We start from the raw sequence: 55,112 nt of genomic DNA, 5'->3' as shown, positions 1-55,112 counted from the left end.
AACTCTCAAATAAAAGTTTATCAGGCTCAGATACTATTGTTATCAAAATATCTGGCTTTATGGTTTGTTTCTTGTTTTTATAAATTAACCTACTGTTTAATTTTCAAAGTTCATTTTATTAAATCAATCATTTTGTACTCATTATTTTTTTGTTCCTTGTTGAGCACATTTATTATAATAACACCTTATTATAATATGGTCAACTACTTTTTTACATTTTTTCTTAAATTTATTAATTATTCATATTTTGTAATACTATTGCGACTTTATTTTAAAACATGTAACTATTATTAATTACAATTTCCAACTATAATAATATTATATATAATTACAATTAATTTAGAAGGGAGCTATAAAATGCTTAGAAAGATGCTATACCTTTTGACAATACTTTCTATATCTATTTTTTTAATTGTTGGATGTTCAAACTCACAAAAAAAACAAAACACAGACAAAAATAAAGAAATATCAACACAAGAAGATTCTCAAGATGTTGATAATAGTAAAGATACTTCCAATGTAACTGTTTCAGATGGAACAGACAGTCCATCAAATAAAGATACTTTGAACAATGATAATGAAAAATTAGATGTGTCATCTTTGGACAATACTGCTCTTGATTGGTTTTATATACCAAATACCAAACATCAAACTCCAGAAGTAAATACTGACATCAAGTTTAATTTTTCTGACTATAATGCTATATATAATGGACCTATAAAAGATGGTCAAAAAACATTATATCTTACATTTGATGAAGGTTATGAAAATGGATATACATCAAAGATACTAGATGTTTTAAAGCAAAATAAAGTAAAAGCTGTTTTTTTCGTCACATCTCCATACATAAAAGAAAATAAAAATTTGATAAAAAGAATGGTTGCAGAAGGTCACATAGTTGGAAGCCACAGTAAAACGCATCCTTCTATGTCAACAAAAACAGGTAATCTAAAAAGCTTTAATGATGAATTTGAAGATGTTGAAAAACTTTATAAAGATTTAACTGGAAAAAACATAGTTAAATTTTTCAGACCTCCTATGGGTAAGTATTCAGAAAAAAGCTTAGCAATGACTAAAAATTTAGGCTATAAAACCATATTTTGGAGTTTCGCATATAGAGATTGGGATACTGAAAAGCAACCATCACGTGAAGAAGCTAAGAAAAAAATAATGGATAATTTACATGATGGTTCTATCTTATTACTACATGCTGTTTCTAAAACTAGTACAGAAATTCTAAGTGATTTTATATCAGATGCAAGAAGACTAGGATATAATTTTGAACTTCTAAATTATTAGTATTTAGAAGTATATTTAAAAGCTTTACTTTAGTGTAACATTTATATATTAACTTACGTAAACGATTTCAAATTAAATATTTCCAAATAAAAAATAGATGTATAGTTTTTACATGAGACAAAAGTCTTTTATAAATAATAACTGTACATCTATTTTTAATTTATATATAATCTTTGTTAATCTCCAAATAAAATGATATTAGTTTTTATTTGCTAAATAATAAATACTGCTACTATAGTTGTTACAATGAGTCCTGTTATAACAGGAATAAAGTTTCTTTTTGCCAATTCAATGGGGCTAACTCCACAAATTGCGGCTGCTGAAATAAGCCCCCAAGGAACTAGACATCCTCCACCAACCCAAATACCACTAATTTGACCTAATGCTGCTAATGCACCAACACTTGCATTAATAGCAGTTCCAAATACAGATGCAAGTGAACCAACTAATGAAATTCCAGAGAACCCAGAACCATCAAGTCCAGTTATTGCTCCTACTACAGTTTCTATACCTGATACTGCAAATTTATTAAGTGGTATCGTTTGAGAAAGAGCTATCCCTATATCTGATAATAATCCTTGAGAACCAGGTGCTAATACCTTTCCAAATACACCAGTTAAAGGTGCAACTTCTCCCATGTAGAAAAACGCTGCTATTGGTATAATCGCACCAAATATCTTTATACCAAATACAAAACCATCTATTATATTTTCACACACATTTTCAAAACTATCTTTGCCGAAATTTATAGTGTTTATAATAATTATTAGAAACACTGCTGTTCCTCCTAAAAGAGCTGATGCATCTCCTCCTTTTAGGTCAAACATGTACATAGCAATTATATCAGCAAGAAATCCCAAAGCTACTAAAATAGTTGCTATCTTAGATTTTCCATTAAATTCTTTTACTTCTTCACTTTCAAAATCTTTAAGTTCTTCTCTAAACATTCCTTTATTGATATCCCTTTTTAATGTATAAAATGCCATAGATATCGTTACAATTCCCATTACCCAAAATAAAATCATACCATCATTTATGACATATGATACTGCTACTCCTGCTGCACCAGCTGTTATACTTGGAGCTCCCTGAATAACAAAGTCTGTTGATAAGGCAAGACCATGACCAAATAAGTTTAATGCTACTGCAACACCAATCGCTGGTAATCCAGCTCTAATAGCAACAGGTAAAAATACAGCTCCAACTAAGGCAACAGCTGGAGTTGGCCAGAAAAACCAAGAAAGAATCAACATTACAAATCCCGTTACAAAAAATGCTGTATTAGAATTTCTTATAACTTTGGAAAATGGTCTTACCATATACTGTATGGCATTATTTGCTTCTAGAGCTTTAGATAAAGCTACCATAATCGCTATAATTAAAATAATCGGTCCCAACTCATTTAAAGATATAATAAACGAGTTAAACACTGCTGTTATAGCTCCAAAGATATTTTTTTCAAAGAATAGTCCCATGAAAAAAACACCTAATATACATGGTACTACAGTATCTTTTTTCATAAGCATAGTAATTAAGATAATTACCATAAATATAATGTAAATATAATGCGCTCCTGTCAAAACCATATTATTATGTCCCCTTTTTTTAAGATAATAATATTATATGGTCTTACAAGTAAACTTGTTACTTGGTCATAGGTACATAACAATTAGCATGTGCAGTACTTAATTTAGATATTTATGACTCATTTACTGGAATAGATATTTCAATAGAAAACTCTTTGTCACCTGAGTTTACACTTATACTTCCATTGTGATATGCAATTATCTTTTCACAGTTTTTTATTCCAATTCCAAAACTTTCTACATTTTTATGAATGTTACTAACTTTGTTTTTTTGTATAATTAGCAACTTACCATCTTCAACTTTAATTAAAAATACTATTGGTCTATCCCTTCTTGCATACTTTATTATGTTAGAACATAAATTATCAAATATTCTTCTAAATTGTGTTACATCTACATAAATATGATATTGGTTATAAAGTTCATTCTCTATTTTTATATGAAATCCCTTTTCTTCCAATGTATATGAACTATCTAAAAGCAGTTGAAATATAAATTCATTTGCATTAATCTTTTCATACTTTTTAGAAACTTCTTCTTCCGAATTAACAAAATGTGTAAAAAGGTCATCTGTCAAATCTTTTATCTGATAGGCTTTCAATCTTACATTTTTTATATATTGCTCCAATTGTTCAGGGCTATTATACTTATGATCTTTAATTAAATCCAAATAACAAATTACTGATGTCAATGGAGTTCTGACATCATGTGATATTGAGGTTACTATATCTTTATTTTTATTCTTCATCTCTCTTTCTTTTATAAGCTGATTATCAAGTGCCTGACTCATCTCATTAATACTAGATGCAAGCGATGATAATTCATCGTTCCCTTTAACAGGAATTCTGTACTTTAAACTACCACTTTCTACTATCTTTATACCCATCTCTATTTTTCTTAGATATTTAATCTTTCTACTCAACAACAATAAAAATGTTACAATAAATGTAATTGCCATAAATGTAATAGAAACAGCATCTATAAAGTTTTGAAATCTAAATCTAAATAGTGCTATTATAACTACATTTGCTTTAATATCAGAGAATTGTATCTCATAATGTCTAGCCATAGAGCTACTATAAAATTCATTTTCTTCACTCTTATCAGGTAATTCATTTGGATAGTACAATGTATCATAAAAAATCTCATTTCCTTTATATATTTTCATAGATACAAACCAATTGTCATTATTCCAATTTGATATATCTTCTCCATCATTTGAACTTATACTTTTATCATTCACGTAGATTTGAAAATCGTCCATTAACTGGTCTGCTTCTCTTTTAAAGTATGTTTTACCTTCTGATACATCCTTTACTACTGACTCAACAGCAGAATAAAATGGTATATTTAAAATAAAAGCCACCCCTGCTGAGATTACTACATATATCAATAGTATGACACCCAACTTTGATGGCTTAATTTTGCTAATCAATATAATACCCCTTTCCCCATGCAGTTTTTACATATTGTGGATTTTTCTGATCTTTTTCTAGTTTTTTTCTTAAGTTTCTAATATGTACCATTATAGTATTATTTGCTGTATAAAAATATTGCTCATTCCAAATACTTTCATATATATTTTCAGACGAGAAAACTTTTTTTCTATTTTTTAACATAAGAACTAATATACTATACTCTATCGTTGTCAAAAATATAGGTTCTCCCCCCAATGTAACATCTTGAGTATCTAAATTTACACAGAGTTCTTTTGTCTGCAATATGTTTGACTCTCTATTCTTTTCCTTCCCCTGATATATATAATAACGTCTAAGTAGTGACTTAACTCTTGAAATTAACTCAGAATATGAAAAAGGCTTTGATAAATAGTCATCTCCTCCTGCTGAAAACCCAATAACCTTGTCGGAATCTTGAGTTTTAGCAGTTAGAAATAATATTGGAGCCGTTGTTTTTTCTCTAATCTCATTACATGCAACAAACCCTGTCTTTACTGGCATAACAACATCCAAAATAATCAAATCAATCGTACTATCTACTAAGTTTACGGCTTCTTCTCCGTTCGTTGCCATAACAACTTCATAACCTTCACCAGTCAAAAGTATTTCTACGATTTCCCTAATTTCTGGATTGTCATCAGCTACTAAAATTTTTTTTGGAATCTCTTTATTCATCGCTAAGCTCCTTTTTTACTATATTTCTTAAATATTTCAAACTATATAAAATATTATACTTTATTAGTAAAAGCTTAGCAATGTCATACGTTTTAATACTTTCTACTATTGTAAATATGCTCAAAGTTTAATCAAAACGTATACACATATCATTGATATAAAAAATAAACCATACAATACTATCTTACATAAACAACTTCTTTTACTGACTTAACTTTTTCAGAAGATTTAACATGTGCTACAATACATACTAAACCACTTATAGCAACGAATGCATAAAAACTTATTCCTCTGCTAAGTAACATCGCTGGAACTAGTAAATGACCTGGGAAAAATATCTTAAATAATGTCATAAAACTATTTTCAGATGCTCCAACAGCTCCTGGCAATGGTAAAGATGAAACAGCAATATTAAGTAATGATTGTATTGCTAATATTTCAAACACAGTATATGTTGATAGATGGAAAGCTTTGTATACAAAGAATGGGACTAAAAACATAGCTGTTATTTGCACAATAGTTATAAGTAAAATCTTAATTACTAATTTTGGATTTTGCTTTATATATTGAGCACCTTTAACATATTCTTCAATTTGAGAAGTTATCACTTTTCGCGAACCTTCAACATCTTTTATTATTCTTAGTTTTCCTAATAAATTTGTTATGGATATTATGAAGTTATTTACTAATTTTTTTGAAAATATAACTGCAATTACCCCAACAACAAGAGCAACATTCGTTATTACACCATATATCAATAAAATATTCATCCCTCTTACATTGTTTAGTATAAATTCACGTTCCATAATGAACATTATTCCGCTATATGCTAATACAACAACTTGGTGAATGACAACAATAACTAATAATATAAGTGAAGAATAGGATATGTTTATATCATCCTTCTTCATGTAATAAACTTGTGCTGGTTGACCTCCAGATGCTGAAGGTGTAATTGAACTAAAATAAAATCCAACAAACGCATATCCCATACATTTTAAAAAAGTAGTCTTTTGATTTAAAGCCTTTATACCTAAATATATATTTATACCTTCGCAAGCAACATATATAAACATCATCGCAAATCCAATTAATATAAATACAGGACTTGCACCTTTTAATGATTTTATTAACGATTCAATTGATTGACCTCTAAAAACAAAGTATCCAGTTATGCCCATTAGTAAAACTAAGAAGGCTGCACTACCTATACACTTATTTTTCTTTTCAGTTTTACTTATCATAACTACATCCTTTCTGGTGTTACAAATTTAAAACCACTGGCTTTAAGTTTTGGAATAGCTATCTTTAATGCTTCAATAGTACGTTCAGGTGCACCAACTGCCCCGCCTGAATTTTCTCCTGCATCATGCAAACAAATTATAGAATTTTCTTTTGTTCTATCTATTAACTTATTTACTATAATCTCTACTGTACTATCTTTACTCCAATCTTCTGCCATTACATCCCATAAGGTCATCTTTAAATTGTATTTTTTAACAAATTGATTTGAAAATATGTTAGTATGACCCCATGGTGGACGATAGTAGTTTACATCTACACCTAAATTTTTCATTATATTTGTACTTTCAATAAAATCTTTTTTAACATAATTATAACTATAAAGCCATGCATTCTTATGTTCTAGTGAATGTAAGCCAACTATGTGATTTTCTCTTAACATTCTTTTTATAATTTCAGGCTCTTTTTCAGCATTCTTTGCCACTACGAAAAACATGGCTTTTATATCATTTTCTTTTAGTACATCCAACAATTTTTCTGTATATCTTTTGTCTGGTCCATCATCAAATGTAAGAGCAATTTCATTCTTTCCAGTCATATTTTTAAATACATCTTTATTTAATAGTTTATTATAATATGTAGGTATAATTGAATGGATTAAAAAAATCAAAGCAACAACTATAATTAAACCTACTACATACATTCTCTACACACTCCTTGTTCATCAAATGAAAATAAAATATTTTCTAATGTATTATTATCAAACTGTTTTTTAAGTTTTTTCATATTCAAACTCATTTCTTTAAGTGTAACATCATCATAGATTAAGTCTTTTATCTCATCTACATAGTATTTTTTATTTTTATCAAGTATTCTTCCAATTCCATTATTTAGTATAAAATCCGCATTATTTATTTCTTGTTGTAAAAATGGATTGAATGCTAATATTGGAAGCTCTGAATAAATTGTTTCAAATAATGTTATTCCGCCTGGTTTAGAAATAATAAGGTCAGCATTTTTCATATATTTGTATACTTCGTTAGTATAGCCTACAACCTCAATATTTTCATATCTATTGTACAATTTATAGTACATTTTTTTATTATTACCAGTTATTACAGTAGTTTTTACTCCTTCTAAACTATTTAGTTCTCTATAAAATTGTTCTGACTTAGGTAATAAACCTAATCCCCCACCCATTATAAGGATGTTTTTTTTATCTAAATGATTTATATGTTCTATATTTTTAAATTCTTTTTTTACAGGTATCCCATTAACTTTTACTTTATCTTCATCTATCCCTTTTAAAATAAGTTCTTCTTTAGTAGATTCACTAGCTACTAAGTAACAATCTGTATTTTTACTAATCCATTCTGAATGGCTACTTATATCTGTTATACATGTTATCAAAGGAAGATTTGAGTTATACTTTTCTTTATATCTTGATACTACTTGAGAACAAAATGGAAAAGTTGAAATAACTACTGTTGGTTGTATTTCATTAAGTAACTTGTCTAATTTAGTTAAGAAATAATCCGAAAAAGTAAATTTTATATCCTTTTTTCCATTTTCAGTACATTTGTAAAATAAATTATAAAGACTGCTTCCCCGATTTACAAGAATAGAAAAAGTTTTGTACATTCTATCTGAGTAGTTAGGCATAATATATTCAAATATATCTTTAATTATTATTTCAGAATTATTAAATTTTGTTTTTATATCTTCACTTAAAGAATTTGATGCTGAGTAATGACCCATACCAAATTTTCCTGTAAGAATTAATACTTTCATAAGATTCCCTCCTCATTAAAGCCTTTAAATACCTTTAATTACTATATTTATAAGTATAAACTTTAAATCTTTAGAAAAACCTAGTATAATTCTTAAGAAATCTTAAAGTTTTAATTAAAAAATACAAAACCCAATTAATATTGGAGATTATCTCCTAATTAATTGGGCTTTATCTTTATAGATATACTCAAACATAAATACTATCATTTTAATTGTTTAAATATGTCTCATTTAATTATACTTTCAATTAATCCATAAGATTATATTCTTCATATAGAGGATACTTTTCAGTTAAACCAACAACCAATGTTCTTGCCTTAGATTCTTCATCATAAGTTAAACATAGGTCTATAGCCTCAGCAATTACTGCCATATCTTCCTCTTTCATACCTCTAGTAGTTACAGCTGGAGTACCAAGTCTTATTCCGCTTGTAACAAGTGCACCATTTGGATCAAATGGTATTGTGTTTTTATTAGCAGTTATGTAAGCATCATCTAATCTTTTTTCTGCTGCTTTACCAGTTATATTTTTATTAGTTAAATCTAATAATATTAAGTGATTATCTGTTCCTCCAGAAATCAATTTAAAGTCTCTCTTAATAAGTTCTTCAGCTAAAGCTTTCGCATTTTTAGCAACCTGTTGTTGGTATATTTTAAATTCATCACTTAAAGCTTCTTTAAAACATACTGCTTTAGATGCAATTATATGCTCAAGAGGTCCCCCTTGAATTCCAGGGAATATTGCTTTATCTATAGCCTTAGCATATTTTTCTTTACAAAGGATAACTCCTCCACGAGGCCCTCTTAAAGTTTTATGAGTTGTTGTTGTAACAAAATCAGCTACTTCACATGGATTTTGATGAAGACCAGCAGCTACAAGACCTGCTATATGAGCCATATCCACCATAAGTAATGCTCCAACCTCATCAGCTATTTCTCTAAATTTTTTAAAATCTATCTCTCTAGGATATGCACTTGCTCCTGCAACTATCATTTTAGGCTTTACTTCGTGTGCTATTTTTCTAACATCATCAAAATCTATAAGTCCACTATCTCTATCTATTCCATATTCATAAAATTTATAATATTGACCAGAAATGTTAACTGGAGCACCATGAGTTAAATGCCCACCTTGAGATAAATTCATTCCCATAACAACATCACCTGGTTTTAGCATAGCAAAATATACACCAATATTTGCATTTGCTCCAGAATGAGGTTGTACATTAGCATGCTCTGCTCCAAATATCTTTTTAATTCTATCTATTGCAAGAGTTTCAACTTCATCTATGTACTCACATCCACCATAATATCTTTTGCCTGAGTAACCTTCTGCATACTTATTAGTAAGATGACTTCCCATAGTTTCCATTACTGGAACTGATACTATATTTTCAGATGCTATCAACTCAATATTCCTTTGTTGTCTTTTTAACTCTCTTTTCATACTTTCATAAATCTCAGGGTCCGCTTTTTTCAAGTTCTCAAACATATTACTCCTCCTAGTTATTATTTAAATTTTACTTTTACAGACATTTCACAATTTTCGTTTTTATCAATATGATAATTTATTATTATAGTCTTTTATAAATTAATAGTCAAGTGTTTTACTACTTTTACATGTTTACTTTCTGTATTTTAAGTTAAAATATAATAAATAATATTGTCTAATTCTTTTAATTGGATATAATTTAGATGTGACTATTTTTAAATAAAAAAAAGATAATATAATTTATATATATATAAGGAATATTACTTAAAAATTTGATATAATTTCAATATTATGTTTTTTAATTTGGAGGTGTATTTATGAATCAAAATGAGGAACTTGAATATAAAAAAAATATTCTGAAATTAGCTCTATTTGTAGGGGAACTTATGATAAAAAATGGAGCTGAAACATCTAGGGTTGAAGACAGTGTCCTTAGAATATGCAGGTCAAGAGGATTTTATCATGTAAATATTTTTACAACTCCTACAGTAATAATTATTTCAGATGAAAAATTTGACGGTTTTTCGTTTATGAAAACGATTCAATCAAGAGGTATAAACTTAAATAAGATTTCTTTATTAAACAGTTTTTCTCGAGAATTTGTAAATGATAAAGAGTATGATATTGATACTGCTATCGCACGTCTTTATGAAATACAAGAGGTAAAACCTTATCCTTTATGGTTGTTTTACTCTTGTACAGGAATTGCATCTGCTTGCTTTGCTTGTTTGCTTGGAGGGAATTATATATTAAATTTTATTCTTACATTTATAATAGCAATATTTGCTGCAATTACTTATGATAAAACCATGAAGATAAGTGCAATATCTGCATTTTCATGTTTAGTGTCTTCTTTTTTAATAGCACTTTCAGGAGTTTTGCTAGTTGAAATAGGTATTTTGAATGACCCTAAAATGCTCATAGTTGGAGCAATAATGCCACTACTCCCAGGAGTTGCTTTTATAAAAGCCATTAGAGATTTAATATCAGGTAATTTAATATCAGGAATTTCTCGTGCTTTCGATGCTGCTATGATTATTATTGCAATTGCTTCTGGAGTCGGTTTTGTCCTTGATACATGGTATAGAATTGGAGGTCCTTTCTAATGACTGATATGTCGATGATTTTACATTTTTTATTTTCAGGCATTGCCACTGCTGGATTTGCTGTTTTCTTTAATGCGCCACTTTATCTACTTCTTCCAGCTGGAATAACTGGTGGAGTTGGTTGGATTGTGTATGTATATTTATTTAATTTTACTACAAACTCAATTTTTGCAGGTTTTATAGCTGCTGCTTTGGTTTCAGCATGTAGTGAGATATTAGCTAGAAAGCTAAAGCAACCAGCTATTGTATTTGTAATTCCAGGGATTCTTCCTCTGATACCAGGGATTGGATTATACAATACAATGTTATCTTTAATTCAAAAAAATTATGATTTAGCGATGTCAAAAGGTACTGATGCACTATTTTTAAGTGCTGCAATATCGCTTGGTGTATTGGTTGTAACTTCTTTTGTAAGAACATTAAACCTTTTGAAAATCAGAAAGAATTTTATTCCTCAAAAAAAATCAAAATAAAAATATAAAAATAGCAATGTACCTAAATCCTATAAATATACATTAAGTATTTATAAGAGTACATTGCTATTTTTAAATTATAATAATTTTAAAGGTCAATTAAGATTCTTGTGATTACTGGTATAAATTCTCTGCTATCTCTAAATTTTTTATCATTTTTCTTTAAATACAAATAACAAATTACTGTAAGACAGATTCCAACTAATCCACTTATAGCTTCAACACCAGCTGTCATGCCAATTGCTCCCAGTATATAGTATGTTCCTATTGTTCCAACAAGAAGCGCTACAAGAGGTATTATATAAGCCATTGCAGCTGCTTTTAATACATTCATGTTATCCATACTTACTTCTACATGGTCACCAACCTTCGCACCAATTGTATTGTCTACCTCTACTAATATCTCTTTTGACTCTGATGAGTCTGCAGTAGCACATTTTCCACAAGCAGCACAAGCTGAGTGTCTTTGCATTTTTAATTTCGCAGTTCTATCATCAACAATTTCCATAATAAATCCTTGTTGATTCATACCTAACCGCCCCCTTATTTTGTAAATTTATTTATGGTATCCATAAGTTCTTTTATCATCTCTTCAGTTTTTTCACTATCATCATGTTTGATACTTTCTGCTACACATCCTTTTATATGATTTTCCAAAATAATTGTACCTACTCTATTTATAGCAGACCTTATAGCAGATATTTGAACTAATATATCAACACAATAACGCTCCTCTTCTACCATCTTTTGTATCCCTTTAACTTGACCTTCTATTCTTTTTAGTCTTTTTATAAGAGCTTCTCGCTCATTGTTTGGTGCTAATTTTCTTTCTTCCATAAATTCACCTCATACTCTTATGATGTCCTATACAATTATGCTTTACTTACCAATTTGTTTAAAATATAATACAGTTATTACTACTATAAATGCTAAAATTGATATTGCTATAGACCTGCTCTGATGCTTAGTTTGCTCCATACTTAATTTACCATTCATCTTAAACCCTGCTAATGGAAATAAAAATATAACTAATGCATCAATTCCAAGTACAATTTGGGCTGCAATAGTCCACTTGCTCAAAAAGCAAAATATTCCACCTACACCTAAAAGAACCTCTAATATATTTATAAACTTATAAGTAGGTTTTTTTGTTATATATTCTTCAATTTTTTCCTTACATTCTGCACGACATGGATATATATCGGTATTGTTATCATATTTTATAGCCAATTTATTATTTGGTGACTTTATATCCCTATTACAGTAAAGACATTTTTTCATTTTATGTTCTCCTCATAGTATTCCTCTTAAGAAATTTTTCTAAATTATTACCGTTTCAATACTATTATACCAAATAGATACAAAAAACAAAAATAAAAGGAATCATTTTAACTATTTCTTTTATTTTACTACTTAATTTATAATAATAATTAGACAAAATTATTTATATTTAGTTTAATTGTTATATAATCTAAAATAAGTCAAATTTGTATGAGAGGTTAAAATGAAACAAATAGAATTAGCTATTGTAAGCTTAAAAAAAGATGCTGGAAAAATTTATGAAGACCAAATAAGACAATTTCTAGGTAACAATATAAAAATAAACTTATACTCATTTGAAGAGGGAAATCTAAAATTTTTTAAAGAAAAACTAATCCTTTTATCTGCTTATTTAAAATATGATGAAATAGCAAAATTATCTCATCATGATGCTCAAATTATCGTTCCTAAGTTGACATTTGAAAAGAATAGTATAGATATGATATCTAAATTAGAAAAAAACAAAACTATTTATGTATATAATCTAAGCAAGGATATGTCTATAGAGACAATCTCTTTAATACATAGACTAGGAATAGACAATATTAATATCTTACCCTGCTATCCAGAAATAGAATTTACTCCTACAGATGCCATAATCCTAACTCCTGGAGAAAAAATCTTGCCCAATTTTAAAAATTGTGAAGTTATAGACTTAAAATATAGAATAATAGATTTAAGTTGCATTGTTGAAATTGCCACAAAAACTAAGTTAAAACATCTAATAAAAGATGACTTAATAAAAAAATATGTAGAAAAAATAATTCCTACAAGCTATAGTACAGGTGAATTATTGTTAGATGCAAATAAATTTGAAAGGCAATTTGATTTGTTGTTATCTATAATTGATGATGGAATTATATGCACAAATAATGATGGAATTATACAATTTTACAATCATATAGCTAGAAAAATTTTATCTATAAATGCAAATGAAATGATTGATGTGTTTATTGGCGAATGTATAAAAGATATTAACTTTCAAAACATATTAAACAATAAAACTCCATTTTATGAGAAATTAATTAAGATAAATCACATTGATATAAATTTAGAGATTAAACATATACAATTGAATGTATTTGATGGTTTTATATTAAAGATGACTAAGTTTTCTCAATTAGAAAAAAAACAAGCTAAGTTAAGAGCACAACTAGTAAGCTCTGGTAATGTTAGTAAGTATACTTTTGATGACATATTAGGTTCTAGTATACAAACTATTAATACTAAAAAGATTGCTAATAAAATGGCTCAATCAAACTCATCAATTTTAATAATCGGTGAAAGCGGTACTGGTAAAGAATTATTTGCACAATCTATTCACAGTGCTTCTAAAAGAAATTGTGGACCTTTTGTAGCAGTAAATTGCAGCACTTTTCAAGAAAGTTTATTGCAAAGTGAATTATTTGGTTATGATGAAGGTGCGTTTACTGGAGCTAAAAAAGGCGGAAAAATGGGTTTATTTGAATTAGCAAACAATGGAACTATATTCTTAGATGAAATTGGAGAGATGGATTTAAATTCTCAATCTAAATTGCTCAGAGTTATACAAGAAAAACAGGTGAGGCGTATTGGTTCAAATAATGTTATTGACATTGATGTAAGAATAATTGCTGCTACTAATAGAAATTTAAAAGACCTTGTATCTAAAGGTAAATTTAGAAGAGATTTGTATTTTAGGTTAAATGTTCTTCCTCTTAAAATACATCCTCTTAGAGAAAGACCTAATGATATATTTGAAATTTTCGAATCCCTAAAGTATGATATACCATGCAATTTTAATCTAAGTGACGAAGTGAAGGAAATTTTCAAAATATATAAATGGGAGGGAAATGTAAGAGAATTAAGAAACTTAGGAGAATACTTCTGTTATCTAGGAAAAGATGTTATAGAAATATGTGACTTACCTGAATATATATTAGATACTATAGATGAAAATTATAGCAAAACTGTTTGTAATAAAGTGACAGAAAAAATATCTAAATACCAATTTAATATTAATAAAGACAAAAACTTCATCAAACATGACTATGATTTTAAAAGACCATTAGATGAATATATCTTTATATTGGATAATTTAAATAAAGCTTACAATTTAAAAGAGCGAATTGGCAGAAAAAGCTTATACAAGATAGCTTTAAACGAAAATAGATTTTTAACAGAACAACAAATTAGAAATATACTTTTAGAATTACAAGAATTTGGACTTGTAAGTATACTTGTTGGCCGTGGCGGTTCAGTCATAACACTTAAAGGAATCGAGTTTCTAAAAAAAATAAATGGGTTTAATGACGCAAACAGTTCAACCATTTAAACCTATTTAATTGTATTTTAATAAATTTAACGAATTTTTAAAATAACCTTTTCCAAAGAAAATTAAATAAAATTAATAATTTCATATATTCCAACCTCTGGTATTACTTAATATCACGAATTAATTTTTAGTTAAACCTTTTTAATATCTATTTTGGCATATTGCTTGCTAAATACTATAAGTATAAATTTAAAAATTACTGGAGGTATTTATAATGAATTACAATTTTAATGAAATTATTGATAGAGGTAATAATTTTTCAGCTAAATGGTCAGAAATGGATAAAAAATATGGTACTAATGATTTACTTCCTATGTGGGTAGCTGATATGGACTTTAAAGCTGCACCATGTATAATTGATGCATTAAGAAATAGACTAGAACAAGAGATTTATGGTTATACAACAAGACCAGATTCTTACAATGAATCTATAGTGAATTGGTTGGATAAAAGACATAATTGGAAGATAAAAAGTGAATGGTTAGTTTATAGCCCAGGTGTTATCCCAGCCATAAGCCTTTTAATAAATGAACTTACAAAAGAAAATGATAAAATAATGATACAAGAACCAGTTTATAGCCCTTTCAATAGTGTTGTAAAAAATAATAATAGAGAATTAGTTATAAGTCCACTACAAAAACTAGAAAATGGAAACTATATAATGGACTATGAAGATATTGAAAGTAAAATCAAAGATGTAAAATTGTTTATACTTTGCAATCCTCACAATCCAGTTGGAAGAGTATGGACAAAGAATGAACTAAAGAAACTAGGAGATATTTGCCTTAAATACGGTGTAAAGGTTATATCAGATGAAATACATAGTGACATTATATTTAAAAATCATAAACATATACCTATGGCATCTGTATCTAAAGATTTTGAAAAAAATACAATTACTTGTATGGCACCAACTAAAACTTTTAATATAGCAGGTCTTCAATCTTCATATGTTGTACTACCTGATGAAAAAGATTATAAATTATTAGATAATGCATTTACTAGAATTGATATAAAGAGAAATAACTGTTTTAGCTTAGTTGCAACAGAAGCTTCATATAACAATGGAGAACCTTGGCTAGAGTCATTCTTAGAGTACTTAGAATCTAATATAGATTTCGCTATAAAATACATAAATGAAAATATACCAAAACTTAAAGTCAGAAAACCAGAAGGTACTTATTTATTATGGGTAGATTTTAGTGAACTTGGACTAAGTGATGAAGAATTAGGAAATCTATTAGTAAAAAAAGGTAAAGTTGCCTTAAATCAAGGAAATAGTTTTGGTATTGGAGGAAGCGGATATCAAAGAATAAACTTAGCTTGTCCAAGAAGCATGGTTGAAGAAGCTCTTATAAGAATAAAAAATGCAATTAACTAAAAATATTTAAGGAGAATTTGCGTTATGAAAATAGGTACAGAAAGAAAAAGACCTTCATTTAGATATTCGTTATTAGTAATGCTTGCGATAATAGCTTTAACATCGGTTGGTATAGTTGTATTTAAAGCTTCTATAACTACAATGTTTTTACTTTCATGGCTTATAGTAGTTCCAGCAGCTATGAGGCTTGGTTATACTAATGAGGAAATAGAAGCTTTTGGATTTGAAGTTGGTAAAGATGCCTTTCAATCAAATTTAATTATACTTTCTGTTGGTGTACTAATAGCAGCTTGGATAGCTGCTGGTACAATACCAACAGTAGTATATAGTGGTCTGACAATAATAACACCTAAGTATTTTTTACTTACAACATTAATAGTCTGTTCACTTACTTCTGTCGCTACTGGTACATCTTGGGGAACGCTTGGAACGTCTGGCATAGCAATGATGAGTATTGGTACTAGTATGGGTATTCCCCTTGGCCTAACAGCTGGTACAGTCATATCTGGTGCTTTTTTTGGAGATAAAATGTCTCCTCTATCCGACTCTACAAATCTAGCTGCTGCTGTTTGTAAAACAGATGTAATTACTCATATGAAACACATGGTTTACACAACAGGACCTGCATATATAATATGTATAGTTTTGTACACTGTAATTGGCCTTAAGTATTCAAATAATACTATTGACTATGTTCAAATAAATCAAATCAAAGACGTATTAAATTCAAACTTTCATATTGGTTTAGTAGCAATGATTCCAATACTATTTTTATTATTACTTTTATTGTTACAAAAGCCTCCTATTATATCTATATTAAGTTCAGCTATTATGGGACTTATTATAGCTGTAATTCAAGAAGGAGAAAAAATAGGTGATGTCTTAAATTACATGTTATCAGGATTTACTATAGACACAGGATTTGTTTATGCTGATAAATTATTAAATCGTGGTGGAATAATGAGTATGGCTGAAACCGTTTTACTAGTCTTTGTAGTTTTCGTTATTGCTGGAATTCTCCAAAAAACTGGATTCTTAGAAGTATTACTTCAACCAATGATAAACAAAATAGGAAAATCAAGAACTAAGTTAGTTAGCTCTACTTTCATAGTAAGCTACTTTGCAAATGCATTTAGTTCATCCATGATGTTCACATCGGTATTTGTTGGAACTTTAATGTCCCCAATATATAAAGAATTTAGGCTAAAACCACAAAATTTATCTAGAATTATAGAAGATACAGCAACCCTTGGCGGACCATTAATGCCATGGAATTCAAATGCTGTTTTCTGCGCTCAAACTCTTGGTGTAAGCCCACTTGAATTTATTCCATATTGTTTTCTAAGCTGGATTACTCCTATAATTTCATTTATTTATGGTGTCACAGGTTTTACCATGCTTACATATACAGATGATGAAATAGAAGAGTTAGAGATATCTACTATTATGCAGAGAAGAGTTGATTAAAATATGCATTTTAAATACTATTACTTAATCCAAGATGTTATAGGCGTATTATTGGCATTTATAGGGCTTCGAATGACCATTCTCAGTTTTAAAATAATATCGATAAAGGGTATTTCAATAAATACAATTTTAATCCTAATTAAATACTGTTTATTTACAATTGCAGGGGTAAATCTATTAATATTCAATTTTGGCATTAAGCATTGGATTTTAAGTATTTGTATATTAATAATATCTACAATAATAACTCCTAGAGTTAAGTTATCAAAATAGAAATCATTATTAAAATCAACATTTCATAACAATAAAGAGACTGCCATTAATATTAAGACAGTCTCTTTATTATTTATTATCTATAAATTTAGATAACTGGTGTATCAGATAGGTAATCATTACTTACATAACCATATCCACCATTATATTTTATTTTTACCCATCCAGTAGCAAACATTTCTACAGTTTCTACCTTACTTCCATATGGAAGTTGTCCTATTTTTTCATCTTCCGTACTTGGTCCTTTTCTAACATTTAGACCATCTTTTTCTTTTACATATTTTATCTTAACATTTTCACTGTTATTATTAGGTTTATTATTTGTTAGATAAGACCCACTGACATATCCAATATCGTCATTGTATTTTATCTTAACCCATCCCGTTTTTAGTACTTCTAAAACTTCTACTTCATCACCATTATTTAGATAACCTACTACAGAAGCTTCTATTGTAGCATCACTTCTTACATTTACTTTATCTGTATTAGCTACATACATTACCTTCTTACCAGTACTACTCCCTTGTAAATCTTTTAGCTCTGTAAATGCATTTTCATTTCCACCACTACCAACTTGAGTTATAGCAGTCGCCTTTTTATTTGTAAATACACTCTTTTGAGTTGCACTCAACTTATCTCCTACTATAAGTACTGGAGAATTTTCTTTTGATGCTAATACACCTACTGCTAGAGCATCTATAAGTTGATTTTGTTTTTTCATTCCATCTTTAGCTACAAATACATTATCTAAATTATTTGATGTATAAAATTTTTCTATTACTTTTCCATTTGTTTCATTTCTATCTGCTCCACCTATTCTTTCTGAATTTGGTAGACCTTGTTTTATTTTATCTGATACAGCATTAGTAGAGCCTATTATGTATGACTTACTTATATTTTTAGAAGCTATAAAATCCTTAAAACTAGACACTCCAGATGCATCAGAAACTGGAAGTATAACCATACCATTAGTAGCAGCTACAGAAGCTATACTAACTGCATCTGCAAGACCTGTATATCCATTTATCACAGCTATTTCTGAGATTTCTTTTAAACCTTCTATCTTTTTAGCTATGTTCAAAGCTGTCTGATGTCTGTCACTACCACCAATTCTATCAACTGTTAGGTTATTAGATTCTAGTTGTTTTTGCACATTATCTGACACGGAGCCAGATAATCCAATTATATAAACTTTTTTAACACCTAATCTTTCTAATTCTTTCTTAGTTTGCGAATTTAAATTATTTTTTTCTGTAAGTAGTATCGGAGCATTCTTTAATTTGGCAAATGGTGTAACAGATAATGCATCTACAATAGATTCACTATTAACTATTACAGCTTCATTTGCACTACTCCAACCTTCTTTACTTACTTCAATAGCTGTTTGATATCTATCTTTACCTATTAAAGTATTTTCCGTTGCCGTTCTACCTATTTCATTTGCATATGATATTGATGATAAACTTAAAACTAGAGATAAACACAATACTGATGATATTGATTTTGTTAATTTCATATTAACTCCCCCTAAAATTATTGTATCTACAATTTTTATTTACTCTAAATATTATATCACAATAATTTAGCTTATATCATCTATTCTAAAACATCAATAAAAGACAGCTTTATTCTTCTCCAAAAGTTTGAAACTTATCTAGACTTCCATATCTCTTCATTAGAATGTTCCATTCATGTTCATCATAAAACTCACAATTTCCACCGCCATAGTATTTTGCTACTTCAACAACAAATCTTCCTGCACTTTCTAAATCAGAATAATTACTTGCTCCAGTTGCACATCCAGCAACTGTTGTCTCAGTCGTTATAGCAACTCCTACTACAGGTGCTTTTGTAGCTACAGCAGGTTGAAGAATACTATTTATATGATATAAACCATTTCCATATGGAGTTATATCTTGTATTGACACAGGAAATACATAAGGAAGTCTTCCTGTAGTAGTCTGCATTATATCTAATAAATCATTACTTGTTTTTAGAATATACCCTTCTTTTATTGTAGGAGATATAGCAAAACCTCTTGTATTTATAACTCTATTCCCTTTAGTTGTATCTATTGATAATATAGCATCACAACTTAAATCAACTTCGTTTTCATTCATAGTTCTCATGTCAATTGGAGAATCCATAAATGGAACTGGTTTATGTTCTTTAGTAGGTGCATCTGGACATATGTGAGTTGAAACTATTACATCTCCATCAATAAAATCTCCCTTATTCTGCATGTCCAATAATTTTGCTCCTACTGCTATTGCTACTAAAGCTCCATCAGCATCAGAAACCATACCTATCATTTCTGGTCTCGCTCCAATACCTCCTAGTCTTCCTAAAACGCCTAATGTCTTAGCTGTTCCTCCTGATAATTTTCCATTTTTACCTGGTATTGTAAACTTTACTAAATCAGTAGACCCTTTTTCCGTACTTAAAGTTTTTACTAATATATTCTTCCCACCATAGCTTTCCAAATATTTTTTTACACGTTCTCCATCTACTTCTGCACTATCAATAATATCATAAACTTCCAAAATTTGTTTTAACATCATATTTGCTCACCATCCAATTTTATTTCTTTTATTTATAGTTTTATAAACTTTTTCTTATTATCTCTAATGTCTTATTTATTTTTTATAAACTTTTTCCTAAGTATTTATTTTTTATTTTTATAAACTTCTTCCTAAGTATTTGCTTTATTTATAGTTTTATAGGTATTGTATTGCTCATTAAATCTAATTAATTTTAATTCTTCAATCAATTAAATTACTACACATCCTAATTAACTCCAATTATTTTTTTATTTAATATATCTTCTACATCTCTTAATAATTCTTCTTGTGTCATTGTTATTGAAAGTTTTAAATTTTCTTTAGAGGTTTTTATTAAAACTATCTCTTGTCCTTCTCTGATTTCTGCTGATGTAACAGGCATACTTGTGTTCTTATCAAAAGTCATAATTAAATCTGGAAACGTTGATATTCTATTATTGTCTTTTTCTACCGTCATATATTCATTCCAAAAAGTTACCTCATAACCATTTACAATCAATCTACCTACATCAAATCCACCTGTAGTTTCTAACTCTAAAGTTTCTATTGTCCCTTCTGAAACTACCTCTCCGTTCAAAAATTCGACAACGTTGTTTATTGCTTTATCTTTTGATATTTCTAGACCTAAGTAAAACTCTCTACCCAAATCTATTGCATGACTTATGCCTCCTATAGCAGCATTTTCTTTTACAACAGAAGCTTTTACAGGATTTCTAGCTACAGCAACTAGCCCTTCTGCTGCTACAGCACACTGTCTAACAAGTCCTGCTGTCTTATTTAAAGAACCCTCTACAAAGCCCTCTATATGATTATCAAGTTCTGGATTTCCACCAGACACAGCTTGATAAGACTTATATGTTTTATCTCTATGTAATCCAAGGCTTCCCATCAGGCCTGTTGGATGGGCTCTACCATTACAAGGTGCATCTATTAGTGGTATTTTAAGCACAGAAGACTGAAGCCATCCATTTATTGTTGCACACCCTCCATTTTCATTTGTAATAATACCTTGTATATCTAATCCTAGTTTATCAATAAATATTTTGACTGTGTTTATATAATCATCATTATCAGCATACTTAAGTGGTGCTGCTGGAGCTCCTACTGCAGATACATTTAAAACAATTGCATCATCATGTAATTCATCTATACTTATTAGCTCTGGAAATCCATATTGTAAGGCATATTCCCCCATCTCTCTTCCACTTTCTTTTGCACCACCACCTCCTCCTCCTAAAATTGTCCCTCCTATTAAAGCATATTCTAATATTTCCTTAGTTAGCTTCATATTAAATCTCTCCTTTATTAGTTAGATTATGTAAATATATTAGTAACTATTTAAATAACTTTATGATATATTATAGTTTATTATACAAGCTTTGTATTATAATGTATAATATATAATTAATTATCAAATTTATATAATTCAAGTTATATTAAAAGAGGTGTATTTTATATTATGGATTTATTGCATCTTAAGTATTTTCAAACTGTCGCTAGAATGGAACACATAACAAAAGCATCACAAAAACTAAATATAGCACAACCAGCTTTAAGTAAAACCATATCTTCTTTAGAAAAAGAACTTGGAGTTCAGTTATTCGATAGAAAAGGAAGATATATTGTACTAAATGAGTATGGTAGATTATTTCTAAAAAGGGTAGATAGTATTTTAGATTTAGTAGAAATGTCAAAGAAAGAGTTACAAGATATTTCCTTAGAAAACTCTGGTGAAGTAAAAATATTAGCTACAGCAGCAGCTAATGTATTACCACCACTTTTGAGTAACTTTAGAAAACTATATCCTAATATTACCTTTAATGTTTCACATACTCTACCATCTTCTTATAAGAAAAGTGATTTTGACTTGTATATATCTTCTTCATTTACAAAATTAAACTCAGAAAATAATATAACATTAACCTGCGAGGAAATATTATTAGGAGTTTCAATAAACCACTCTCTATCCTTAAAAGATGAGGTTTATCTAAGTGAGGTTTCAGATGAAAACTTTATAGTTATAACTAAAGGTGAAAATTACAGAGAAATAATAGATATATTATGTGAATCAGCTAATTTCAAGCCAAAAATAGCCTTTGAATCCGATTCTCCATATACAATCTATGCTCTTATAAAATCACTTCAAGGAGTTGGATTTATATGCGGAAAATCATGGGGCTTATCTCGAGACCCTGAAATTAAACTATTACATATAAAAGATATTGAATTTAAAAGATATTTAAATCTTTCATGGTTTAGTGAAAATTATGCATCTAAAGCAGTCTTATTATTTAAAGACTTTCTTATAAACTATTTCAAAAATCTTTAAACCAAAGCTGGTAATATTAAAGAGGATATATCAAACATCATTAATAACTCTATCTTTAATGTTTGGTATATCCTCCTATTTTTATTTTTTATCGAAATTGTATCTTAACATATAATATAAAACTATATATTGTAACTATTTTTTCTGTCTTTTAAGTAGGGAATATCATTCCTATATTTTTCTATTTCATCTAGGTCAATCTCTGCTAATATATATTTTTCTCTATATGTATCTAATTGACTTATTATAGTTCCTCTAGGATTACATATTTTACTCTTTCCAAACAGTATCAAATTAGGGTCATTGCTTACTAAGTTCACTCCTACTGTATACACAGTATTTTCTAAAGCTCTTTGAGATACGTTTAAATCCCACATATCTTCATCTTGTATTCTCCATGCAGAAGGTATAAATATTATTTCAGAGCCTTTTAATGTCAATTCTCTAGCCACTTCTGGGAATCCTGCATCATAGCATATCATTACACCAAATTTACCAAAATCAGCATCATATACATCTACTTTTTCCCCTGCTTTAAAGTATACTGCTTCTAATGACCATAGGTGATTTTTACAGTATTCTCCCATCATATTACCCTGTCTATCGAATATAACAGCTGAGTTGAAAACATGTGTAGAGTCCTTTTCTAAAGTTCCATATGGAGATATTAGGTATACATTATTTCTTTTAGCTGCTTCTGACATTGATTCTTCTATGTATTTGTTATGTTCTCTTATTAGGTCTAATGTTTTAATTCCACCTAAATATTCTAAGTTATATCCTGTAGCAAATAATTCTGGCAAACAAATAATATCTGCACCTTGATTTCCTAAATCATCTATCATCTCTACTGCTTTTTCTATATTTTTTTTAACATCTCCAAGTACACTATGTTGTTGAACTATACCTATTTTCACTTTACGACTCATACGATTTCCCCCTTTATTTATCTTTATTTAACTTTACTTCCAAAACATTTCATTAGTATATAATAAAGAATCATACTTACTACAATTCCATTTATTGGTGGTATTAAGAAACTTACTTTTGAAGTATAATATGATGCTGCAAAACCAATTAACCAACTTATTACTGCAATCCAATTTATTCCTTCTCTGTGTTTATAAGTTCTTCCTTGTATAAAATAATATTCACACCACATAATTCCTGCTATAGCTGGAACCGCTATTCCTAAGAAAGATAAGAATGATTGGAATTTGAATATTATACCAGTAGCTGCTATTGTTGTACCTATTAGACCTGCAACTAAAGTTAATACATTTCTCTTTACATTTGGAAAAATAGTTTTTAGTGCCAATCCACCAGAATAGGCATTTGATACATTGGTTGACCAAGATGCAAGTATTAAAATAACAAATGCTATCCATCCAAACCCTAAATTAGCCAATACTTCTGTTATATCCCAAGTAGGAGCACCCATAGACATTACACCTGCTGCAACTTGTTGGAACAATGAAATAATACCTAATCCTAAAAAACCAATTATCCAAATATCTTTTACTCCTCTTGTATATCTTAATTGGTCAGGTGATATAATCGCACCGACTATGATAAGACCAACAACCATATTCAATCCTTCAACCATGCTCATTGTTGTTTGAGGAGTGTAATTGTAGATAGCTTCAACTCCATAAGTAGAAAAAGCTTTAAAAACTCCCCAAGCCATTAATATTATAAGTGGTGGTATAACTAAGTAATTAAACTTAGCCATTGCCTTAAAACCATACAAAGCGAAAACTACCATTAATAACCCAAGTATAACTGTGACTAGTGTTAAGTTTACACTTGGAAATATTTTTTGTACTGATAATCCCGCAACTCCTGCTTGTACACCAAACCAACCAAAGCTAGTTATTCCAAGCAATAGAGATATGAGATATTTTCCACCTATCTCTCCAAATGCCCCCTTGGCTAATACATATGTATTTAACCCTTCTTTGCAACCAATATAACCTTGTATCATAATAATTGCGACTAATATTAAGTTCCCTATAATTGATGTAATAATCATATTGGAAAGAGTCATTCCTAAAATTAAGGTTCCTCCAACCATTAATTCTGATATGGCTATATTAGAGCCAAGCATATTAAATAATGGAGCTAACCATCCAACTCTTTCCTCTTTTGGAACTGGATTTAAAACTAATTCTTCTCTCTCTTGCAAGATTATCCCTCCCTTTCTTTGTAAAAGAATCTTTTCTACTTTTTTCTACATTTTTTTCACCCTTGATAGTTTCTTTTCTTTCTATAATTATAATTCTACTCTACAAAAAAGTATAATATCTAGTTTATTATCAATTTGATATAATTTAAGTTATAGATAGATAAATGGTCTAAAATTATTATTTAAATTTAGACTATTCACACATATTTTAAATTTATTTCAGTTTTATTAGAATTATACTTTTTTTATTAAAATTTTATAACATATAATTTATTCTCAAAATTTTTTTATAAATGCTTATAAATGTTTCTAATTTCACCTATCTTAACTTATTTTTAGTGAATTTATTACAACTTTACTAATTAAATTTAGTCTAAATTTTCTGATTATTACCATAAAAATAGTTTTTCAAACAAAATTTACTTAAAAACAAATTCATGATAAAATTTTAAAATATAGTATTTTTATTATATTGAATATAAATACAAAGGAGGATGTGTAAGATTATGGCTAGAAGACCAAAGATAAAGATAACTTTAATAGATAAAAAAGAAAAAGGTACTTGCCACTATGGGCATAAAATTGGTGATTCATTTGAACTTGGTATTTATTTTTTATTCAAAAGAGGGAGTCGCCTATTTTTTAGTGCGACACCCCCTTTATAGATTTCAATTGTAGAAAAGATTATCAAAAATCGTATTCATAATTTTATTTATACTACCCCAACTGCAGCTAATATTATACAAATAACCATAACTGAAATTAATATCGTAGTTGTCTTGACTTTTTTTCCTAATAACCAATACATAATTCCAAATATCATAGCTGGAAGCATACATGGCATTATTTGGTCTAAGTAAGTTTGAATAGGCTCCGCCCATTCTCCACTACCTACATTAACACTAAGTTTTAGTATTACATTAGAGGCAGTCATTCCTCCAATTACCATAAGCCCTAGCATTGATGCTGCTTCCATAACTTTTGATACTATACTTGAGCCACTTACATCTTTAAAAAATTGAGTTCCATACTTAAATCCTTTATCTAAACATATATAACGAATAATAAAGTGAGGAATATTTATTATTAGAAGAAATAAAATTGGACCCATTATATTTCCTTGAGAAGCTAAAGCTATACCAACTCCAGCTGCTATAAGCTTTAATGTTCCCCAGAAAAATGAATCTCCTATTCCAGAAACTGGTCCCATTAAACTCGACTTAACAGCATTTATACTCTTTGCATCAAATTCTTCATTCTTTGCATTTTCTTCTTCCATAGCTCCAGATATACCAACCAAAAGAGTACTTATATGAGGTGTAACTGACATAAACTCAAGATGTCTTTTTAAAGCTTGAGATTTTTTTTCTTTATCATCTTTATATAATCTACGGATTATTGGTGCCATTGTATATGCATATGCTATATTTTGCATACGTTCATAGTTCCAAGATGAATCTAATGTCAAAGATCTTCTAAAACATTTCCAAAAGTCTTTTCTTGTTATTTTGCTATCTGGTGAAATTGTTTCTAATTTCTTAGAATTCGTTGTCATCCACTACTACCTCCTTTTCTCCTAAAAAGTTAACATATATTAAAGCTACTGCTAATCCAAATAATGCGACTCCTGTTACTGTTATTTTTAAATAAGCAACCATTATAAATCCTAATAATAAGAATGCTATCGTTTTCTTGTTAAGCATCATTCTAGCTAACATGGCAAAACCTATTGCTGGTATCACGCCTGCTGCAACATCCATACCATGAATTACATATGATGGTATAAATGAAAGTATCTTTTCTATTACTGGAACACCTAATGAGAACCCTGTACCTACTATTATTGCTAGTATTAATTTATTACCTATACCAAATAATAATTGTATACGTTCTACACCTTTAATGTTACCATCTTCTGCATAACGGTCAGCAAGATGAGCTCCCCATGTAAGCACTACTGTCATTAAGAAGTTGTCTATAAGTAATACTAAAGTTGCTATAGGAACTGCAAGTACAACTGCTGCGGATACATCTTGACCAGTTAATATTACAAATGCTGTAGCAATAATAGAACCAGATACAAAGTCAGGAGGATTACTTGCTCCAACTGGGAATGCACCCATAAATACTAGTTCTAATGTTGACCCTATTACTATACCTGTACGTAAATCTCCTAGTGCTAAACCAACAAGCGGTGCAACAACTATAGGTCTATTATGCATTGTAGAACCTACAAAACAATGCATATATGCAAAGAATGCAATTAGAGTTATTAGAATAACTTGTGTAAATTCCATTTTTATCCCCCTAAAATTATATTAGTTTCATTACATTTGTAGCATCATCATCAGGAACTAATTGTACGAATACATTTACACCTTCTGAATCTAATTCTTTAATCATGTTTATATCATCCTTTGATACATGAACTGCTTTAGATATATTTTCACGATTATCATCTGATTTTGTTCCACCAAGATTTATTGACTTAATAGATTTAACTTCTTTAGATAGTCTATAAACATCTTCTACAGACTCACAAAGTATCAAAAGATTGTATTTATCAGTAACACCTGAATTAAGTGCTTTTATAGAATCTGCTATACTTTTCATTACAAGTTTGACATTAGATGGCTTAGCCATTTTAAGCCCAGCCATTCTTAAATCATCCTTTAATAATTCATCACTTGCTATTAATATGCAATCTGTATTTAAAAACTTTGTCCATGTAAATGCTACTTGTCCATGTATAAGTCTGTGGTCTACCCTTACTAATTTAATCATTATAATTCCTCCCTAATTTTTTTTATTTCATCCATAAATGTTTTTACGTGTTCTGCACTAACATCTCCAAAGTCTTGGTAATTATCTTTGAAGTAACTTCCTATTATTGCCATATCCCCTATTTCAAGCTGCTTTTTTGCATTTTCTAATGTAACTCCAGCTGCAATAACTAAAGGGAAATCTCCTACATTTTTACGGAATAATTCTATTTTTTCCATTGATGTTTCTTGCCCTGTAGCATTTTCTGTAACTGCTATAGCATCACATCTTGTCATTCCTATCTTTAAATCTTCTTCAACAGTATTTTCTGATAAAACTGGTTGGTACTTAAAACGTACCCCTCCAATTAAATAAGCTTGACATTTTGAACGATGCAATTTAAAAAATTCTTCTAAAGTGGCCTCATCTCTAGGTTTAACATGACCTACTACAGAGTCAACTTGTACATAGCTTGCATTATATCTTGTTGCTAGTTCAAATCCCATAGTATCAACGTTTAAGCAATTTACTCCATATGGTATTGATAAATTGGCTTTAGATACATATTCAAGTATTCTTTCTAAATCATAGTAGTTACCATAGTAATTTTCTAACATTATTCCATCTACACCATTTTCTTCTAAGATACTAATTTCTTTTTTAGCTCTTTCAAAAATATCATCTGAAGTATCTCCCTTTAAGTGTATCATTGCTATAATTGGTTTTTTGTTTTCAAAAACTGATAATATTCCCTTATTGTCCATAAACTAAAATACCTCTTCTTCTTCATTTATTTGTAATGTTACATTTTGTATTCCCAATCTAGATTCTTTTGCTAACTGTTCTGCATCTTCAGTTGTTAATTTATCAGAAAATCTTGTAAGAAGCTCTAATACCATATTTAAATTCATTCCTGAAAATAACTTAACATTATGTAACTTAGTTAACCTTAACATAGCAGTACATACACTTGCTCCGTATAAATCAGATAAAATTATATATTCACATTCTTTATCTTCCACTATTGTTTTTTCTAACTCTAAAGCAAAATCTGAAGCGCTTTGTCCAGGATATAAACTGTATGAATTAACGCAATTTGCTAAATCTCCTACTATCATTTTTGCTGAATCTAAAAGCCCTTTTGAAAAGTCTCCATGAGACGCTAATATTATTTTTCTCATATTTATTCCTCTCCCAAATGTAAATTATATTTCTGCTGATACTGCATATTTATACTTATCACTTCTTATAAATTGTTCATTGTAATATAAAACATCATTATTCTCTGTATATACTAATTGTCTTACTTTTAATAATGGCATATTGCTTGCACATTTAAGGTGGTCAGAATATTCTTTGTTTGAGTGTTTTACTTCAAATATATTTTCCACACGATTAGGTAGTGTACTTATATTGTTAGATATAACTTCCATTAAAGACTTATCTTCCAGCTCTTCTTTTAATAAGAATATGTAATCTATTCTAAAGTAATCAACTTCAAAAATAACAGGTACTTCATCTATTAATCGAAGTCTCTTAATACATATTATCTTCTCTTCTAGTTCAATATTTAAAGCTTCAGCCACCTGCTTATCGGCTTTTTTTATTAAAATAGAGATTATCTTAGTACTTGGTTTTGCATTAATACGATGACAAGAATTAGTAAAACTATTTCCTGCACATGTTGCTTCTATTCTCTCTGGTATAGTTACATAAGTTCCTTTTCCACGCTTTTTACATAATATATCTTCTTTTACAAGTTCATTAAGCGCATTTCTCACAGTTATACGACTTATATTAAACTCCTTACATAAGTCTACTTCAGATGGAAGTTTATCTCCTGGCTTATATATACCAGCTGCTATTTGTTTTTTTATATTGTCATATAGTTGTTGGTACAAAGGAATAAATGAATTTACCTCTAAGTCCATTTCTTTTTTATGCTTTTTTTCATCCATTTTAGTCACCTCCTCATGTAGTGTTTTTATAACATTATATAACAAGTTCTTTATTACATATTATAACAACTTGAAATCGTTGTCAATTTATTTTTAAATAATTTTTAATTTGGTAATTTTTTAATTTTTTTGTCTAATATCAAAAAAAAGACGTCGCCCTATTTTTTAGTGCGACAGTCTTTTATATATTATTTCTTATTCATATATTATTCTTTATCTTTTATATCAACTTTTATACTTAATTCATCCAATTGCTCATCATCTGCTACTGTAGGAGCATTTGTCATAGGACAAACAGCATTTTGATTTTTAGGGAATGCAATAACTTCTCTTATATTTTCAGCTCCTGCAAGCAACATAACAAGTCTATCAAGCCCAAAAGCTAGACCAGCATGAGGAGGAGTTCCATATTTAAATGCTTCTAATAAGTAACCAAACTTCTCATTAGCTCTTTCTTCTGTAAAGCCAAGTGCTTTAAACATTCTTGATTGAACATCTGAATTTGATATTCTAACACTTCCTCCACCTATTTCATATCCATTTAATACAATATCATAAGCTTTAGCTCTTAAAGATGCTTTATCTCCATCTTCTAGTTTATCTAAATCTTCATCCATAGGTGATGTAAATGGGTGATGCATTGCTGCAAACTTACCTGTTTCTTCATCTTCTTCAAAAACAGGGAATTCAGTTACCCATAATAGATTATATACATTCTTATCTAGTATATTAAGTCTATTTGCCACTTCAAGTCTAACTTGTCCTAAAGCATCAAATACTACTGAGTTTTTATCAGCTACAAATAAAAGTAAATCTCCTGCTTCTGCATTCATTCTTGTAAGTATAGCATTCATTTCATCTTCGCTAAAGAATTTTGCTATTGGAGAAGTTACTCCATCTTGACCTACTTTCATCCAAGCAAGCCCTTTTGCTCTATATGTTTTTGCATGTTCTTCTAATGATGATATTTGTTTTCTAGTAAAATCATCAGCTTTTCCTTTTACATTTATACCTCTAACACTTTTCCCTGGTTGTGTAGCATCAGCAAACACCTTAAATCCACAATTACAAACAACATCTGATATATCTGTCAGCTCATAACCAAATCTAGTGTCTGGCTTATCTGAACCATATCTATCCATAGCTTCTGCATAAGTCATTTTAGGAAGTGGAAGTGTCAATTCTACATTTAAAACTTCTTTAAATATAACTTCAAGTAATCCTTCAATCATACTCATAACATCTTCTTGTTCAACAAAAGACATTTCACAGTCTATTTGTGTAAATTCTGGTTGTCTATCAGCTCTTAAGTCTTCATCTCTAAAACACTTAACTATTTGGAAATATCTATCCATACCACTTACCATTAATAACTGTTTGTATAATTGTGGTGATTGTGGTAATGCATAAAATTTCCCTGGATTAACTCTACTTGGTACAAGATAATCTCTTGCTCCTTCTGGTGTTGGAGCAATTAAAAATGGTGTTTCTATTTCACAAAACCTATTGTTTGATAAGTAATTTCTTGTAATATTCATTACTTTGTGTCTTAATTTTAAATTTCTTTGCATAGATGATTTTCTAAGGTCTAAGTATCTATATTTTAGTCTTAGTGCTTCTGAAACATCATCATCATCTTTTATATAAATAGGTGGAGTTTCTGATTTATTTAAAAGTCTAAGTTCAGTTGCAAATATCTCTATATCCCCAGTTGGCATGTTAGGGTTTTTAGACTGTCTTTCACATACTTTTCCTTTTACTGCTATTACAAACTCAGCACCTAATTTTTCAGCTTTTTCAAAAGCTTCTTTATCTACATCTGTATCAAAAACTATTTGGCATAATCCACTTGTATCTCTTAAATCTACAAATACAAGTCCTCCTAAGTTTCTTTTTTTCTGTACCCATCCCATAAGTACAACTTCTTCATTTATGTTTTTTTCTCTCAACTCTCCACAGTAGTGAGTTCTCTTTAGACCCTTTAAAGTTTCCAAGATACTACCTCCATTTTATTTAATTTTAATGCTATATATTTATCTAATACACAAAACATCATACTTTCTTATTTTACAGCTTTTGCTTTAATTCTTCAACTAATGTACTTAATTTTACAGTAGTTTGCTCTGATGTTTTCATATTTTTTAATGTTGCAGTGTCATTTTTAAGCTCGTCATCACCAATTACTATTGTGAATTTTGAATTTATTTTATCTGAATACTTAAATTGTGCTTTTACACTTCTTTCTATATGGTCTTTATCCGCACTTATATGATTTTGTCTCAAATCCTTCAACAATTTAAAGCTTCTTGTGTTTGCTTCTTCACCTATAGTTACTATAAATATGTCTGTAGATTGAGGGTTTTCTATATCAATTCCATTACCTTCAAGTGTAAGTAAAAGTCTTTCAATTCCTAGTCCAAATCCAATTCCACTTATACCTTTTGGTCCACCTAGTTGTTCAACAAGACCATCATATCTACCTCCACCACATACAGTACTTTGAGCACCTATATCATTAGATATAATTTCAAAAGCAGTTTTTCTATAGTAATCTAATCCTCTGACTATTGTTTTATCAATTACAAAGTTTATATTCATTTCCTTTAAGTATTCTTGAAGTTTATCAAAGTGAACTTTACAATCATCACATAAATGGTCTGCAATAAATGGTATATCTTTGATATTTTCTTTACATGTAGGGTTTTTACAGTCTATAACCCTCATTGGATTTTTTTCTCTTCTCTCATTACAAGTCTCACATAATATATCTGCCTTTGAATCAAGATATTCTTTTAGTAAAGCATTGTACTCTTTTCTACAAACTGGACAACCAACCGAATTTATACTAACTACCAAATCATTTAATCCAACTTCATTAAAAAATTGAACAGCTAGTGCTATTATTTCAGCATCCATTGAAGGAGTATCACTTCCAAGTGCTTCTATACCAAATTGATGAAATTGTCTTTGTCTACCAGCTTGTGGTCTTTCGTATCTAAAGCAAGGTGTAACATAAAATAATTTTGTTGGTTGAGTATCTGCATATAATTTATTCTCTATAAATGCTCTTACTACACCAGCTGTACCCTCTGGCTTTAGAGTGATTTCTCTATCCCCTTTATCTTTAAAAGAATACATTTCTTTTTGAACTATATCTGTAGTATCTCCAACACTTCTCTTAAAAAGTTCTGTATGTTCAAATATAGGAGTCACCATTTCCTCATACCCATATAAAGCACATATTTCTCTAAATTTATTTTCTACATAACGCCATTTATAAGCCTCTTTTGGAGTTATGTCTTTAGTTCCTCTAGGAGCTTTAGTCAACATTTTTATATACCTCTTCTTTCTTCCTTTTTATCATTTCATCTACTCTATCAATGTATTGTTCAACATTCTTTACATTTTCTACTCTTTCAATTCTATCTTCATCTACATAAACAAATTTTGATATAGCACCTGCACCCAAGGCATAGTTGCTTTGTTTTTCCTCCATAATTTGTATATTGTAAATACACTCATATCCTTCTTTAGCATAACCTATATTTTCTAAGTTACCTAGCATATGTTTTTGTCGGTACATATAATATGGATTAAGTCCCATATCCTTGGCATATTTCATTGATAAATCTATCATTTTTATCATTTCTTCATACTGAGTTAAATGTTCTTTGTACTTATCCATATTTATATTTAGGTTAGAAGCTCTTTTTATGGCTAATGTGTGAACTGTAAGACTTTCAGGAGAAAGCTTTTTTATTTCCTCTAATGTATTTCTCACCATGTCTAAATCTTCATCTATAAGTCCCAAAATTATATCCATATTTATATTGTCAAAGCCCATATTTCGAGCCATATTAAAACATTCTACTAAGTCAGAAACTTTATGTTCTCTTCCAATTTTAACTAAGGTCTCATCATTCATAGTTTGAGGATTTATACTAATTCTACTTACATTGTGTTTTTTTAATACACTTAATTTTTCTTTGGTAATGGTATCTGGTCTACCTGCTTCTACTGTAAATTCTTTAATTTTGCTTAAATCCAATTCTCTAAATAGAGCATTTATAAGTAAATCCAATTCTTCCTCATCCAATGTAGTAGGAGTTCCACCACCGATATATAGAGTTTCAATTTCTTTATTAGTATCCTCAATAATCTTGGCAAACCCTTTAATTTCTTCAATCAATTTATAAACATAATCTCTTTTTAAATGACCAAATTGCTTTAATGAGTTTGAAGGAAATGAACAGTATACACATCTAGTTGGGCAGAATGGAATACTTACATAAAGAGAAATTTTATTTTTATCTATCGGATACATAAACAAGCGTTCTCTTTTAGCTATTTCAAGAGCTAAATCTATTTTCTCATCCATTATGAAATAGTTATCTTTTAGAATAGTTCTTATACTATCATCATCTAATCTTTCATCCATCAGATTGTGGACAATTTTGACTGGTCTAATGCCAGTCAAAATGCCCCATGGAACATAAGAATTAAATATTTGTTCAAGTACTATAAACATGCTTTTTTTAATACTTTCTTTACATAACTTTCTAATCTTTCTCTTACTTTCACTATCTAGTCTGTCTAAAAACTCTTCAATCTTTTTATTGTTACAAAATCCATTTAAAAACTCCGAATTTATACCTTTGATATTTTGTATTGATTCATACTTTAAGTTACTATCTTCATAATACTCAGTAATTGAAAATAAAGTATCATTTTCACAAATCAATCTATTTATTAAGTATCTTGACTCTATACTATTGCTACAATCAGCAAAGTCATTAAATTTAAATTCACTAGTGAACAATTTTATAAGTTCTGCTACTTCATACTTATAATCATGTCCTTTTAAAAAAACATCCAACATCAACTTAACCCCTTCTATTAAACACTAGAAGAACCCCATCACTGATACAGTTATTAAATATTTGATACTATTTTTAAATATTAATATAAAATTACATGTAAGGATTTGTCTTCTTTTCAACACCTAGAGTACTAGTTGGTCCATGACCAGGGTATACTCTAACAGCGTCTTCATATTTACATAATTTTTTAAGTGATTTCTCCATTTGGTGGAAATCTCCACTATATAAATCAGTTCTACCAATACTTCCAGCAAATAAAGTATCTCCTGTGAACATGTCATCTTCAACTCTTATACACATACATCCTTGTGTATGACCTGGTGTATGCAAGAAAGTCATTTTTAATTCACCAAGTTCAAGCTTATCTTTATCATTTACATAGATATCTGCATCAAATTCTTGTGCACCACATCTCATTGTATAGCTTAAGTTTTTATTTTTATCATTTAATAATTCTTTTTCATCAATATGTGCAACTACCTTAGCACCAGTCTTCTCTTTAATATCTTTAACATACCCGATATGGTCACCATGTCCATGAGTAAGAATTATATATTCAACATTCAATCCATTTTCTTTTACAAAGCTTAATGTATCTACTAAACTTCCTCCTGGGTCTATAACTGCACATTTTTTAGTTTTTTCATCACCTAATACATAAGTGTTTACTCCAAAATAACTATCTACAAATTTTTTTATAACCATTAAAGTTTTCCCCCTTAAAAAGATTTACTTGAGTCTAATAGTATTGTTACTGGTCCATCGTTAGTTAATTCTACCATCATATGAGCTGCAAATTGACCTGTACCTACTGTTACACCTTTATCTTTGGCCTTTTTTACAAATTCTTCATACAAATCATTTGCAAGCTCTGGTCTAGCTGCATTACTAAATCCAGGTCTTCTTCCTTTTCTACAGTCTCCATATAAAGTAAATTGAGATACTACTAAAAGTTCTCCACCTATGTCCATTAGAGATAAATTCATCTTATCATTTTCATCTTCAAAAATTCTTAGGTTTAATATTTTATCAATCATGTAGTCTACATCACTTGATTTATCATCATGAGTTACTCCCAACAGTACTAGCAACCCCTTATTTACTTGACCTATAATGTTTTCATCTACTGTAACTTTAGATGAAGATACTCTTTGTACTACTGCTCTCATATTTTCCTCCCTATTATTTTAACTCTAATTTGTCATTCTATAAATACTTTCTACACCAGGAATTGCTTTTAATTTTTTCATTAGAATTTTCAATTCTTCTGTGTCATTAACTTCTACAAGTAGATTTATACTTACAATACTATCTTTTCCTTTTCTTGCATTTATTCCATTTAAGCTAAGTTTATCCATTGCAACAATATGAGTTATTTCATTAACAATACCTCTTCTGTCAACAGCCTTTATTTGAATCTCTGCTTCAAACTTGCCTTTACCTGCTGAACTCCACGAAACTTCCACTAGTCTATTTTGGAAGAAATCTCCATTATTATTTGCATTTGGACAATCCGCTCTGTGTATAGCTACACCTCTACCTTTAGTGATATATCCTACAATCTCATCTCCTGGAAGTGGATTACAACATTTAGCAAACCTTACTAAGATATTGTCAAGTCCCTTTACTACAATACCTTGTGATGAATTTTTCTTTCTCTTTTTGCTGTATTCTGTTTCGCTCATATTGTGTTTATTTAAATCTTCTTCTTGCATCTGTTGTTCTTTTTTTACTTTTTTAATTTCTTTTAAATACAAATCTTTTACTTTAGATACAACTTGAGATGACATTATACCACCATAACCTACAGTTGCAACTAAATCTTCAACACTTGGCTGATTAAACTTCTTGGCAACTAGTGCCATGTATTTTTCAACAACAGGGTCTTTCTGTGGTATATCATGTTTCTTAAATTCTCTTTCTAATATGGTATTCCCACGGTCAACATTTTCTTCTCTTCTTTCTTTCTTGAAAAATTGTCTAATTCTACTCTTTGCATTCGGTGTTTTTACTATGTTAAGCCAGTCTCTACTTGGCCCATTAGAATTAGATGATGTAAGTACTTCAACAATATTACCATTTTGAAGCTTATAATCAATAGGTACTATTCTTCCATCAATCTTTGCTCCAACACATTTATTTCCTACATTTGTATGAACTCTATAGGCAAAATCTATAGGAGTTGATTCTGCTGGTAATTCAATTACATCTCCTCGTGGAGTAAATACATAAACCTGACTATTAAATACATCTTCTTTAAGCGCATCCATAAATTCTTGTGGGTCTTTTAAATCTTTTTCCCACTCCATCATTTGTCTTAACCACTGAAGTTTCTCTTCAACTTTTACTTCTTTACCAGAAATACCTTCTTTGTATTTCCAGTGTGCTGCAATACCATTTTCTGCTATATTATGCATTTCATGAGTCCTTATTTGTATCTCTAAAGGCTCTCCATCAGGACCTACAACAGTAGTGTGTAATGATTGGTACATATTTGGCTTTGGCATTGCTATATAGTCTTTAAATCTGCCTGGAATAGGTCTCCATAATGTATGAACTATACCAAGTACAGCATAACAGTCTTTTACATTATCTACCAGTATTCTTACAGCTGTTAAATCAAAAATTTCTTCAAAAGTCTTGTGTTTTTTCTGCATTTTTCTATAAATACTGTAAAAATGCTTTGGTCTACCATATACATCACATGGTATACTTAAATCTTTAAACTTATCTTTAAGAAGCTCAACAATCCCTTGTATATAGTCTTCCCTTTGACTTCTCTTCATTGACACTCTATCAACTAATTCATAGTACCCTTCTGGGTCCATAAATCTTAATGCTCTGTCTTCTAGTTCCCATTTTATCTTAGATATACCTAATCTGTGGGCTATACCTCCATAAATTTCTAGTGTTTCTTTTGCTTTATACTTTGCTTTTTCTGGAGGCATGTATTTTAATGTTCTCATATTATGCAATCTATCGGCAAGCTTTATAAGTATAACCCTTATATCTTTTGCCATTGCTAGAAACATTTTTCTTAAATTTTCAGATTGAGTTTCTTCTTTTGAACGATATTTTATCTGACCAAGTTTTGTTACTCCATCAACTAAATCCGCTACTTCTTTTCCAAATTCTTTTGTTATGTCTTCATAGGTATATTCTGTATCTTCTACAACATCATGAAGCAAACCTGCTGTAATAGTTTCAATATCTAATTCCATCTCTATTAAAATATTTGCCACTGCCAATGGATGAATAAAGTATGGTTCCCCAGATTTTCTATATTGTCCATCATGCGCTTTTTTTGCAAGATTATAGGCTTTTTCAACCTTTTCAAAATTTGCATTAGGTGCATAAACTTTTATCTTTTCAATTATTTCTTGTAATTCTTTATCATGCATATAACCACCTATTTTGTATAAAATTTTAATATATATGAAAATAGTTGGTGCTATACCAACTATTGTAAAAGTACTAGTATTTTATAAGAGAATTAACATCATAGTTAGATAACTTTTCTCTCCCATTTAAGAATTCTAGCTCAATTAAAAATTGCATAGAAACTACTTCTCCACCTAATTTTTCTACAAGCTTAGCAGCAGCTTCCATAGTTCCACCAGTAGCCAATAAATCGTCTACTATTGCCACTTTTTGACCTTTTTTAATTGCATCTTTATGTATTTCTAAAGTATCCGTACCATACTCTAATCCATACTCGTAACTCTCAATTTCTCCTGGTAACTTTCCAGGTTTTCTAATTGGAACAAATCCTACTCCTAATGCATATGCTACAGGTGTACCCATCAAAAACCCTCTTGCTTCTGGCCCTACTACTAAATCCACACCTTTGCTTTTCAATTCTTCAGCCATAGAATCTACTGCATATTTAAATGCCTCGCCATCTTTAAATAGAGTTGTAACATCTTTAAAATCTATACCTGGCTTTGGGAAATCATCAATATTCCTTATAAAGTTTTTTAAATCCATGGGAAACGCCTCCTAATAACTGCTATTGTATTGTTTTTCTAAATTTTTTAGATTATTGAGTATTAAACTCTCATTTAAGTCTAATTTTTTCTGTGGTTTTGGCAATATTCTTATAAGTACAGAATTGTTTTCATAATTTAAATTAAAGTCAAGTAAATTTAATTCTCTAAACACATTCAATATCGTAAAAAATTTTAATGGAATTACATTAAAAGTTCCCTTTATATTTACCATATCTAAATCAATTTCTTTTTTTATAAGTGCTTGTTTATAAATTGTTATAAATTCATCTCTTGATGGAACTATATTACTAACTACATTCTTTAAATATAATAGGTCTGTTTTATTATAATATTTTATAATTTCACTTTCTTCTCTTTTATTCTCATATATATACGAATATTCGCCTTTATTGTATAAATAATCATAAAGAATAATATTATTATATCTTTTTAAGTCTATTTTATCAATATTAGGAGAAAATATAAGCTCTAATTTATCAGTATTTTTGTTAATATCTTCAATAATATTGTAATTTATGTTAAAATCCAAGTCCATAAGTGATACATCTGATATTGCTCTATAGAATCCATTTATAGAATTGGATATTATCAATGTCTCTTTTTCAAAATAATCAAATATATTTATGTCCGTGTTTCCATCAAATAATTCAAAACCAGACTCAGATATATTATACAAGCTTTGTGAATCTTTTGGTATTATTTTTGACATTAATTTTAGCGAAAGTTTGTCATTACTTGCACTTTTAGGTCGAGCTAATCTAATGTCTTTAAGTAAAAACTGCACTTTTCTATTTCCCATATAGTTATTTTCATCTAGTTGGAACAATACATCTACTTTATCTCCTACCTTGAATAATGATTTTAAATGACTCATGTTAAATCCTATACATTCATAGCACTTTTCATTTTCTACACTTAATTTCAAATGTTGTTGATTCTTACCTATGACTTTTAAATCTTTTAGAATATAATTTCTAACTATAAATCTAGGATTAGGATTATTTAATCCAAATGGTTCTAACTTATGTAATTCTTCCACAAGATTTAAATTTATTACATTTTCTTGTAGTTCAAATTCAACATTTACATTTTCTATCATATCATCTTCAGTCAAATTATAATCTGCAAACTTATTTATTTCATTAGCCAAAGCTTCCACATTTTCTGAATTTAAGGACAATCCAGCTGCTTGCTCATGTCCACCAAACCTAGTCATTAAGTCTTTGCACTTTGCAAGAGCTTCAAATATATTAAATCCTTTTATTGACCTTGCTGAGCCAGTAGCTTCTCCATCTTCTACACCTAAAAGAATCGTTGGTTTATAGTATTTTTCAGTCAACTTAGATGCTACAATTCCTATTATTCCATGTTGCCAGCCTTCTTTAGCTAAAACCAATACTTTATCTTCATTATACCTACTATTAGACTTTAACATTTCTTCAGCTTCATGATACATCTGAGCCTCTATCATCTGTCTTTCATTATTTTTTTCTTCCAATATATTAGCTATTTCAGTAGCTTCATCTTTAGATTGAGTAGTAAATAGCTCAACACCCAAATAAGAATATCCTAAACGTCCTGATGCATTTATTCTAGGTCCAATTGCAAATCCTATATGAGAAGAACCTATTTTATCACTTTCTACACCACAAACTTTTATAAGCTCTCTTAATCCAATATTTTTGCCTTCTTTCATTAATTTTAAACCATTTTTTACAATTATTCTATTTTCATCCACAAGTGGAACAATATCACAAATAGTTGCCAATGTTACTATTTCTAAATAATCGTACATACTAGTCTTAAAATCTTCTTTTGGAGTGAGTGCTTGTATCATTTTAAATGCTACACCACATCCACATAATGCATCGAATGGATAGCTACAATCATCTTGCTTTGGATTTATTACTGCAAAAGCTGAGGGAATTTCATTTTGGCATTCATGATGGTCTGTTATTATAACATCTATACCCAAATTATTTGCTAGATTAACCTCAGATACTGATGTAATTCCGCAATCAACACTTATAATCAGGTCACAACCCCTAGAGCTTATAAGCTTTATAGCATCTTCATTTATACCATAGCCTTCTTCTAGTCTATTTGGAATATAATAATCCACATGATATCCTATACTCTTAAAATATAAGCATAAAATAGAAGTAGAAGATACACCATCAACATCATAATCTCCATAAATCCAAATTTTTTCTTTTTTATCAATGGCTGACTTTATTCTATCTACAGCCTTTTGCATATCTTTCATTAATAAAGGGTCTCTTAAATAGTCTAAAGACGGATTCATGAATATTTCTGAATCTTTTTCAGTATATATACCTCTATTTTTTAAAATTTGGCAGATTTCCGGGGAAATATTAAGTTTTTTGCTAAATTCACTTTCCTCTATCTTCCCTTTGTATTTCAGTGTCCATTTTTTCAAATTTAATTCCCCCTAATCTTTTTTGTATTTTGACCTAATACTTCTTATTACTAAGCATAGCCCTATTATAAAAGAAATAAAGAACCCTGCTATAGCAGTAAATTTTATCCATATATTATTTTCTATATTTGGTGATGCAATTATAAGTGAAGAACCTACTATGATGGATGCTAATACTAAACTTAATGACATTTGAGAAGTTAATTCTGTTATACAAATTTCTAATTTTGTCATTTTAACATCTTCAATTTGCATTTTTATATTATTTCTTTCTACATTTCTTAAGATTGCTTTTAACTGTTTTGGAATAGTTTTTACATCAAGCAATATCTCTTCCACATTTTGTCTTGAGTTTAAAACTACATTTTTAGGATTGAATTTACTTTTATAATGATGCTTCATAAATTCTTTTCCCATAGAGCCAAGAGAAAAATCTGTATTTAAAGTCCTACTTGTACCCTCTAATGTTATAATAGTCTTTGCAAGTGTTACAAACTGTGCAGGCATAATTATCTTATACTGTCTAAAAAATCTAAACAATTCATTTAATATATCTGTCACATTTATCTTTTCTATAGAGATATCATAATAGTAATGTATTAGATACAGTAAATCCTGTCTAAGACTTTTAACATCAGCTTCTCCATTTAACGCATCCATTTCTATTAACAAGTATATTATTTTATCAACATTTTTTTCTACACCTGCTAATGCAATTTCATTTAATTGGTTCAAAGTTTTGTTATCAATGATTCCAATCATTCCAAAGTCTATATATGCTATCTTGTTTTTGCCAACTATAAATATATTACCTGGATGTGGGTCTGCATGAAAAAAACCATGTGACAATACCTGTATAAAAAAAGACCTAACACCTATTTCAACAATAGTTTTTGTATTGTAGCCTAATTTTCTTATTTTTTCTACATCACTTAACTTTATACCATTAACTTTCTCCATTACTAAGATTCTCTTACTGTTATATTCTGAATATACTTTTGGTATATATACTTCATCACTATTTTTAAATATCCTAGAAAATTTAGTTGCATTTATAGATTCAAAATTATAGTCAAGTTCTCTCATTAATTGAGTTTGAAATTCTTCTATCATTTGCTCTAAATCTAAATTAAAGTCTTTTTTTAAGTCTTTTAATGTATGTGCAATAGTTCTAAGAATCTCCAAGTCAGATTTTATTATCTTCTCTATATTAGGTCTTTGAATTTTTACAATTACTTCTTCTCCTGTTTTAAGTATTCCTTCATAAACTTGACCAATTGAAGCTGCTGCTATTGGTTCTTCTTTAAATTCTGAGAATACGTCTTCTATACTTAAGCCTACTTCTTCTTTAAATATTTCAATGGCTATATTTGAATCAAATTTCTCTACATCATCTCTAAGCTTTGATATTTCATCAATTATATCTTGGTCTAACAAGTCTTTTCTTGTGCTCAATATTTGACCTATTTTTACATATGTAGGTCCTAGTTCTTCTAAGACTCTCTTCATTCTCTCACCAGTTGTCATATTTTTTATTTCTTCTGGTGGGTCAAATAGTGGTATTTTATATGCTATGCCTTCTATATTTAATCTTTCTACAATAAAACTAAAACCATACTTTATCAAAATATATCCAATTTCTCTATATCTCTTTAAATTCCTATAACTTATTCTCAAATTTTTTCACTCCTAGAATAGGTATACCCAAAAACTTACACCTTAATTTATCTATGTCTACGACATTATTTTACTAATTGATATTCTAATATCTTATATCCTCTTTAATATTTAATTTTATCACATATACTAGTAATTTTATTAAATTTCTTTAACTCAGTTAATTTTTATTTTTGACATTTCATACCTATTCTAAACAACTACTTTTTCAAAATTAAAATACTAATTAAACCTAATAAAATAAATTAGTGGTTGATTCAAAACAAATTTAAGCATGTTTTGAAACAACCACTCTCTAATTGTTATTTTTGATTTTGTGCTGCTTCTAAATACCATTGATATGACTCATCAATATATTTTTTATCTTCTTCAGTAAGTTCTCTAACTACTTTTCCAGGAGAACCCATTATTAAAACTCCTGGTGGAAACTTTTTATTAGATGTGATTAATGTACCTGCTCCTATTAAAGTGTATTCTCCTATTTCAGCATTATCTAGTATGATTGAACCCATTCCAATTAAAACATTGTCACTAATTTTGCAACCATGAACTATTGACCTATGACCTACTGTTACATTATTCCCAATTACAGTATTTTCATCTCCATGTACTATTGAACAATCTTGTATATTGGTATTTTCTCCAATAGTTATTGGACCTTCATCTCCTCTAACAACTGCATTATACCATACACTTGAATCTTTACCGATTTTAACATTTCCAATTATATCTGCTGATTTTGCTACAAAGACACTTTCATCAATTAAAGGTTTATCTTCTAAATAATCTCTAATCATATATAAACAACTCCTTTAAGATATAAATTTAATTATTTGCTCCTTCTAACATTAATTTTGCTTGTATCATAATAGAACATTCTGTACGCTTTCTTTGCATTTCACAACCCAACTCATATGGTTTTGATATATCATTGTTAAAGTTTATTGCATTGGCATGACATCCACCTGAACAATAGAACTTATTCCAACATTTTTTACACTCTTCCTTAGTATATACATGAGCTTCTCTAAATGTATTTTTTAACTTTTCTGGAAGTACAATTTCTTTATCCAATATATTTGCCATTTTAAATTCTTCATTTCCAACAAATTGATGACATGGGTATATGTCTCCACTTGGTGTTACAGAAAGATACTCATTTCCAGCGCCACATCCAGTTATTCTCTTTATTACACATGGTCCTTGATTTAAATCTATCATAAAATGGAAAAATTTAAATCCATCTCCTTGTAATTGTCTATCAGCATATTCCACAGCAAATTTCTCATATTCATCAAATATCTTTGGTAAATCTTCCTCTCTAAGTGCATATGGATTACTTTCGTCTCCAACAACTGGCTCTACAGATGTTAGTTTAAATCCTAAATCTGCAAAATGCATAACATCTTTAGAAAAATCTAAGTTATCTCTTGTGAACGTGCCTCTTATATAGTAATACTTGTCTTTTGCTCTTCCTTCTACAAGCTTTTTAAATCTTGGCAATGTAATATCATAACTACCTTTGTCATTTAAAGTTGGTCTCATATTATCATTGACTTCTTTTCTTCCATCTAAACTTAAAACTACATTGTGCATATTTTCATTTATATAATCTATAATTTCATCATTTAACAGCACACCATTTGTAGTTATTGTAAATCTTATATTTTTATTATAATCTTTTTCAATACTTTTTCCATACTCAACTAATTGCTTTACAACTTCAAAGTTCATTAGAGGCTCTCCACCAAAGAAATCTATCTCTAAGTTTTTTCTACTCCCTGAATTGGCAATCAAATAATCTATTGCTGCTTTACCAACTTCAAAACTCATAAGTTCTTTTTCTCCACCAAAATCCCCTTGAGCTGCAAAACAATACTTACATTTCAAATTACAATCATGGGCTACATTTAAACATAGTGCTTTTACTACAGGCTCTCTATGTACAAAACTTGGATGATATTGATATGTATCTTCTGTATATAAAAGACCTTCTTTTTCTAAATTTAATATTTCTTCATATGCTTCATTTATTTTGTCTTCTTGATATTTAGATTTTAATATATTTAGTATTTCTTCTTTACTTTTGTCTTTATAAAAATCTAATAAATCGTATGCAACATCGTCTAATACATGAACAGCTCCTCCATTCACATCTAAAACGATATTATATCCATTCATAGAAAATTTATGTATTATACTCATAACCTACCTCCTAAACTACTATCTATACTAAAGTTTTTTAATGTTTTAATTAAACTTTACCCTTCATTATATCATACAGTTTGCTTAAAATACATACAATACAAAAATGACTTACTACTCGTAAGTCATTTCAATGGATACACTATATCCCCCTAAATTAGCACACTTGTACATTACAAAATAAAGTATACTATGTGCTCATAAAATAAAATGTTTGTTCCTAATTGCTTATTTTATATTTATTAAAGTATAACAATTTCTTTTTTATAATAATTATATATAAATAATTTACTTGTTTTATGTTTATTAAAACATAATATTTTTTTATAATGATTTCATATGAATAATTGCTTGTTTTTAATTTATCTTTTTTAAATTCTTAATTTCTTTTGGTACTCTAGGTTGATGTATAATCCATGGACAAGTGCTATTTGCTGACAAAATTGCAGTACTCAGTGCTAATGAACTAGCACACTTCATAATTTTTACAATAAACTTTTTCATAATTTAATTCTCCCTCATACACATTTTACTTATATTTTTTTTAGATTTTAATTTACCTAATACCAGCATTATACAAATCCAAAGCATTGCAAAAGCACTATATATAAAGTAATCCACGAATACATTTAATGAAAAACTCGAAATTGTCATTAACAAGACTACTGTAGATATAGATATAGCAACTTTTTTATAAGTTAACTTTTCTACCTCATTTATAGGATTACTTTTATGCTCTACTGGACACATAATGCAAATTCCAATCCAACTAATACTAGCAATAATCATAATAATATTTTTAAATAAATCTACATTTAGATTTTCTATAATAAATATTGTAGATAAAATTATAAAAACAAAGGTTAATAGACATCTAAAATAGTTATTTGCATGATACCCTCCAGAAAATTGTCTTATTGGGCAGTAACATATTAAAAAAAATGATATATATGTAAATTTCCCAAACAAAAAACCTAAGAGTAGTATGGTCGTTATATTAACTATAAAAGCAATTAATATTTCAAATCCATAAGAATACACCCTAGATTCATTGTTATCTATCATATTGTTATAAATTAAAACAGATGTCATTTTATCAGCATATCTCTTAAACATTTTTACCTCCAGAAAAAAATTTTACATATATAGAATAGCGTCTTTTTTGAGAAAATTCAATATATTTTTCAAAACTAGTTATTGAAATTGTAAAACTGGTCAAAAAAAGACCTATATAATCATTTTGTTATTTTTTATATAATAAAAAAGTTATAATAAAAGAGTTTTATTAAGCTTTATATGCATAAAAGCACATAACTTATATTGTATAAGTTATGTGCTTTTATTTTTATTATAAATCTTTAATTTTATATTTATTTTTATGATATATCTTAGTTTTTCTTTTATTTTCATAACATATATTGTTTAACTTTGTTTTTGCTTTACATATTGAAGTGCTTTTCTATTCTGTTTTACTGCCTCTAAACAAACTTTTTCTGTTTGATTTTCTACATATTCCAAAGCTCTGTAATTCTGTTTTACTGCTTCTAAGCATAGTTTTTCTGTTTGATTTTTAACATATTTTAGCATTCTATAGTCTTGTCTTACTGCTCTTAAACAAATATCCTCTGTTTGTTCTTTTACATATTTAAGTGCCTCAAAACTTTGATTTACTGCTTCCAAACAAACTTTTTCTGTTTGTTCTTTTACATATTGTATAGCACTGTAATTTTCTTTTACTGCCTCTATACACATTAATTCTGTTTGCTCTTCTATATATTTAAGAATATTTCCATTTTGCTTTACTGCCTCTACACATATTTTTTCTGTTAATATCTTTATATAACTCAATATTTCTTTTATTTCAAAATCTTTAAATGAGCCCCTTATAGCCTCTATACATATTTCTTCTGTCTGTTTCTTTACATATTGTAATACTTTTCCATTCTGTCTTACTGCCTCTAAACAAATGTCTTCTGTCTGCTCCTTTACATATTGTAATGCTCTTCCATCATTTCTTACTGCCTCTAAACATATTTCTTCTGTCTGCTTATTTACATATTGAAGAGCCATATAACTTCGTCTTACTGCTTCTATACATATTTTTTCTGTCTGTTCATTTACATAATACAAGGCAAAGTCATTTTGCTTTACTGCTTCTATACATATTTCTTCTGTCTGTTTTTCTACACAAGGCAATGCACTATAGTTTTCCTTTACTGCTTCTAAACATATACTGTCATTTTGTTCCTTAACATAAGCTAAAGACTTTCCATCTTTTTTTACTGCTTCTAAACATATTGTTGGAGTCTGTTCTTTTATATCCTTCAATATTTCTGCCACATCATTTTTTGATGCGCTTTCTATTAATTCTAGGCATACCTCTTCTGTCTGCTCTTCTACAAATCTAAAGACTTCCATAACATCATGAGTTGATGCACTTCTTATAGCTTCAATTAATACATTTTCTGTCTTGTCATTTATGTAATATAAGGCTCTGTAATTCTGTTTTACTGCTTCTATACATATAGCTTCGGTTTGATTTGTTATGTATTTGAGAGCTTTATAAGTCTGTTTTACTGCCTCCATACACACTCTATCAGTCTTATCTTTTACAAATTCTATTATTGTACCATCTTGCCTTACTGCTAGTAAACACATTTCTTCAGTTTGATTTTCTATGTCTTTTAATTCTCTATAGTCATACTTCACTCTGCTTAAGTCATTTAAATGCACATTATTATCTTCTTCTGAATTATCCTCATTAATTTCTATATCATCCTCAAATTCTTCATCATCTAAATAGTCATCTTTTTCTGGCAAAAACATAGATTTAATTTTATTTTTTATATCCATAAAATTAACCTCCTTTAATACGATTTTATCATTAAAGTAAATCATTTTTAAGTATTTATTTAATTAATTTTATATTAAGTTCTTTTAAAAGTCCATTCATTGTCGATAGATTCTATTTTATATTAATAATTTAATTATAAACATGTGGGGTGATAAAGTTAATAGTGGACATTTTTCATCCCATTAGTATATACTATTCATATTTAATACTCATTTATAGTTATTTTTTTCAATTTTTTCACCATTTACTATATCATATTTATTCAATTTATGATATTATTTAAGTATAATATAAGTTTTATAAAGTATATTAAATATATTATAAGATGGAGGTCGAGTAATTTTGAAAGGAAACATAGTACAATATAATTTTGCAGATATAGAGGAAGAAGTATATTCTTTGGATTATGCTATAGCATGGAATACAGACGAGGAAAACGTAAACATTATACCATTTACAAATAAATTCTGTAAAGAATCTATAGAATCTTTTTGTTTAGGTAAAATTGACAACTTTGTTGAAATATTAAATGAAGGCTTTGTTGAAAATCATCATTATGTACATTTAGATAAGATGGTAAGTGTTCCTAAGAAAAAAGTTAATTTAGTATATCAACAAGACACATATGGTTCTCTTTTAAGAGATAGTAATAGTAATCTTATTCCTGTAAAAATAACTTCAGAACAATCTAAGTCTATATCAAATAAGGTTGAGTTATTTTGTGCTGGTGAAGAAAAATGTTTAATTAATATATTACTGAAGGCTGACCCATCATATGTTTTGGATATAGATAGCATAAAAGATAAGGACATCTTAAATTTAGGTTATGAATCTATTGATAGATACAAAGAATACAACTTTGATGATGATAAGATTTTAATATTTTTTATCAATAAAAAGCGTTATTCTGTAATTATGAAAAAAACAAATAATTCTAGTGGAGATTTAGCTACTAGAAACAATGTTATTAAGGAGTTATTTGCTAATAAAGCAGGAAATATCAACTAATCTTAGAATTTTAATGTGCTATTTTTTAATTAAATAATAATATACAAAGTGGGAGTAGAAAAATCTACTCCCACTTATTTATAATAAACAAATAAATCCATAAATCTATTGAGTGATTATAATTTTTAGATTGTACTAGCTTACATTTTTAAATTTACATTTTAAAATTTAAGGTGCACTTTCTATTCTAAACTTTAATCTCTACATCAATATCATCAACTGTAACAACTTACAATTAAATCTTTAATAATCAAACCTTAGACCATATATATTAAAACTCAAATTAAATTTAGGATTTATTTGGATATCACATTAAAATTATACATTAATATTCAATATCTTAAGTTCTTAATTTATTTTACCCTTAATTCTATTATTAAATACTTTTAATTATTTTTCAATACAATATCAAATTTTAACATTAATAATTTTAAGTTTAAATTTATTTCGTAAATCCAGATACTTTCCATACTCCACCATCATTTATAACATCAATATTAATATCAGAAAAACCTAATTTCCCACCAGCTTTTTCTACCCCATCATTGGCAAATATTACATTATAACTTCTTTTATCTTTTTCTTCTTCTCCTGAATCTATTTTTTCTATATATATAATTGTATCACTATTAATATAATCTGGTAAATTCATTTCAAATCTAGTATCATTAAAAAGTTTACGATTATCCAAATTAATAAATAGAGTACTTATCTGACTTTCTACATCCATAGTTGCTAACAACTCATTTGTATTATTTTCTTCCATAGCCTTAAGATGCATTCTTATTAAATCTTCATTACTCATTTTTGATATATCCTTATATAGAGAATTAGTTTTATCTATACAATTATCAACTATCCACACATTTAAATCTTCTTTTTTTACTTCTTTAAAAGTATGTCTTTTTAAACTAAGAGCCTTTCCTTCATGTCTACCTGAATCAATGTATGCTCCTACAATCCTTCCTTCATGTCTTATTACAATACCTCTAGCATCTAATAAAGGTTCAAATGAGTCTGGTAGTGGTTCAATTAAGCTGTATATCTCAGCAGTAATGTCATTTGAATTTAAATTAGAAAAATCTAATCCTATATCTTTAGACAATTCCATATTGTAAGCCCAATATATTTTTTCTGTTGTATTTTCTGATGAATACTTAAAATTATTGGGAAGTGTTTTTCTTTGAGATGATATAAGAAAACTTGGTGTCCAGCTATACTTTTTAAAAAGTTCACTCACATCATTAGGAACTTTTGTATTTTGAGGTTTAAATTCATCAAGAGAGTTTATTAGTCTAAAAAAATCATATGGTAAGTTAAGTTTTTCATTATTGTATTTAATTTCTCCAAAATTATGTAGACTATCATATGAGTAATTTATAATTTTCTGCTCACCATTACTATTATAAAATCTTATCTTCTGATTTTTTACAGCTACCCCACTCATATCTCTATCTTCAAAATCAGTTGCCTTGCTCATAAAACTTACTATCTCATTTATTAGTTTTTCATCTGTAACTACAATTGGTTTATAGTTTTTTTCAGTACCTCTATTAAACTTATGATAAATTTCTATTTTCTTTGTATCTTTCAAATCTGAATATATTTTATTGTACTGCTTATTATCTATTAAACTATGATTTGTACTTAAAAATAATATTACAAAAGCTAAGACAGGTAAAATTATGATAGATAGTGTTGTTTTTGTAATTTTCAAATTGTATACCTCCATTAAATATATATACTCTTTAAAGCATTCACCCTTAATATATATTACCATATTTCAAGAGTACCTCAACATACCATTAATATTGATGATGCTTATATTGAAGATTTTTCATAAATATAAAAATTATAAATTTTTAATATTAAATCAATAATATTACTATATCTAAGGAATTTAATAAAACTACCACTTGAATATGTATACAAACTACATATTTTAAAATGGTAGTTCTATTGAAAACGCTAATATCTATCAATCATTTTTAGTCATCAATTCAATAAATTTATTTTCACTTAGAGGTTTTGAGAAATAATAACCTTGAATTAAATTTACACCAGCAGAAACGACTAGATTTAAAGTCTCTTCTGTTTCAACACCTTCTGCTACAACATCCATATTATTTATTTTGGCCATTTGTACAATAGCCTTCATTAATTCATATTGCTTGGATGAAAATTTAATTTGTTTTACTAGACCTTTATCAATCTTTAAATTCTCAATAGGTAAATTAGCTAAATAATTTAAACTACTAAATCCACTTCCAAAATCGTCTAAATTTATACCTATACCTTCTTTTTTTAGCTTATCAAGAGTCATGGTAGCAACCTCAAAGGTTTCCATAAATACACTTTCTGTTACTTCAACTGAAATATATTTTGTATCTAGTTCACAATTTTTAATACATTCTAATATATCATTCGCACAATCTTTATGTATAATTTGTTGAACAGATAAATTTACATGCATTTGTTCAAAATTCATGTTTTTATTTTTTATTATTTTAGTTATTTTACATGATTGTTGTAATACATATAACCCAACATCTTTAATAAGCCCATTTTTTTCTGCACAATTTATTACATCAAGAGCTGGATAGTAGTTTCCTTCTTCATCTTTTAATCTAACTAAAGCCTCTGCTTTAATATAACAGTTTTTTTCTACATTAAAAATTGGTTGGTACCAAACCTCTAATGTTTGTTCTTCTATACTTTGCTTTATACGTTTAATTATATTATTTTCGTGATAAATTATATTAGTCAATTCATCATTATAAACTTGAACATGATTTTGAGTACTTTCTTTTACATATCCAAGTGCAATTTGTGCCTTTTCAAGTAACTCATATGCATCTTTTCCATGAGATGGATATTGACAAATACCAATGTTACATTTTACATCAAGAAAAACATCTTTTATATTTAAAGAGTTTGAAAATATATCTTCAATTTTATCTAGTACAGACAAATATGATTCTTTATTCAATGAAATACCTAAAAAAACATCTCCATTAATACGATATAGATAATCTGGAAATACTGTTCTTAAGTTGTTAGTAACCTCTTTTAAAACTAAATCTCCTATCTCAATTGAAAATAATTCATTAAATTTTCCAAAGTTACAAATATCTATTAAAAATAAATCCAAATTTCTTTTTGAATTATAGTCAGTTAATACTTCAATATCACGTATATATCCTCTTCGATTTCCAACGTCAATACTATAATCTTTGTACATAATTCGTTGCACTTTTCTATAATATTTATATATGACTCTCGCCAATCTATTTATATCTAAATCAGAATATTCTCCAAATACAATCTGTTTTTTCTCGTCAAGCATATCCTCACATTTTTTAGTAAAATCACGAATAGGAGCTATTGAAGGAAACCTTCTTTCATAATCATCAATCGCTACAAGTAAAAGTTTCTCTGCATCATTACCATCATCAATAGACATAGCTGCTCCGTAACCTATAGTGAGGAATATTTCTTGATTCCTTACATTGATTTTTCTTAGAAGTTCTAAAGAAATTCCTTTTTCAATACTTAACAATTCATTTTTACCACATTTTTCTTTAAATACTAAAACAAAACTTTCTTCTCCTATACGAGCAACGAAATGAGCACTAGTTATGTAATTCTCCAAAGTTCGTACGATATGTTCAATATACTCTTTTTTTTCATCACAACTTAATATTGGAGCAAATCTACTATAATTTGTAATACTGATATACAGTAATACAACTTCATCAGGATTTTTTTGTAATATTTCATTTAATTTAATTAAAAGTCCTTTTTTATTCCATATTCCTGTTTCTAAATCTCTTAATTTTTGCTCTCTTAATTCACAATCAACACTTTTCTTTCCAAGGTAAATAAAAACAATCCCTGCTATTAATACTGAAAAAATCAAAAATATTATATGAATAATAAAAATTAGATTTTTACTGGAAAATCCATTTTCATTTATAATGCTTAATGTCCAAACAGTAGGAAATTTAAACTTAATTTCTTGTGATTTAGAAAAATCAAAATCTTTAGTTGAAATTTCTATTGTAGACTTTGAACCATCATTTAAATCTACCCTCCAAAGCTCATACTCAAAACCAGCACTTTTTAATTGTTTCAAATTAAAAGCATCAATCACCTTTTTAGAGTCTAAAGCTATTGCAACTTCGCCCCAATATTCACCATTTTTATATATAGGATTGATAATTAAAAATACTTCTTTATTTGATACAGAATCTTTAAATGGTCCCTCTACTACCAAACCTTTAATAGATTCTGCTAATGAATAAGAATAATTTAAATTTTTCATTTGAGTACCAATCATATTTTTTGTAGAAGACTTTGAAAAAAATGCAGATACATTATGTTTTTCTAAAATGGAAATATACATGCAAGCGTCATTTTTAAGTACTTCTTTTGCAGTATCATCCAGTGCCTCTATAGAATAGTTATTTAAAATTAAGGCTGTTTTTAAATCATCAGTATAGTTATATTTTTCTTTTAAATTTAAAGTAATATTATTTTTATATGCCTTTAATAAACTTTCGACTTTTTTATTATCTATATCATCTTGACCATCAAAGATATATAAGATGCCTTTACTAAAACATAAAAATGATAACAATCCAATGACTAAACATATAAAAATCCTTTTATATACATTTTTCATATAAAACAACTCCTTCCATAGAGATTAAACTAAACGATAGTTTCCCTTTCCATTACGTTTAACATAATATAAAGCTTCATCAGCCTTATTTAATAAACTCTCTATATCATTATTGTTTTCTGAAGTACACACAACAGCTCCAATGCTACAATGAGTTCTAATAATTCCATCACTAGTTAATACTTCAGTGTGTAAACGAATTGTCATTTCATCTAATAAATCATCTATGTCTTCTTTACATGAAAAACCAGATAGTAACATAACAAATTCATCTCCACCATAACGTCCAATTAAGCCATTATATTTTTTTTCATACTCTCGAAGTACATATCCGACATTTTTTAAAACCATATCACCAGTTTCGTGCCCATACAAATCATTAATATTCTTCAAATCATCTAAATCAATAAAAGAGAATACAGAAAGTGTTCCAGAGTCTTCTACTTTAACACGATTACTTATCTGGTCAAAAAATACTGTACGTGTTACGACACCCGTTAAACCATCAGTTAATCCTTTACTTGTAAGTTGAATAATCTCTTTAAAATCTACTTCACTAGGTCTTTCTGTTTGATAAATGCGTTTTTCTAGTTCTTGAACAGAACCTAAAAGCATATCTATAACCTCCATACGTTTTTTCATAAAGCTTCTTTCCATATAGACTAAAATAAGGAATACTAAAGTTATAACAATTAAAATACAACTCATAGGGATTAAACTTAAAGCAAATACATCCATGAAATTTACTCTACAAAATAAATTCCAATTTGTATTTTTAACTGGCGTATAAGACATAAAGTACAATTGTCCTTTTTCAAATGCCCAATAATCACCTGACTTGCCATTAAATATATCTTTTTCTACTGCTTTAGCATTTGTCCCTAAATACTTTGTTTTCTGTGAAAGTTTTATGTATTTTTCTCCATAAGTTGATTCATTATTACTTGAATTCATAACTTGATTTTCACTACCAAATAGTATAAAGTTTTGCTGTTGACTTCCTTTTACTTGTTTAAGGACATCTTCCAATTCATCAAAATAAATTGCTGCAAACACACATCCATCTACATTTCCATCCTTTATAATAGGTGATGCTACTGTATAATTTAAAGTTTTCCCATCTGCTCCTGCTGCAAAACTATCTGTAACCTGTACCTTTTTTGTTGCAAAGAGCTTTTGCATATAATCACGTTCTGAAAGGCTAACATTTCCACCTTCCTCATCCCATACAATAATATTCTTATCTACAAAACATATCATCATATATTCAAATTGGTCGCTATATATTGAAAGTAGTTTACTTTTGTCAATACCACTTACATTGTTGTCCATGATATAATTGTTTTTAGCTAAAGAATTTAATAGTTTAATGGTTGTATTGACTCTATCTTCAATACTATTTGTGGCATTAGACATTAAATCTCTATTATCCTTCTTCATAACTCCCACTGTATTTATACAAAACATACACAGAATAATCAAAACAATAACAATATAAAATATAATAAAATATTTAGCAAATGATTGAAATGACAAATCATTTGTCTTATTGTTATATTTTCTTTCATTAGACATGTTAATCTCCCTCCTAAAATATTTAACAAATCTATTTATAAACTTAATAGTACATTATAAAATTTATAATACTTTTATTAAACCTAATATATTTTATCTTTAATATT

General features: G+C 28.4%; 47 protein-coding genes. 9 read left to right on the top strand and 38 right to left on the bottom strand.

Annotated elements, in window-relative coordinates:
* The first annotated feature begins 357 nt into the window (after positions 1 to 357).
* Positions 358 to 1,299, top strand: a complete 942-nt coding sequence (gene pdaA, locus KGF50_RS04440; RefSeq protein ID WP_227846977.1) for a delta-lactam-biosynthetic de-N-acetylase — start codon at positions 358 to 360, stop codon at positions 1,297 to 1,299.
* A 212-nt stretch (positions 1,300 to 1,511) separates the two neighbouring features.
* Here pdaA and KGF50_RS04435 read toward each other — a convergent pair whose 3' ends face one another.
* From KGF50_RS04435 to glyA, 7 genes are all read right to left on the bottom strand, one after another.
* The gene (locus tag KGF50_RS04435; protein ID WP_227846976.1) at positions 1,512 to 2,885 is read right to left on the bottom strand and encodes a hypothetical protein; all 1,374 of its coding nucleotides are present in this window, start codon (positions 2,883 to 2,885) and stop codon (positions 1,512 to 1,514) included.
* 112 nt (positions 2,886 to 2,997) lie between these two features.
* On the bottom strand, positions 2,998 to 4,320 hold the full coding sequence (locus tag KGF50_RS04430; RefSeq protein ID WP_227846975.1) for a sensor histidine kinase: 1,323 nt from the start codon (positions 4,318 to 4,320) through the stop codon (positions 2,998 to 3,000).
* Complete coding sequence (locus tag KGF50_RS04425; RefSeq protein ID WP_227846974.1) at positions 4,313 to 5,017, bottom strand: response regulator transcription factor; 705 nt, start codon at positions 5,015 to 5,017, stop codon at positions 4,313 to 4,315. Before KGF50_RS04425 ends, KGF50_RS04430 begins: the two co-directional genes overlap by 8 nt.
* Positions 5,018 to 5,196: 179 nt before the next feature.
* The gene (locus tag KGF50_RS04420) at positions 5,197 to 6,261 is read right to left on the bottom strand and encodes a lysylphosphatidylglycerol synthase transmembrane domain-containing protein (RefSeq protein WP_227846973.1); all 1,065 of its coding nucleotides are present in this window, start codon (positions 6,259 to 6,261) and stop codon (positions 5,197 to 5,199) included.
* Between the two features lie 2 nt (positions 6,262 to 6,263).
* Complete coding sequence (locus tag KGF50_RS04415) at positions 6,264 to 6,962, bottom strand: polysaccharide deacetylase family protein (RefSeq protein ID WP_227846972.1); 699 nt, start codon at positions 6,960 to 6,962, stop codon at positions 6,264 to 6,266.
* Complete coding sequence (locus tag KGF50_RS04410; protein ID WP_227846971.1) at positions 6,953 to 8,050, bottom strand: MGDG synthase family glycosyltransferase; 1,098 nt, start codon at positions 8,048 to 8,050, stop codon at positions 6,953 to 6,955. Before KGF50_RS04410 ends, KGF50_RS04415 begins: the two co-directional genes overlap by 10 nt.
* 247 nt (positions 8,051 to 8,297) lie before the next feature.
* Complete coding sequence (gene glyA / locus KGF50_RS04405; RefSeq protein ID WP_227846970.1) at positions 8,298 to 9,542, bottom strand: serine hydroxymethyltransferase; 1,245 nt, start codon at positions 9,540 to 9,542, stop codon at positions 8,298 to 8,300.
* 317 nt (positions 9,543 to 9,859) lie between these two features.
* Between glyA and KGF50_RS04400 the strand changes: the two genes are divergently transcribed.
* The gene (locus KGF50_RS04400; RefSeq protein ID WP_227434512.1) at positions 9,860 to 10,648 is read left to right on the top strand and encodes a threonine/serine exporter family protein; all 789 of its coding nucleotides are present in this window, start codon (positions 9,860 to 9,862) and stop codon (positions 10,646 to 10,648) included.
* On the top strand, positions 10,648 to 11,121 hold the full coding sequence (locus KGF50_RS04395) for a threonine/serine exporter family protein (RefSeq protein ID WP_227846969.1): 474 nt from the start codon (positions 10,648 to 10,650) through the stop codon (positions 11,119 to 11,121). The genes KGF50_RS04400 and KGF50_RS04395 overlap by 1 nt, the downstream gene beginning before the upstream one ends.
* A gap of 88 nt (positions 11,122 to 11,209) precedes the next feature.
* Here KGF50_RS04395 and KGF50_RS04390 read toward each other — a convergent pair whose 3' ends face one another.
* From KGF50_RS04390 to KGF50_RS04380, 3 genes are read right to left on the bottom strand one after another with little or no spacing between them, the layout of a single operon-like run.
* Positions 11,210 to 11,650: a SoxR reducing system RseC family protein gene (locus tag KGF50_RS04390; RefSeq protein WP_227846968.1), complete on the bottom strand. Its 441-nt coding sequence runs from the start codon at positions 11,648 to 11,650 to the stop codon at positions 11,210 to 11,212.
* 14 nt (positions 11,651 to 11,664) lie between these two features.
* Positions 11,665 to 11,958, bottom strand: coding sequence for a metal-sensitive transcriptional regulator (locus tag KGF50_RS04385; protein WP_227434509.1), 294 nt, complete (start codon positions 11,956 to 11,958; stop codon positions 11,665 to 11,667).
* Between the two features lie 42 nt (positions 11,959 to 12,000).
* Entirely contained in the window at positions 12,001 to 12,402 is a 402-nt protein-coding gene (locus KGF50_RS04380) for a hypothetical protein (RefSeq protein WP_227846967.1), read from the bottom strand.
* 223 nt (positions 12,403 to 12,625) lie between these two features.
* Here KGF50_RS04380 and KGF50_RS04375 point away from each other — a divergent pair, with 223 nt between their 5' ends.
* The 3 genes from KGF50_RS04375 to nhaC all read left to right on the top strand — a co-directional run bounded on the left by KGF50_RS04375 (position 12,626) and on the right by nhaC (position 17,603).
* Positions 12,626 to 14,755, top strand: coding sequence for a sigma 54-interacting transcriptional regulator (locus tag KGF50_RS04375; RefSeq protein WP_227846966.1), 2,130 nt, complete (start codon positions 12,626 to 12,628; stop codon positions 14,753 to 14,755).
* 214 nt (positions 14,756 to 14,969) lie between these two features.
* Positions 14,970 to 16,136, top strand: a complete 1,167-nt coding sequence (locus tag KGF50_RS04370; RefSeq protein WP_227846965.1) for a MalY/PatB family protein — start codon at positions 14,970 to 14,972, stop codon at positions 16,134 to 16,136.
* Between the two features lie 24 nt (positions 16,137 to 16,160).
* The gene (nhaC, locus tag KGF50_RS04365; protein WP_227846964.1) at positions 16,161 to 17,603 is read left to right on the top strand and encodes a Na+/H+ antiporter NhaC; all 1,443 of its coding nucleotides are present in this window, start codon (positions 16,161 to 16,163) and stop codon (positions 17,601 to 17,603) included.
* Between the two features lie 361 nt (positions 17,604 to 17,964).
* Here nhaC and KGF50_RS04360 read toward each other — a convergent pair whose 3' ends face one another.
* The 3 genes from KGF50_RS04360 to KGF50_RS04350 form a co-directional block, all read right to left on the bottom strand.
* Positions 17,965 to 19,392 carry a cell wall-binding repeat-containing protein gene (locus tag KGF50_RS04360; RefSeq protein ID WP_227846963.1) on the bottom strand — a complete coding sequence of 476 codons (1,428 nt, stop codon included), beginning with the start codon at positions 19,390 to 19,392 and terminating at the stop codon, positions 17,965 to 17,967.
* A gap of 109 nt (positions 19,393 to 19,501) precedes the next feature.
* Positions 19,502 to 20,437, bottom strand: a complete 936-nt coding sequence (locus KGF50_RS04355) for a DUF1177 domain-containing protein (protein WP_227846962.1) — start codon at positions 20,435 to 20,437, stop codon at positions 19,502 to 19,504.
* A 226-nt stretch (positions 20,438 to 20,663) separates the two neighbouring features.
* Positions 20,664 to 21,725, bottom strand: coding sequence for a DUF917 family protein (locus KGF50_RS04350; RefSeq protein ID WP_227846961.1), 1,062 nt, complete (start codon positions 21,723 to 21,725; stop codon positions 20,664 to 20,666).
* 171 nt (positions 21,726 to 21,896) lie between these two features.
* Between KGF50_RS04350 and KGF50_RS04345 the strand changes: the two genes are divergently transcribed.
* Positions 21,897 to 22,766, top strand: coding sequence for a LysR family transcriptional regulator (locus KGF50_RS04345; RefSeq protein WP_227846960.1), 870 nt, complete (start codon positions 21,897 to 21,899; stop codon positions 22,764 to 22,766).
* Between the two features lie 122 nt (positions 22,767 to 22,888).
* Here the strand turns inward: KGF50_RS04345 and KGF50_RS04340 are convergent, their stop codons facing one another.
* Both KGF50_RS04340 and KGF50_RS04335 read right to left on the bottom strand, forming a co-directional pair.
* Positions 22,889 to 23,695 carry a nitrilase-related carbon-nitrogen hydrolase gene (locus tag KGF50_RS04340; RefSeq protein WP_227846959.1) on the bottom strand — a complete coding sequence of 269 codons (807 nt, stop codon included), beginning with the start codon at positions 23,693 to 23,695 and terminating at the stop codon, positions 22,889 to 22,891.
* 23 nt (positions 23,696 to 23,718) lie between these two features.
* Positions 23,719 to 24,951, bottom strand: coding sequence for a cytosine permease (locus tag KGF50_RS04335; protein WP_227846958.1), 1,233 nt, complete (start codon positions 24,949 to 24,951; stop codon positions 23,719 to 23,721).
* A gap of 506 nt (positions 24,952 to 25,457) precedes the next feature.
* Here KGF50_RS04335 and KGF50_RS04330 point away from each other — a divergent pair.
* Positions 25,458 to 25,616: a hypothetical protein gene (locus tag KGF50_RS04330; protein ID WP_227846957.1), complete on the top strand. Its 159-nt coding sequence runs from the start codon at positions 25,458 to 25,460 to the stop codon at positions 25,614 to 25,616.
* A gap of 47 nt (positions 25,617 to 25,663) precedes the next feature.
* Here the strand turns inward: KGF50_RS04330 and KGF50_RS04325 are convergent, their stop codons facing one another.
* From KGF50_RS04325 to KGF50_RS04230, 20 genes are all read right to left on the bottom strand, one after another.
* A complete protein-coding gene (locus KGF50_RS04325) occupies positions 25,664 to 26,506 on the bottom strand; it encodes a PTS system mannose/fructose/sorbose family transporter subunit IID (protein ID WP_227846956.1) in 843 nt (280 codons plus the stop codon).
* Positions 26,490 to 27,248, bottom strand: coding sequence for a PTS sugar transporter subunit IIC (locus KGF50_RS04320; protein WP_227846955.1), 759 nt, complete (start codon positions 27,246 to 27,248; stop codon positions 26,490 to 26,492). Before KGF50_RS04320 ends, KGF50_RS04325 begins: the two co-directional genes overlap by 17 nt.
* A gap of 16 nt (positions 27,249 to 27,264) precedes the next feature.
* Complete coding sequence (locus KGF50_RS04315; RefSeq protein WP_227434498.1) at positions 27,265 to 27,735, bottom strand: PTS sugar transporter subunit IIB; 471 nt, start codon at positions 27,733 to 27,735, stop codon at positions 27,265 to 27,267.
* Positions 27,735 to 28,478, bottom strand: coding sequence for a BtpA/SgcQ family protein (locus KGF50_RS04310; RefSeq protein ID WP_227846954.1), 744 nt, complete (start codon positions 28,476 to 28,478; stop codon positions 27,735 to 27,737). Before KGF50_RS04310 ends, KGF50_RS04315 begins: the two co-directional genes overlap by 1 nt.
* Before the next feature lie 3 nt (positions 28,479 to 28,481).
* A complete protein-coding gene (locus KGF50_RS04305) occupies positions 28,482 to 28,895 on the bottom strand; it encodes a PTS mannose transporter subunit IIC (protein ID WP_227846953.1) in 414 nt (137 codons plus the stop codon).
* Positions 28,896 to 28,919: 24 nt separating this feature from the next.
* Positions 28,920 to 29,672 (bottom strand): GntR family transcriptional regulator, encoded by a 753-nt coding sequence (locus tag KGF50_RS04300; RefSeq protein WP_227846952.1) that lies wholly within the window; start codon positions 29,670 to 29,672, stop codon positions 28,920 to 28,922.
* Positions 29,673 to 29,878: 206 nt separating this feature from the next.
* Positions 29,879 to 31,666 (bottom strand): aspartate--tRNA ligase, encoded by a 1,788-nt coding sequence (aspS, locus tag KGF50_RS04295; RefSeq protein WP_227846951.1) that lies wholly within the window; start codon positions 31,664 to 31,666, stop codon positions 29,879 to 29,881.
* A 73-nt stretch (positions 31,667 to 31,739) separates the two neighbouring features.
* The gene (gene hisS, locus KGF50_RS04290) at positions 31,740 to 33,002 is read right to left on the bottom strand and encodes a histidine--tRNA ligase (protein WP_227846950.1); all 1,263 of its coding nucleotides are present in this window, start codon (positions 33,000 to 33,002) and stop codon (positions 31,740 to 31,742) included.
* Positions 32,992 to 34,551, bottom strand: coding sequence for a coproporphyrinogen III oxidase (locus KGF50_RS04285; protein WP_227846949.1), 1,560 nt, complete (start codon positions 34,549 to 34,551; stop codon positions 32,992 to 32,994). The genes hisS and KGF50_RS04285 overlap by 11 nt, the downstream gene beginning before the upstream one ends.
* Positions 34,552 to 34,642: 91 nt before the next feature.
* Positions 34,643 to 35,257, bottom strand: a complete 615-nt coding sequence (locus tag KGF50_RS04280; protein ID WP_227846948.1) for an MBL fold metallo-hydrolase — start codon at positions 35,255 to 35,257, stop codon at positions 34,643 to 34,645.
* Between the two features lie 14 nt (positions 35,258 to 35,271).
* Positions 35,272 to 35,721, bottom strand: a complete 450-nt coding sequence (gene dtd / locus KGF50_RS04275; RefSeq protein WP_227434490.1) for a D-aminoacyl-tRNA deacylase — start codon at positions 35,719 to 35,721, stop codon at positions 35,272 to 35,274.
* Between the two features lie 24 nt (positions 35,722 to 35,745).
* Positions 35,746 to 37,953 carry a RelA/SpoT family protein gene (locus tag KGF50_RS04270; protein WP_227846947.1) on the bottom strand — a complete coding sequence of 736 codons (2,208 nt, stop codon included), beginning with the start codon at positions 37,951 to 37,953 and terminating at the stop codon, positions 35,746 to 35,748.
* Positions 37,954 to 38,026: 73 nt separating this feature from the next.
* A complete protein-coding gene (locus KGF50_RS04265; RefSeq protein WP_227846946.1) occupies positions 38,027 to 38,539 on the bottom strand; it encodes an adenine phosphoribosyltransferase in 513 nt (170 codons plus the stop codon).
* 12 nt (positions 38,540 to 38,551) lie between these two features.
* Entirely contained in the window at positions 38,552 to 41,002 is a 2,451-nt protein-coding gene (gene recJ / locus KGF50_RS04260; RefSeq protein WP_227846945.1) for a single-stranded-DNA-specific exonuclease RecJ, read from the bottom strand.
* Positions 41,003 to 41,014: 12 nt separating this feature from the next.
* A complete protein-coding gene (locus KGF50_RS04255) occupies positions 41,015 to 42,679 on the bottom strand; it encodes an ABC1 kinase family protein (protein ID WP_227846944.1) in 1,665 nt (554 codons plus the stop codon).
* 302 nt (positions 42,680 to 42,981) lie between these two features.
* Positions 42,982 to 43,476 (bottom strand): gamma carbonic anhydrase family protein, encoded by a 495-nt coding sequence (locus KGF50_RS04250; protein WP_227824277.1) that lies wholly within the window; start codon positions 43,474 to 43,476, stop codon positions 42,982 to 42,984.
* A 28-nt stretch (positions 43,477 to 43,504) separates the two neighbouring features.
* A complete protein-coding gene (gene scfB / locus KGF50_RS04245; protein WP_227846943.1) occupies positions 43,505 to 44,884 on the bottom strand; it encodes a thioether cross-link-forming SCIFF peptide maturase in 1,380 nt (459 codons plus the stop codon).
* A 357-nt stretch (positions 44,885 to 45,241) separates the two neighbouring features.
* Complete coding sequence (locus KGF50_RS04240) at positions 45,242 to 45,388, bottom strand: cyclic lactone autoinducer peptide (RefSeq protein ID WP_227846942.1); 147 nt, start codon at positions 45,386 to 45,388, stop codon at positions 45,242 to 45,244.
* Positions 45,389 to 45,391: 3 nt separating this feature from the next.
* Positions 45,392 to 46,000 carry an accessory gene regulator B family protein gene (locus tag KGF50_RS04235; RefSeq protein ID WP_227846941.1) on the bottom strand — a complete coding sequence of 203 codons (609 nt, stop codon included), beginning with the start codon at positions 45,998 to 46,000 and terminating at the stop codon, positions 45,392 to 45,394.
* Positions 46,001 to 46,306: 306 nt separating this feature from the next.
* Positions 46,307 to 47,737 carry a DUF4116 domain-containing protein gene (locus tag KGF50_RS04230; RefSeq protein WP_227846940.1) on the bottom strand — a complete coding sequence of 477 codons (1,431 nt, stop codon included), beginning with the start codon at positions 47,735 to 47,737 and terminating at the stop codon, positions 46,307 to 46,309.
* A 343-nt stretch (positions 47,738 to 48,080) separates the two neighbouring features.
* On the opposite strand from KGF50_RS04230, the gene KGF50_RS04225 reads away from it, so the two are divergent.
* Positions 48,081 to 48,746, top strand: a complete 666-nt coding sequence (locus tag KGF50_RS04225; protein WP_227846939.1) for a hypothetical protein — start codon at positions 48,081 to 48,083, stop codon at positions 48,744 to 48,746.
* A gap of 442 nt (positions 48,747 to 49,188) precedes the next feature.
* On the opposite strand, the gene KGF50_RS04220 is transcribed toward KGF50_RS04225, so the two are convergent.
* The 3 genes from KGF50_RS04220 to KGF50_RS04210 form a co-directional block, all read right to left on the bottom strand.
* Positions 49,189 to 50,463 (bottom strand): DUF4830 domain-containing protein, encoded by a 1,275-nt coding sequence (locus KGF50_RS04220; RefSeq protein ID WP_227846938.1) that lies wholly within the window; start codon positions 50,461 to 50,463, stop codon positions 49,189 to 49,191.
* A gap of 261 nt (positions 50,464 to 50,724) precedes the next feature.
* Positions 50,725 to 53,430, bottom strand: coding sequence for a bifunctional diguanylate cyclase/phosphodiesterase (locus tag KGF50_RS04215; RefSeq protein ID WP_227846937.1), 2,706 nt, complete (start codon positions 53,428 to 53,430; stop codon positions 50,725 to 50,727).
* Between the two features lie 24 nt (positions 53,431 to 53,454).
* Complete coding sequence (locus KGF50_RS04210; RefSeq protein WP_227846936.1) at positions 53,455 to 55,005, bottom strand: sensor domain-containing diguanylate cyclase; 1,551 nt, start codon at positions 55,003 to 55,005, stop codon at positions 53,455 to 53,457.
* Positions 55,006 to 55,112: the final 107 nt, after the last annotated feature.

Origin of the sequence: Clostridioides sp. ZZV15-6598 (genome assembly GCF_020657705.1) — a bacterium.
In the GTDB taxonomy this organism is placed as follows: Bacteria; Bacillota; Clostridia; order Peptostreptococcales; family Peptostreptococcaceae; genus Clostridioides; species Clostridioides difficile_F.
Note: the sequence above shows the minus strand (reverse complement) of the source record. Positions and strands in the feature narration are given on the sequence as shown.

Bases quoted from the DNA above. Each gene is read 5' to 3' on its own strand.
- KGF50_RS04425 (WP_227846974.1), bottom strand. From the start codon at position 5,017: ATGAATAAAGAGATTCCAAAAAAAATTTTAGTAGCTGATGACAATCCA.
- pdaA (WP_227846977.1), top strand. From the start codon at position 358: ATGCTTAGAAAGATGCTATACCTTTTGACAATACTTTCTATATCTATT.
- KGF50_RS04300 (WP_227846952.1), bottom strand. From the start codon at position 29,672: ATGGATGAAAAAAAGCATAAAAAAGAAATGGACTTAGAGGTAAATTCA.
- KGF50_RS04325 (WP_227846956.1), bottom strand. From the start codon at position 26,506: ATGACAACGAATTCTAAGAAATTAGAAACAATTTCACCAGATAGCAAA.
- KGF50_RS04385 (WP_227434509.1), bottom strand. From the start codon at position 11,958: ATGGAAGAAAGAAAATTAGCACCAAACAATGAGCGAGAAGCTCTTATA.
- glyA (WP_227846970.1), bottom strand. From the start codon at position 9,542: ATGTTTGAGAACTTGAAAAAAGCGGACCCTGAGATTTATGAAAGTATG.
- KGF50_RS04285 (WP_227846949.1), bottom strand. From the start codon at position 34,551: ATGTTGGATGTTTTTTTAAAAGGACATGATTATAAGTATGAAGTAGCA.
- KGF50_RS04370 (WP_227846965.1), top strand. From the start codon at position 14,970: ATGAATTACAATTTTAATGAAATTATTGATAGAGGTAATAATTTTTCA.
- KGF50_RS04270 (WP_227846947.1), bottom strand. From the start codon at position 37,953: ATGCATGATAAAGAATTACAAGAAATAATTGAAAAGATAAAAGTTTAT.
- KGF50_RS04250 (WP_227824277.1), bottom strand. From the start codon at position 43,476: ATGATTAGAGATTATTTAGAAGATAAACCTTTAATTGATGAAAGTGTC.
- KGF50_RS04375 (WP_227846966.1), top strand. From the start codon at position 12,626: ATGAAACAAATAGAATTAGCTATTGTAAGCTTAAAAAAAGATGCTGGA.
- nhaC (WP_227846964.1), top strand. From the start codon at position 16,161: ATGAAAATAGGTACAGAAAGAAAAAGACCTTCATTTAGATATTCGTTA.
- KGF50_RS04235 (WP_227846941.1), bottom strand. From the start codon at position 46,000: ATGTTTAAGAGATATGCTGATAAAATGACATCTGTTTTAATTTATAAC.
- KGF50_RS04230 (WP_227846940.1), bottom strand. From the start codon at position 47,737: ATGGATATAAAAAATAAAATTAAATCTATGTTTTTGCCAGAAAAAGAT.
- KGF50_RS04400 (WP_227434512.1), top strand. From the start codon at position 9,860: ATGAATCAAAATGAGGAACTTGAATATAAAAAAAATATTCTGAAATTA.
- KGF50_RS04320 (WP_227846955.1), bottom strand. From the start codon at position 27,248: ATGGAATTTACACAAGTTATTCTAATAACTCTAATTGCATTCTTTGCA.
- KGF50_RS04315 (WP_227434498.1), bottom strand. From the start codon at position 27,735: ATGATTAAATTAGTAAGGGTAGACCACAGACTTATACATGGACAAGTA.
- KGF50_RS04280 (WP_227846948.1), bottom strand. From the start codon at position 35,257: ATGGTTATAAAAAAATTTGTAGATAGTTATTTTGGAGTAAACACTTAT.
- KGF50_RS04310 (WP_227846954.1), bottom strand. From the start codon at position 28,478: ATGGACAATAAGGGAATATTATCAGTTTTTGAAAACAAAAAACCAATT.
- KGF50_RS04350 (WP_227846961.1), bottom strand. From the start codon at position 21,725: ATGAAGCTAACTAAGGAAATATTAGAATATGCTTTAATAGGAGGGACA.
- KGF50_RS04215 (WP_227846937.1), bottom strand. From the start codon at position 53,430: ATGAAAAATGTATATAAAAGGATTTTTATATGTTTAGTCATTGGATTG.
- KGF50_RS04340 (WP_227846959.1), bottom strand. From the start codon at position 23,695: ATGAGTCGTAAAGTGAAAATAGGTATAGTTCAACAACATAGTGTACTT.
- dtd (WP_227434490.1), bottom strand. From the start codon at position 35,721: ATGAGAGCAGTAGTACAAAGAGTATCTTCATCTAAAGTTACAGTAGAT.
- KGF50_RS04305 (WP_227846953.1), bottom strand. From the start codon at position 28,895: ATGAGAAAAATAATATTAGCGTCTCATGGAGACTTTTCAAAAGGGCTT.
- KGF50_RS04410 (WP_227846971.1), bottom strand. From the start codon at position 8,050: ATGAAAGTATTAATTCTTACAGGAAAATTTGGTATGGGTCATTACTCA.
- KGF50_RS04240 (WP_227846942.1), bottom strand. From the start codon at position 45,388: ATGAAAAAGTTTATTGTAAAAATTATGAAGTGTGCTAGTTCATTAGCA.
- hisS (WP_227846950.1), bottom strand. From the start codon at position 33,002: ATGTTGACTAAAGCTCCTAGAGGAACTAAAGACATAACTCCAAAAGAG.
- KGF50_RS04345 (WP_227846960.1), top strand. From the start codon at position 21,897: ATGGATTTATTGCATCTTAAGTATTTTCAAACTGTCGCTAGAATGGAA.
- KGF50_RS04330 (WP_227846957.1), top strand. From the start codon at position 25,458: ATGGCTAGAAGACCAAAGATAAAGATAACTTTAATAGATAAAAAAGAA.
- KGF50_RS04360 (WP_227846963.1), bottom strand. From the start codon at position 19,392: ATGAAATTAACAAAATCAATATCATCAGTATTGTGTTTATCTCTAGTT.
- KGF50_RS04395 (WP_227846969.1), top strand. From the start codon at position 10,648: ATGACTGATATGTCGATGATTTTACATTTTTTATTTTCAGGCATTGCC.
- KGF50_RS04435 (WP_227846976.1), bottom strand. From the start codon at position 2,885: ATGGTTTTGACAGGAGCGCATTATATTTACATTATATTTATGGTAATT.
- KGF50_RS04265 (WP_227846946.1), bottom strand. From the start codon at position 38,539: ATGGATTTAAAAAACTTTATAAGGAATATTGATGATTTCCCAAAGCCA.
- KGF50_RS04415 (WP_227846972.1), bottom strand. From the start codon at position 6,962: ATGTATGTAGTAGGTTTAATTATAGTTGTTGCTTTGATTTTTTTAATC.
- KGF50_RS04390 (WP_227846968.1), bottom strand. From the start codon at position 11,650: ATGAATCAACAAGGATTTATTATGGAAATTGTTGATGATAGAACTGCG.
- KGF50_RS04355 (WP_227846962.1), bottom strand. From the start codon at position 20,437: ATGATGTTAAAACAAATTTTGGAAGTTTATGATATTATTGATAGTGCA.
- scfB (WP_227846943.1), bottom strand. From the start codon at position 44,884: ATGAGTATAATACATAAATTTTCTATGAATGGATATAATATCGTTTTA.
- KGF50_RS04210 (WP_227846936.1), bottom strand. From the start codon at position 55,005: ATGTCTAATGAAAGAAAATATAACAATAAGACAAATGATTTGTCATTT.
- KGF50_RS04380 (WP_227846967.1), bottom strand. From the start codon at position 12,402: ATGAAAAAATGTCTTTACTGTAATAGGGATATAAAGTCACCAAATAAT.
- KGF50_RS04420 (WP_227846973.1), bottom strand. From the start codon at position 6,261: ATGATAAGTAAAACTGAAAAGAAAAATAAGTGTATAGGTAGTGCAGCC.